Source organism: Streptomyces sp. NPDC055962 (assembly GCF_042270185.1).
In the GTDB taxonomy this organism is placed as follows: Bacteria; Actinomycetota; Actinomycetes; order Streptomycetales; family Streptomycetaceae; genus Streptomyces.
Map to the genome: position 1 here is coordinate 15,411 of NZ_JBHJYN010000009.1, position 57,052 is coordinate 72,462.

Sequence of the window (57,052 nt, forward strand, 5' to 3'; positions counted from 1 at the left end):
TTTGTGGGGCCCCCCCCCCGGGGGGGGGGGGGGGGGGGGGGGGGGGGGGGGGGGGCCGGGGGGGGCCCCCCCGCCCCCCGGGGCCCCCCGGGGGGGGGGGGGGGGGGGGGGGGGGCGGCCCCCCCCCCGGGGGCCCCCCCCCCCCACGTCCGCTTCCCCCGAACCCCGCCCGTGCGGCGCACAGTCCGGGAGGTGTTCTTCACCTCCCGGACCGGTTCGCCGCCCGCGGGGATTGGGGCGGCGGTCTCCCCCAGCCCGCCGTGTCCAGTGCGGCGGGCCGACCCACGCAGGACCCATCGAAGCGCTTGCGATTCACCCGGGCCAGAGCGCACGGCCGGGCGCACGGCCACACGTCAGGAGCACGGCCGTCCGGGCCTCGCGCCGCACGGACAACATTCCCGCCATACGGAGGTCTGCCCCTTAACGGTGGGGATGCGGCGAACTACGCTGGGTGTACCGATGTTCTCGGCAGGGCGGCATATTCCACGGGGCCTGGCCAAATGCGTGTGCGGCCGGAGTGCCCGGGACCGTCGCTGGGGAGAACACGGTACGAATGCCGCGCGCCCGACGGTGACGCGGCAGCCGTCTGTGTGTCGAGGGGTGGCTATGTCCAGGGAGCAACGCGGGCCGAACGAGAAGCTCGGCACGGTTCTCGCCCTCGCGGGAATCAGCAACGCCGGGCTCGCGCGACGGGTCAACGACCTCGGCGCACAACGAGGTCTGACACTTCGCTACGACAAGACGTCGGTGGCCCGGTGGGTCGCCAAGGGCATGGTGCCGCAGGGCGCGGCGCCCCATCTCATCGCGGCGGCGATAGGGGCCAAACTCGGCCGTCCCGTCCCGCTGCACGAGATCGGGCTCGCCGACGCCGACCCGGCGCCGGAGGTCGGTCTCGCCTTCCCCCGTGACATCGGGGAGGCCGTGCGGTCGGCGACGGATCTGTACCGGCTGGATCTCGCGGGCCGGCGTGGCGGCGGTGGGATCTGGCAGTCGCTGGCGGGCTCCTTCGCGGTGAGCGCCTATGCGACCCCCGCGTCCCGCTGGCTCATAACACCCGCCGATCCCTCCGTCGCGCGGGACCCCTTCGCCGCCCGGGCGTCGATCCTCGGCACGGAGGGCGCACCCGGGGCACGGGGCGGCATCCCCGTCCAGCCGGGCCCGGACGCCCCGGGCGCGGGCCCTGCGGACGGACCGCTGCTGCGCGTCGGGCACAGCGACGTGACCAAGCTGCGCGAGGCCGCCCAGGACGCGCGCCGCTGGGACTCCAAGTACGGCGGGGGCGACTGGCGTTCCTCCATGGTCCCGGAGTGCTTACGCGTCGACGCCGCCCCGCTCCTCCTGGGTTCGTACAGCGACGAGGTCGGCCGCGCGCTCTTCGGCGCCTCCGCCGAGCTGACCAGGCTCGCCGGCTGGATGGCCTTCGACACCGGCCAGCAGGAGGCCGCCCAGCGCTACTACATCCAGGCACTGCGTCTCGCCCGCGCCGCCGCCGACGTACCGCTGGGCGGATACGTCCTGGCGTCGATGTCCCTCCAGGCGACGTACCGGGGCTTCGCCGACGAGGGCGTGGACCTCGCGCAGGCCGCGGTGGAACGCAACCGCGGTCTCGCCACCGCACGCACCATGAGCTTCTTCCGGCTGGTGGAGGCGCGCGCCCACGCGAAGGCCGGCGACGCACCCGCCGCGGGCGCCGCGCTCCGGGCCGCCGAGAGCTGGCTGGAGCGCTCCCGGACCGGCGACGCCGACCCCACCTGGCTCGGCTTCTACTCGTACGACCGGTTCGCCGCCGACGCCGCCGAGTGCTACCGGGACCTCAAGGCGCCGCGCCAGGTGCGGCGCTTCACCGAGCAGGCCCTGTCGAAGCCCACCGACGAGTTCGTCCGCTCCCACGGGCTGCGGCTCGTCGTCTCGGCGGTCGCCGAGCTGGAGTCGGGCAACCTCGACGCGGCCTGCGCGGCCGGGACGCGTGCCGTGGAGGTGGCGGGACGCATCTCGTCGGCGCGGACCACCGAGTACGTGCGCGACCTGCTGCACCGGCTGGAGCCGTACGGCGACGAGCCCCGCGTGGCCGAGCTCCGGGAACGGGCCCGCCCGCTCCTCGTCGCCCCGGCATAGCGTCTCCGAAACGCCCCGGTATCACCCGGTCCGGTGGAGGAACGTCCCGTCACCCACGCGCAGACCCTGGTTTGAGGCCGTTGTCAGTGGGTCAGTGCACTATCGGGGTGGGAGGTGGCGTGATGATGACGCACGCGGCGTACGACTGCGACGTGCTGGTGATCGGTGGCGGAATCGTCGGTCTGTCGACCGCGTACGCGCTCACGCGCACCGCGCCCGGCACCCGGGTCACGGTGCTGGAGAAGGAGTGGGGCCCGGCCCGCCATCAGACCGGGCGCAACAGCGGGGTGATCCACAGCGGCATCTACTACGCGCCGGGCTCGCTCAAGGCGCGCTACGCGGTGCGCGGCGCCGCCGAGCTGGTCGACTTCTGCACGGAGCACGGGATCGCCCACGCGGTGACGGGCAAGCTGATCGTCGCGACCGGCAGAGGCGAGCTGCCCGCGCTGCACGCCCTCGTGCAGCGCGGCCGGGCACACGGCCTGCCGGTGCGGGAGCTCGGCCCGGCACAGATCGCGGAGTACGAACCCCGGGTCCGCGGTCTCGCCGCGATCCGGGTCGGGACGACAGGGGTGTGCGACTTCGCGGCGGTGGCCGCCCGGTTCGCCGTCGAGGTCACCTCGGCGGGCGGCCGCATCCGTTACGGCGCGGAGGTCGTCGCCGTCGACCGGCGCCCCTGGGGTGTCGCCGTGCGCACGGCCGACGGCCAGGTCGTCCGCGCCCGCGTACTGGTCAACTGCGCCGGGCTGCACAGCGACCGGGTGGCACGGCTCGCCGGCGACGACCCCGGGGCACGCATCGTGCCCTTCCGCGGGGAGTACTACGAGCTGGCCAGGCCGGAGCTGGTGCGCGGGCTCGTCTACCCGGTGCCGGACCCGGCGTTCCCGTTCCTCGGCGTCCATCTGACCCGGGGCGTCGACGGCACGGTCCACGTCGGGCCGAACGCCGTGCCCGCACTCGCCCGCGAGGGATACGGCCGTACGGTCGTCCACCCCCGCGAGCTGGCCGTCACCCTGGCCTGGCCCGGCTCCTGGCGGATCGCCCGGCGGCACTGGCGGTACGGGGCGGGCGAGGTGCACAGATCCCTCTCGAAGAGCGCGTTCACCCGGGCCGTCCGGCGCCTGCTGCCGGAGGTGACGGAGTCCGATCTGCGGCCGTCCCCGGCGGGCGTCAGGGCCCAGGCCGTCCTGCGGGACGGCACGCTGGTGGACGACTTCCTGATCCGGGACGCCCCGCACACCGTCCATGTGCTGAACGCCCCGTCGCCCGCGGCGACCGCGTCGCTGCCCATCGGGAGGGAGGTGGCGCGACGGGCCCTGCTGCGGGCACGCGCGACGGGATGGACACCGCCCGCCGTAGAATCGGGTCATTGTGTCTGAGCCTGTGAACCCCACCCCAGAGACGCCCGGCCCCGCCCCGGAGACGGACGCCGTCACCCCGGAGACCGCGCCCGGCGCCACCCCGGAGACGGACGCGGACGCGGCGGCGCGCCGCGCCGCCTCCTTCGAGCGCCAGCGCAGGCTGCGTCAGGAGCCCCGGTTCCCCGGGGGCCCGGCCGCAGACCCGGCAGGCTCGCACCACGAGCGCCGGATCCGCAGCTTCCAGCCGCGCCGCAGCCGTGTGACCGTCGGCCAGGAGGACGCCCTCCAGCGGCTCTGGCCGAAGTGGGGCCTGGACATCGACGGCCTCGGCGTCCTCGACCTCCCGACCCTCTTCGACGGCCTCCCGGTGGTCCTGGAGATCGGCTTCGGCATGGGAGAGGCCACGGCCCAGATGGCGGCCGACGACCCGGCCACCGGCATCCTGGCCGTCGACGTCCACACGCCCGGCCAGGGCAACCTGCTGGGTCTCGCCGACCGCGCGGGCCTGTCCAACATCCGCGTGGCCAACGGTGACGCGATCATCCTGCTCCGCGAGATGCTGGCGCCGGCCACGCTGGACGGCCTCCGGGTGTACTTCCCCGACCCCTGGCCCAAGAAGCGCCACCACAAACGGCGGCTGATCCAGCCGGACTTCCTCGACCTCGTGGCGAAGCCGCTGAAGCCGGGCGCGGTCGTCCACTGCGCGACGGACTGGGAGCCGTACGCGGAACAGATGCTGGAAGTCCTGTCGGCGCACCCCCTGTTCGAGAACACCCAGGCGGACGGCGGCTACGCCCCCCGGCCCGCGTTCCGGCCCCTGACCCGCTTCGAGGGCCAGGGCCTGGACAAGGGCCACGTCGTGCACGACGTGCTGTTCACCCGTCGCTGATCAGCCACCGACGGGCTCCCCGGCCACCGCCCCGTGGCGGGCTGTCGGTCCCCCTCGTTAGGGTCGTCAGGTGTCCGAGGGGTCCATGCAGCATCAGCAGCCGGCCGTCCCGGTTCTCGAGGAGCAGCAGCTCGACGAGTTCCTGGGCGCCGTCCCGGAGCGAGGCCAGTGGCGTTACCGGCCCCGCCGCGTCGGCATGGTCTGGCGCAGCAAGGCGTTCCGCGCCGGTGCGGTGGTCACGATGCTCGCGCTCTGCGGGCTGGTGATCCTGGCCCTGGTGCGCCGGCAGACGGGCACCGAGGGCTTCCTGGTCGGACTGGGGCTGGCCGTCCTGCCCGTGCCGCTGCTGATGGCGGCGTTCCGCTGGCTCGACCGGGTCGAACCAGGGCCGTGGCGGAACCTGCTCTTCGCCTTCGCCTGGGGTGCGTGCGCCGCCGCGCTCGTGGCGATCATCGCCAACTCCTTCGCGACACGGTGGATAGCGACGGCCACCGCGGATCCGGCGAGCGCCGACACCATCGGGGCCACGGTGGTCGCCCCGGTGGTGGAGGAGAGCGCCAAGGCCATCGCGGTCCTGCTGATCTTCCTCTTCCGCAGACGCCAGTTCGGCGGGATCGTCGACGGCATCGTGGTCGCCGGCTTCACCGCGACCGGCTTCGCCTTCACCGAGAACATCCTCTACCTGGGCAATGCCTTCGGCGAGGACCAGCAGCTCGGAACCACCGGCTTCGCCTCCGTGACGGTGGGGACCTTCTTCGTCCGCGTGGTGATGTCCCCGTTCGCGCATCCGTTGTTCACGGTGCTCTCCGGCATCGGGTTCGGCATCGCGGCGCTCGGGGGCGCGCGTCACCGGGTGCGTCGGGTCGTCCTGCCGCTGGTGGGCCTCGTCCTCGCCATGGGCATGCACGCCCTGTGGAACGGCTCGTCGTCCTTCGGCCCGTACGGCTTCTACCTGGTGTACGGCGCCTTCATGGTGCCGTGCTTCGGACTGGTGACCTGGCTGGCGATCTGGTCGCGCCAGCGCGAGCTGCGCACGCTCTCCACCGAGCTGCCGGTCTATGCGGCGGCCGGCTGGCTGGCCCCGGCCGAACCCCTCGCCCTGGCCTCCATGCGGGCGCGGGGGATGGCCCGCGACATGGCCAGGCACTGGCACAGCCACCCGGACCCCGCGCGGGGCCGGGCCGCGGCACGCGCCGTCGCGGAGTACGAGTCGTTCGCGACGTCGCTGGCCATGCTGCGCCGCAGGGCCCGCCACGACGGAGCCGACCGGGACTTCGCCCTCCGTGAGCAGGAGTTGCTGCACCACCTCTGGCACCGGCGGGACATCGCGGGCCCGGCCCTGACGTACGCCGCCCATGCGACGGGCCGGCTGCGGCGGACCCACCGGCCGCCCGCGCCGCAGGCGTTCCCCCGTCAGTTCCCCCACGGCAGCGGCCAGCCGCAGCAGCTCCCCGCGCCGCACCGGCACTACGGGGGCCACAACCCGTACCTGGAGGACCGCTGAGCCGGCTCCGGACGGGGCGGAAGACCTGACCGTCCGGCGGCGCACCCGCCGCACCCCTTCCCCGGGGGCGGGCCCGGGGACCTCGCCGGACGGCGGCGCACCCGCCCCGTCGGATCAGGCCGACGCCTCGGTCAGTTCCGCCAGCTCGGCCTCGGTCAGCCGGAGACCGGCCACCGCCACCAGCGCGGGCACCTGCTCGACCGTCCGGGCGGAGGCGATGGGGGCGGCCACGGTCGGCCGGGAGGCCAGCCAGGCCAAGGCGACCGTGGCGATCTCCGCGTCGTGCTCCTGGGCGATCCTGTCGAGGGCCGCCAGCACCCTGCGGCCCCGCTCGGTCTCCAGGTGCTTGCCCGCACCCTCGGCCCGCGCGCTCTCGACGGAGGCTCCCGGCCGGTACTTCCCGGTGAGGAAGCCCGAGGCGAGCGCGAAGTAGGGGACCGCCGCGAGACCGGCACCGGCCGCCGTGTCCTGGAGCGCGCCCTCGTAGGTGTCGCGCGAGACGAGGTTGTAGTGCGGCTGGAGCGCCACGTAGCGGGCCAGGCCCTCGCGTTCGGAGAATTCCAGGGAGGCCCTCAGCCGCTCCGGGCTGATGTTGGAGGCGGCGATCTCCCGCACCGTGCCGGCCTTCACGAGCTGGTCGAGGGCGGTGACGATCTCCTCGACGGGGACGCTCTCGTCGTCGAAGTGCGTGTAGTACAGGTCGATGTGGTCGGTGCCGAGCCTCCGCAGGGACGCCTCGGCCGCCCCCTTGATCGTGGTGGGCGAGAGCCCCTTGTACGACGGGTGGGCACCGACCTTGGTGGCGATCACGACGTCGTCACGGCGGGAACGCGCCCTGAGCCACTTCCCGATGAGGGTCTCCGACTCACCGCCCTCGTTGCCGGGGACCCAGGCGGAGTAGGAGTCGGCCGTGTCGATGAAGTTGCCGCCGGCCGCCACGTACGCGTCGAGGACGGCGAAGGTCGTGTCCTCGTCGGCCGTCCAGCCGAAGACGTTGCCGCCGAGGGCGAGGGGGAACACCTGGAGGCTCGAGGAACCGAGCGGACGCAGAGAAGTCATACCCGAGGACAACGAGCTGCTGGAGGCACGTATTCCGATTCTCGGGGAACCCGTCAGGGCCCGGGTGAACCCCTGCGCCCCCACGGAGTGGACCGGCGGCCCTGACGTCGGGGGGTCGTGCGTCAGGGCCGCCGGGGTTCCGGTGCGCCGGGTGGCGCCGGGGATCAGATCGTGAGGCCCTTGCCGCGCAGCCAGCTCATCGGGTCGACACCCGTGCCGTCCGCGGTGTGGATCTCCAGGTGGAGGTGCGGGCCGGTCACGTTGCCGGTGGCGCCGACACGGCCGATGGTCTCGCCGGTGGTGACCTTCTGCCCTGCCGTGACGTCCATCGAGGACTGGTGGCAGTACCAGACCTCCGTGCCGTCGTCGAGCTCCAGGACCGTGCGGTAGCCGTACGAACCGGACCAGCCGGCCGACTTCACCGTGCCGCTGTGCACGGCCTTGACCGGCGTGCCGGTGGGAGCCGCGAAGTCCAGACCGGTGTGGTGGCCGGAGGACCACATCGAACCGGACTGCCCGAAGGTCGAGGTGATCGTGTACGAGGAGGTCGGGACGGCGTAGCTGGCGGCGAGCTTGGCGAGGCGCTCGGCCTCGGCCTTCTTCTTCGCCGCTTCCTCCTCGGCCTTCTTCTTCGCCGCGGCCTCGGCCTCGGCGGCGCTCTGCTGCTTGGCGGCCTGGGCCGCGGCCGCTTCGGCCGCCGCCTGCTCCTGGGCTGCCTTGGCCTCGGCCTCGGCTCCGGCCGACTGCTGCTCGGCCTGCTGGAGGATGCGGGCGCGCAGGGCCTCGCCGGCGTCGGTGGTGCCCTGCTCGGCCTCGGCGGCGGTGATACCGGCCGTGGTGAGCGGGGAGGACGCGGCGACGGTCTCGTGGTCCGTGTCGGAGTCCCCGGACATGAAGGCACCCACGCCGGGAAGGGACTTGGCGTCGGGAAGATTGTCCGCGATGGAATCGGGAAGAGAGATGGAGACCGGCGGCTTGCTCTGCGCGGTGGCCATGCCGCCCGCACCGACGGCCGCGATGACGCCGACGCCGAGGACGGTGGAGCTACGGGCGAGACCGCGCTGCTTGGCTACGCGATGCCGGCCGCGTACGGGGCGGATGGACTCCTCGGTGGGGTTCCATTCCTCCCACGTCCTGTCCTCATCACCGAAGCCTCCGGTCCTGAAGGATGACGGGGCCTCGGGGGCAGGCTGATTGGACGCCACGTAGGCGCACTCCTTTCCTTCCTTCTCGCCTACCGGGTTAGCTGACGGGTTCGGAGCAGGAAGGTCTCCTACGGGCCCCTCCGTCTCTCACGAGACACAGGTGCCCGATTCACCCCATGTAGGTGGTTCCCCGGTTCCCTTGCGGAATTCGGCGCTGCGCACGGTGCCGTCTCTTGCGACGGCGGCTACAACCGCGCTGCGTTATCGAACGTTAATAGACACCCGGGTCCGATTCCAAGCTGTTCTCGCAGATCGCTCACGGCTCCAGCCTGGACTTTCAGGGGTCAAACGGGCAGAAACGGGCGACTTGAACACCGTGTATCCAGCCACCAGTTTCTGACGGAGTGTCATATGTTATGCGGAGCGAGGTCCTTCGACTACCGAACGTCGCGACCGGTCATTCACTGTCCCGCCCCACGATCTTCACCGTCGTACGCCGCTCCTGCTGGCCTCGCGTGGGCCGACCGACGGCGAGGAGGGCCAGGTCGTCCGTCGACCGGCCACCCGTGTGCAGCCGCACGTCGTCGGTGAGCGCGGACAGCAGTTCCTCGGGCCCCGGGAAGAGCCGGCCGCGCAGCCTGGCCGCCGGGTCGTAGAAGTGGCCCTGTGCGTCACGCGCCTCGGAGAGGCCGTCGGTGAACGCCAGGAACGTCGCGCCGGGCGGCAGCGCCCACGTGTCCGACCGGTCGGGCCACGCGTCCAGCCCCATACCGAGCGGCAGGGCGGGCGCGGTCGGGGCCAGGACGTCGAGCGCCCCGTCCGCGTGCAGCACCAGCGGCTCCGGATGGCCGCGGTTGACGACCCGCAGGGTGTCCGAGCCTGCCGGGATCTCCGCGAGGACCGCGGTGACGAACCCCTCCATGGAGTCGAGCCCGCCCCGCCGCGAGCCCTCACGGGCCAGCGCCCGCTCCAGCCTCTGGACCACGCCCTCCAGCGACAGCTCCTGTTCGGCGGCCTCCCGGAACGCCCCGATCACGACGGCCACGGCCGCCACGGCGTCCAGCCCCTTGCCCCGCACGTCCCCGACCACCAGACGCACCCCGAACGGAGTGTCCGCGACGGCGAAGAGGTCGCCCCCGACGAACTCGTCCGCCTGAGCCGCCTCGTACCGTGCCGCGACGTGCAGCCCGCCGATCCGGGCTTCCGGCACCGGGAGCACCGCGCGCATCGCGGTCTCGGCGATGACCCGGGCCGAGGCGAGCTGCTCGTTGCCGCGGTGCACGACGCGGTTGATGACGAGGGACAGGCCGACGACGGTGAGCAGCGTGAGCAGGTCGGTGACCGGCACGACCCTGAGGAGCACGCCGTCCGACAGCCGGATGCCGAGCACGACCAGGACCGTGACGATGCCGATGCGGACGGTACTGCCGAGGGAGAAGAAGGGCGCGGCGACGAGCGAGGCGGCGGCGAAGAGCGGGACCGCCGTGACCTCCGTCGGCGTCGCGAGGTCGAAGGCCGCCCCGGCACAGATCAGCACGGCGGGCAGCACTCTCACGAGCCGCCAGGAACGGACGTTCATCTCAGAGCCCCGCCGCCGTCCGTCCCGCTTCCCCACCTGTGCACTCCTGCCCGGTCCACCCACGGCTGCGGACGGTACCGCGCCCCGCCCCGCCCGGCCGGAGCCGCGCCGAACGGCGGCTCGTCATCGGCCAAAGGGAGGAGCGCGCCGGAGCCCCGCCCTCCGGGGGTCAGTCGGAGAGCCGGTGCTGCGCGTAGATCGTCAGTGCATCCCGTACGAAGACGGCGGTTCCGTCCCCGTGGCGATCGTAGTTCCTCCCGAAGCGGGGATCGGCGACGTACATCTCCCCGAGGCCGGTCACGTAGGCGCGTGTGGGCTCCATGGTCGCCGACAGCCACGCGCAGTGCCGCCGGGCGATGTCCTGCACCTGCTCGCTGCCCGCCGCCAGGCCGGCGGCCCTGGCCTCCCCGTAGTCCCGGGCGATGGCCTCGTGCACGCCCTGGAAGCGGGCGCGCTCGTCCTCGGTCAGTCCGCGCCACCACCGGCCACCGCGCTCGTACGCCTCCCGGCCCCAGCGCTCGGTGACCTCCTGCTCGTACTCCGTGTGATCGAAGCCGTCGAGCACTTCCTCCGCCATGAGTTCCTCCCCTTGCTCGGTCCGGTGGAGAGTGGTCCGCACCGAGGCGATCTGCCGGCCGATGCGCTCCCGCTCCTGCTCCAGCAGGCGCAGATGGGTCCGGAGCGCGGCGGAGGTGTCCCGCTGCCCTTCCAGCACGTCCTTGATCGCGGGCAGGGAGAGCCCCAGCTCCCGCAGCAGCAGGATGCGCTGGAGCCGGACCAGGGCCTCCTGGTCGTAATAGCGGTAGCCGTTGGCACCCGTGCGGCTCGGCACCAGGAGACCGATGTCTCCGTAGTGCCGGAGCGTGCGGCTCGTGGTGCCGGCGCGCCGGGCGATTTCCTGAATGGACCACTCCATGCCGGAAACGCTAGATCTTTACGCAGCGTCAAGGTCAAGCCCGGAACGGCTGACGGGTGACGGGTGACGACAGAGGCCCGGATCCTTGAAAGGATCCGGGCCTCTGTCTTTCAGTAGCGGGGACAGGATTTGAACCTGCGACCTCTGGGTTATGAGCCCAGCGAGCTACCGAGCTGCTCCACCCCGCGTCGTTGTGATGACAACTCTACGGCATCCGGGACGGCACTCCGACCACTTTTCGCCCTCCACCCCCGGCCCGGGCTCCCGCTCGCCTCATGCCGTGCGCCAACACGGCCTGCACAAACGGATGTTGCCAGGCGCAGCGGCGTAGGCAAAGGTGTTGCCGCACCCCCCGATCGTGCATCTCGCCCGCCTGGAGGCCACTCCATCATGTCCACACCGCACAGACCCACCCCGCTCCCGCCGGCCGCGCCGTCGTCCCTGCGCGTGTCCCTCGTCAGCGGGGTGATCGGCGCCGTGTTCGGTGCGGTGATCAGCGCCGCCGTCAACTACCTGGTCATCGGTGTGCCCGAGAGCGCCTCGGCCAACGCGCTCAACCACGGGATATCGGGCCTGTTCAGCGGATTCGCCGCCGGCTTCATCGGGCTCATGGTGCATCTGCGGGGAAGACAGGGGACGCCCGTCGCGCCGGCTCCGGAGAGCGGCGCCCCGGCCGTGCGGCAGGGCTGACCCCACGCGTGTCCCGTCCCGGAGCAGCCGGGACGGGGCGCCCCGCCCCGCGATTGCGAGCTGTTCGGAGCGGCGGGACGCTGGAAGGGCAAGCCTTTCGGTGTTCGGTCCCGTCTGCGCGGCATGCTCAGGTGCCGGCGTCGGCCCAGCAGCCTCACCCGATGGATGGAGCCAGGGGAGGCCGGGCGCACACGCGCTAGGAGACGATCATGGACGGCACCCTCCTCGACACGATGCGGACCTCGCTGCGCGGCCCCGTCATCGGCCCGGACGACCCCGAGTACGGCAAGGCCCGTACGGTCTACAACGCCATGATCGACAAGAGGCCCGCCGCGGTGGTCAGGTGCCACGACACGGCGGACGTGATGGCGGCGGTCGACTTCGTCCGCGAGCACGGCCTGGACGTGGCCGTACGGGGCGGAGGGCACAGCGGTCCCGGCCTCTGCCTCGCCGACGACGCCGTCACGATCGACCTCTCGCCCATGCGCGGCGTCCGGGTCGACCCCGCGATCCAGACCGCCCAGGCCGACGGCGGGGCGACGCTCGGCGACCTCGACCACGCCACGCACGCCTTCGGTCTCGCCACCCCGGCGGGAATCATGTCCACGACGGGCATCGGCGGACTCACCCTCGGCGGCGGCCACGGCTACCTCACCCGCAAGTACGGGCTGACCGTGGACAATCTGGTCTCCGCCGACGTGGTCCTGGCCGACGGCAGCTTCGTCGCCACGAACCCGAGCGAGCACCCGGACCTGTTCTGGGCGCTGCGCGGCGGCGGCGGCAACTTCGGCATCGTCACGTCCTTCGACTTCGAGCTGCACCCCGTGTCCACGGTGGGCGCCGGGGCCACCGTCTGGCCGCTCGGCCTCCTCCCCGAGGTGATGCGCTGGTACCGCGACTTCCTGCCCCAGGCGCCCGACGACCTGTACGGCTTCTTCGCCGTTCTTTCCGTGCCGCCCGCCCCGCCCTTCCCCGAAGAGATCCACGGACAGAAGATGTGCGGTGTCGTCTGGTCCTCGACGGCGGACCCGGCCGCGCTGGGGACGACACTCGGTGCGGTGAACGAACCGGGACCGCCGGCCTTCCACTTCACCGCGGAGATGCCCTACCCCGCTCTGCAGTCGCTGTTCGACGAGCTGATCCCGGCCGGACTCCAGTGGTACTGGCGCGGGGACTTCTTCGACCGGATCACCGACGACGCCGTCGACGTGCACGCCGCCTTCGCGGAGAACCTCCCCACCGGCCTGTCGACCATGCACCTGTACCCGGTCGACGGGGTCGCGGGCCGTGTCGGCCCGGACGACACCGCCTGGGCGTACCGCGACGCCGTCTGGTCCGGCATCATCGGGGGCATCGACCCCGACCCGGCCAACGCGGCGGCGATACGGGAGTGGGCCGTCGGCTACTGGGAGGCGCTGCACCCGCACTCGATGGGCGGCGCCTACGTGAACTTCATCGGCGCGGGCGAGTCCCAGGACCGGGTCCGGGCCACCTACCGGGGCCACTACGACCGGCTCGCGGAGGTCAAGGGGACCTACGACCCGCACAACCTCTTCCACGCAAACCAGAACATCGAGCCCGCCGCGCCGCACTGACCGTCACGCCGGGCGCGCAATACCGGGGAAAAGCCGTGCCGGGAGGGTTACAGTCTGCATGCACCGCACGATGATCCGGACGCCCCCGGAGCGGCGCGGCACCGGTGGCGGCACCTCGTAGCCCCACCGGTCGGGACCAGTCCGGCATTCACCGCGGCGGCTCGGTCACGGGGCTCTCACCGCACACCGACGTACAGGACACCTGAGATGACCGACATGCCTGCCCGCACGACCACGCGGCGCCCCGACAGCATCTCCGCGGCCACGGCCAGCGACACGCGTACCACCGCGCCGCTGCCCACACCTCAGTACGCGGGCCTGTTCATCGAGCCCGACCTGCCGCCGCTCGCCGACGAACCCGAATGACCGGTGGGCCCGTGACCGGCCCCGAGTGACCGCCGCGGGCGCACGGTCGTTGGGAGACCATGCGCATCCGTATCGGCGTGATCGTCCTCGCGGTGGCCCTGCTGATCGCCGCGTTCCTCTCGAACATCCCCACCGAGGCGGAGACCGAGGCGGCCTGCCGGAGGGCCCTCGACAACACGTCGACGTGGACCCAGCGGCCCGACATCTGCCAGGACGTCCCTCCGGAGACCTACCGGACGTTCCTCCTGATGTACGAACTGCGGGAGGAGGGCCTGGACTGAGGACGCGGGACCGGCCCCTGTGCGGCCGTCCCGGACCGGCGTCCGGGACGGCCGCGCGCACGGGCTCCGTCAGCCCTGCTGTTCCTTCCACTCCGCCTGGGCCTCGTCGAGGTCCTCGGCGAAGGAGTCGAGGAAGTCCTGCGCGCTCGTCCTGCCGAGCAGCACCTTCTGGAAGCCCGACTCGCTGTCCGCCTTGGACAGGGTGTTCCAGTCCGGCAGGTAGTAGGGGAGCTGGACGATCTCGGTGTCCCCGGAGAACAGGGCCTCGGCACCGAGCTTGGTGGTCTCCGCCGTGTCGAGCCAGGGGTCCTCGGCGGCCTCCTTGTTGGCCGGGATCAGGCCGGCGGACTCGCTGAACTTGGAGTTCGAGGCGTGGGACGCGGCGAACTCGATGAACTTCCAGGCCGCCGCCTTGTTCTCGGACGACTTGAGCAGTCCGAGGCCGGACACCGGGTTGGACACCATCACCCGGGTGCCGTCGGCCAGTTCGGGCTGCGGGATCCCGCGGAACGCGTCGACGCCCAGCGAACTCACGTGGTCCTGGTACGAGCCCAGGTTGTGGTTGAGCATCGCGATGGAGCCGGAGTCGAACTGGGCGACCATCTTGGTGAAGTCGTTGTTGAGGTCGGCCTCCGGGGTGGTCTTGCGGTACAGGCCGGCGTACTTCTCCAGCGCCGCGACGTTCTTCGGGTCATCGACCGTCGTGTGCGTCCCGGACCTGTCCCAGAACGACGTGATGCCCGACTGCCCGTACATCGCGTCCAGGGCCTGGGCGATGGAGCCCGGGCCGCCGCGGATGGTGTAGCCGAAACGGTTCTTCTGCTTGTCCGTCAGCTTCGCCGCCGCCTTGTAGAACTCGTCCCAGGTGTCCGGCTCACCGAGGCCGGCCTTCTCGAACAGGTCCGTGCGGTAGTAGAGGACACCGTTGGTGGCGGAGATCGGCACCGTGTACGTCTCGTCCCGGCCGCCCGCGCTCCTCACGTTCTCCAGCATCGCCTCGTTGAGCTTGCCCTTGAGCGAGCTGTCCGCGATCCGGTCGTCCAGCGGCTCCAGCGCGTCCTGCGCGGCGATCCCGGCGACCATCGCGGCGCCCACGCCGCCGACGTCCGGCAGACCGCCGCCCTGGATGGCGGTGTCGTACTTGGACTGCGCCTCGGTCGAGGCGATGCCGACGTACTGCACGTCGATGTCCGGGTTCGCCTTCTCGAAGTCGGCGATGATCTCCTTCCAGATCGCCGTGCGGACGCCGCCGTTCTCGTCCCAGAACACGATCTTCCCGGTGCCCGATCCCTCGGCGCCCTTCGCACCGGCGATGCCGCTGCCGTCGTCCCCGCAGGCGGTGGCCGTGAGGGCCAGGGCCGAGACCAGGGATATCGCGGCGGCGAGACGGCTGTTGCGGGGCTTGGTCATGGTCGGCTCTCTTCTCTGAGTGCTCACGGGCGGGCGCCGGGCAACGGGGTGCCGCAGCGTGAAGCCGTGCGGGGTGGGGTGCTTCGGGAGGGGCAGTCGAAGGACCCGGCGGGCCCTGGGGAGACGGAGGACGGGGCGGTCGGAGGACCGGGGAGCCGGAGGCGCCCGGCGGGTCCGGGTGGTCCGGAGGCGCCCGGCGGGTCCGGGGCGGGGCCTTTCGGGGCGCACCCCCGCCGGAGGCCGTCGACGCACGGAGGGCGCCGCGCCGGCTCGGCACCGGCCTCCCTCCGTCCGGGCGGACGGGGGCTCAGCGTCTCCCTCGGCGCAGGGAGCGGCCGGGAAGGGGGCTCGGGGATGTCTGCATGCGGCGCTCGGCTCTCATATCGCGTCTCATATATGACATACGAAGGACAACGCGAAGAACGTAAGTCGGCCCACTCCCACGGTCAATGCCCGTGCAGCAGAAAGTTCTTGGGCCCGGACACGCCGGAGCGCCCCGGCGAGGAGGCCGGGGCGCCGGGGCGGGAACGCACGAGCGCCCCGGCCGGACGGACCGGTCGGGGCGCTCGTGGAGGCCGTGATCAGGCTTCGGCAACGACCTTGTCCGACGCGGCGGGGCCCGCCTTGTCACCGGCCCCGGCGGGACGGACCAGGCCCGGGATGAACGCAGCGACCGCGGCGGCGACGAGCGCCACTCCGCAGCCGATCATCAGGCCGACGCGGAAGCCGTCCTCGGAGGCGAGCGAGAAGCCGCCGAGCTCGATGGTCATCTGCGCCAGCACCACACCGATGACCGCGGACCCGATGGTGGTGCCCAGCGAGCGCATCAGGGTGTTGAAGCCGTTGGCCGCGGCGGTCTCCGAGAGCGGGACCGAGCTCATGATCAGCGCGGGCATGGCGCCGTAGGCGAGGCCGACACCGCTGTTGATGACGATGCCGACGATCATCAGACCCCAGGCGGAGCCCATGAGGAACAGGGAGAGGCCGTAGCCCAGAGAGATCACGAGTGCGCCGAGGACGAGGGCGATCTTCGGGCCGCGCGCGTTGATCAGCTTGCCGCCGAGCGGGGAGACGATCATCATCATCACGCCGCCGGGGGCCATCCACAGGCCGGCGGCCAGCATCGACTGCCCGAGGCCGTACCCCGTTGCCTCCGGGAACTGGAGCATCTGCGGGGCGATCAGCATGAAGGAGTACATGCCGACGCCGACAAGGATCGAGGAGATGTTGGTCAGCAGCACGCGGGGGCGAGCGGTCGTGCGCAGGTCGACCAGTGGGTCACGGGTGCGCAGCTCGTAGACGCCCCAGGCGCCGAGCGCCACGACCGCGACGGCGAAGAGGCCGAGCGTGATGCCCGAACCCCAGCCCCAGTCGGCGCCCTTGGAGATGGCCAGCAGGAGGGACACCAGACCGATGGCGAGCCCGACCGCGCCGGGCGCGTCGAAGCGCTGCCCCTTGGCGCCGGCCGGGACGTCCGGGACGAAGGACCAGATCAGCACGGCGATCATCAGCGCGAGGGCGGCGGAGCCCCAGAACAGCACGCGCCAGCTGGTGTACTCGGCGACGGCGGCCGAGATCGGCAGACCGAGGGCGCCACCGATGCCCATGGAGGCGCTGACCAGGGCGATCGAGCCGCTGAGCTTCTCCGCGGGGACCACGTCACGCAGCAGCGCGATGCCCAGCGGGACCATGCCCATGCCCATGCCCTGGAGGCCGCGGCCGACGATCATCGGCACCACGGAGGAGGCCAGGGCGCACACCACGGAACCGACGACCAGCGGGACCGAACAGGCCAGCAGCATCCGCCGCTTGCCGAGGAGGTCGCCGAGCCGGCCGGTGACCGGCACGCACACACCGGCGACGAGGAGGGTGACGGTGACCACCCAGGCCGCGTTGGAGGACGAGGTGTCCAGGATCCGCGGCAGCTCGGCTATGAGCGGGGTCACCAGCGTCTGCATGACCGCTGCGACGGTGCCGGCGAGTGCCAGCGTGGTGATCACACCGCCTGCGCGGGCGGGGGGCTGGGGGGCGTCCATATCGCGAGTCCTCGGCTATCTGTCGGTGGCAGATTTGGTATCGTACATGTTTATTGCATCATGCACACCATGTGTCCTATGCACTTTGCCGTGACCATACGATGAAGGCAGCACGCACGACGAGACACCGGCCTCGCCCGGCAGGAAGCAGGAGGTGCCCGCGGATGAACAGGGCAACGCACGAGGTCGAGTACGAGCAGATGCTCCTCAGCCGCCACGGGCTCCTGACCCACAGAAAGGGGCGCCGCAAGGACGGCCTCCTGGAGCGCAGCGCGTACGTCCTGCTCAGCCGCATCCGCGTCCAGGGCCCCATGACCGTCGGCGAGCTCAGCGAGGCCTTCGACCTCGACGTCTCCACCCTCAACCGGCAGACCGCCGCGGTGATGCGCGCCGGCTTCGTGGAGCGCATCCCCGACCCGGACGGGGGCATGGCCCGCAAGTTCCGTATCACCGAGGAGGGCGCCAGGACCCTCGACGCGGAGCGCGAGGGCATGGTCTCCTCGCTGGAAAGGGTCATGGCCGACTGGCCTGACGAGGACATCTCCGCCTTCGCCGGCTACCTGCGCCGCTTCAACTCGGACATCGAACGTCTCGGCGGCCGCCCCTGGCCACGTCCCTGAAGCCTGCGGCCGGCGGGGTACGGGCGCCACGCCCCGCGGATACAGGACGGATTACGTCCTGTAGGGCTCCTGGCGTGCGACGTGCACGACACCGGCACGACTCAGGAGCCCGCCATGAACTTCGTCTCCATCCGCATCATCACCGCCGACGTCGCCCGTCTCGTCACGTTCTACGAACGGGCCACAGGGGTGGCGGCGACCTGGGCCACCGAGGACTTCGCCGAGCTCAGGACCTCCGCGGCCACCCTCGCGATCGCGAGCACCCGCACCGTCCCGATGTTCGCCCCCGGCTGGGCCCGCCCAGCCGAGAACCACAGCGTCATCACCGAGTTCCTCGTGGACGACGTGGACCGGTTGCACCGGAACCTGCGCTCCCTCGTGGCCGACTTCGTGACGGAGCCCACCACCATGCCGTGGGGCAACCGGTCCCTGCTCCTCCGTGACCCGGACGGCAACCTCGTCAACTTCTTCACGCCCGTCACCCCCGCGGCGGTCGAGCGGTCCGGCCGCTGAGTCCGCGCGTTCCGAACGGGCACGATGCGGGCGGCGACCGAGGACGAAGCCCGGGGACGGGGCGTCAGATCACCGCGGCCAGCACGGCGAACCCCGGTCCTTCGAGGTCGTCCAGCGCCACCCGCCGGCGGGAGACGGCGAGGAGCAGCGAGAGCGCCGGACCGCTCACCTCCGGACCTTCCCCGATCGAGACCGCGCCGTCGGATGCCGTAAGCCGGACACGGGACACGATCTCCTTGGCCCCGCCGAAGGAGGCCGGGGTCCGGGCCTGCAGACGCAGTGACCTGACGACCGCCTCGGCCGGGTAGGAGCGGGCGAGTCCCAGCGGCCGGCGGATGTCCTCGCCGTGCACGACCTCCTCGACCAGCCGGCTGTCGAGGGGCGCAGGAGGGGTCGACGTCCGGGTCGCGACCCGGCGGAGCCGCTCCAGCGTCCGTCCTGGCGAGGCACCTCGCTCGCGCGCGACACCGCGGGCGTTCTGGCGGTCGAAGTCGAACCCCGCCCGGGCGAGACCTGCCAGGAAACCCAGGCGCGTCGTACGCGCCGTGTCCGTCAGATGGGCGACCACGTCGTGCACCGTCCACCCCTCGCAGAGCGACGGCTCCTCCCACTGCCGGTCGTCGAGGTGCTCCAGGTCATGGATGAGCGCGGCGCGCTCCGCATGGACCATCGGCCAGACATCTCCCACGGCTTCCTCCCACGGTCTTCCCCAGCATCTGTCGTCCACAGCGCCTGCGGAGGAGGACTCGCCGCGCCCCGGGAACTCATCGCACCCCGGCGGACGGGGCGGCCGGGACGTGCACGGCGGGAGAAGAACGGAGCGCCCCGGCCGGCGGAGACCGGTCGGGGCGCTCAGCAGCAGGTCGGAGGATGTCTCCTCGCCCTGCACCAGGTAGGCCGTGTGGGCTTCGAACCCGGAATGCCGGTCTCCGCTACACCACTCCCGCACGGGTGGCCGCTGTGCCACCGGGTTGGGTGCCGATGGTGGTTGCGTCCGGGAGGCTCTTGAAGAACTCCGAGGACTCCAGTCGGCGAATCTGCATGATGCGCTCCAGCAGTTCCCGCGCCGAACGGGCCGGGTCGGTGGGAGCACCGGGAGCGGACTGGCCGACCTTCCAGACGAGGTACGCCTCGGTCAGCTGGATCTCGGTGTCCCGCAGGAGCACCCAGGAGGTGTCCCACCGGTACAGAGCACGCAGCGCAGTGGTGACGGCCACCAGGAAGCCGACACCTGCGACAGTGCCCTCCTGCCCCGGGAAGTCCAACGTCGTCAGCAGTGGCAGCGCGGCTCCGGCAAGGATGATCAACATGGCGCTGATCCTGTAGAGGCGCCTGTGCCAGCGGGCACGGACATCGTAGAAGGCGATGACTTCCCTCGCGTACTGCTCGATCGAGTTGAGCGAGCCGTCGGTCGGGTTCTGCCAACGGGGTGTCGGCGTACTCCACAAACGCACCCTTCCCATACGCACGGTTTCCTTTCCTGTCCGTCAACGATCTCTCAGTGCCCGCGGCGCAGTCGAGTGAGTGCCGCGAGCATGCGGGCTTCGGCATCAGCCAGGTTGTTCCGGGCGGCAAGCAACCGGCGCACCTCGGTGAACCGGGCCTTGGCATCCTCGTATCCGAGAATGCGGAGTGCCCGGACCCGCTCGGGCGAGAAGGCGAGCATCGCGCTCAGTGGCCCGAGCGGCCCTGGTGGGACGATCTGCACGCTGGGCCGGATATCGATCCGTAGGAACCGAGAAGTCGGCTGAGGACTGATCACGGCATCCGGATGAAGGTGGACGACGACCAGGACGTCACAGTGCTCCTGCTCGGCGAACGCGCGGACCGGAGTCCGGTCACCCGGGCCGCCGAGCCCTCCGTCCAGGTAGGCGCAGCCGTCCACCACCCGGGCGGGAAAGATGAAGGGTAATGCGGCGCTCGCCAGAACAGCCTGCCGGATCTGCTCGTCGGAATGCTCGTTGAGCCGCAGGATGCTGCCCTGGCTGCCCGCCAGCCAGCGCATGATCTCGATCAGATGTCGCAGCCGCTGCGGCAGCGGCAGGGAGGTGGGATCGAGCAGAGGGTAGGCAGCCACCCACAGCGGGCGCCCGGCTCGGATGGCAGGGGCGTTCACCGCTTGGACCACCAGCTCCTCGAGCAGGTCGGCTCTCTGCTTGAGGGCTCGCAGCCGGGGTGCGAAACGTCGTAACTGTCGTGCCGTACCCTCGACCGCCATCCCGGCCTCGTCCAGCGGGAGCCCCCGGTCGGCGAACGGGGCCACGCCGGACTGGGTGGAGAACTGCTCCCAGAACGCCGCCAGTTGCTGAGTTCCGCGTCGCAGATCCGGCTCAGCAGCGAGCACCGCGCCGTTGAGCGCACCGATGCTGGTGCCCGCGATGGCCGCGATGTCCGTCCCGATCTCAGCCAGGTAATCGGAGACGCCCAGCTCGTAGGCTCCTTTGGCGCCGCCGCCGGCCAGTACGAGGCCGACCCGCGGCACAACGGTCCGGGCAGGCAGGGTGAACTCCACGCTCCCGGTGGCGTAGGCGGCGCCGGGGCGGGAGCCGGCCACCGCTTCGGCGCGTTCGGCAAGGGCGTCGAACCTCCGGCTGATCTCCTCCGAGCTAGTCACAGCTGGGCTCCCGCAACTCCCTGCGGGCTCTCAACCGGGCCCGGCGCACGGCAGCTTCCTCGAACTGCTCGTCCACCACTCGGCGCAGCAGTTGTTCGATGCTGAGGCTCGTCCACAGGTAGCGGCCACCGTTGCCGCTCGCGTTCCGCATCGCGTCACCGGCGGCCCGGGATGGGGAGATCTCCTCAGTGGCGACCCTCTGAGCGGTGTCGGCGAGCGCCTTGGTCAACGGACCGGCCGTCTCGGCCAGCTCACCTTCGAGGCCGACTCCCAGCAGCTCCGCGATCATCCGTCGATGATCAATGCCCGGCATGTCCGACACCGCGGCTGTGAGGAGGCCGGACAGCGACTTGCTGCCGTCGTACCAACGCGCGGACGGATTCTGGAGCATCCTCTCCACCAGGTCGTCCCGCACGGGGACACGGCCGTCGCCGGTGAAGGCGAACTCCCCGGCCGGGCCGGCGGCCACTTCTCGGGCCAGCAGCACCACACGCACCAGCCAGGGCAATCCCGGGTCCGGGCGCGGCCACCGCCACCGCCGTACCGCCGCATCCGTCGCAAGCTGCGCTTCGACGGCTGCCAGCCGTCTGTCGTGATCGTGGAGGACGTGTCCGGCATCGCGTGCCAGCCGGCCGACCAGCGCGCCCAGCTCGTCGATGCGCTCCACCGACCAGAGACTCGCTGCCGCGATACCGGCCTGCTGCCGCTTGACTTCGCTGACCTCTTCGGCCACCTCGGCCACCACCAGATCGGTGACCGTCATGCGCTCGGTGAGGCTGGTCAGCCACTGGAAGGTCCCCTGCTGGGCGCTGATCGAGGCACGCCGAATGTTCCGCTCGCGTATGCGGGTGTGGCCGGTCGCGTGGCCGAGGAGCCGAGCGAAGAAGCCCTCGCGCGAGGCCGCGCGATTCAGGTCGTCGGCTGTGCGCAGCTCGTTCGCAAGCTCCAGGAGCAACCGGTCGTCAACGAGTGGCACCCCTCTGGCCACCGTGTCCAAGTGGTCGGTCACGCGACTCGATCCGCGCTGTCCGGCCGCTTGGCAGCAACAGCATCTGCGACGTCGAGGGCGGTCTCGGCGGCACCGGCCGGCACGATGAAGACGAGGGGCCGGAGCAGTTCGTCCTGCTGATCGCCATCGATCACGTAGGCGGGGGCGACGAGGAACCCGGGTACGCCTGTGGCTCCGATGTTGTACGGCTCGTAGGCGCTGGGCGGAAGTGTGCGCGCATCGGTGCCGAAGCCGACGAGCACGGCGGGGAGTGTGTCGCCGGCCAGCTCGCGGGCGATCACCTTGGCCCGCTCCACGATTTTGTCGAGTTCGGGGCCGGCCTCCTCGCGGCTGGTCGGACGGCCACGAGCGACGAGTTCCGAGTGAAGCTCCTCCGCCGTGGCCGGCAGGCCCGAGGGCGCGCCACCGAAGAGTATCTGGAGCAACTCCGCCACCGCGCGGGCCCGAGCGGACGCCAGCATCTCAGCATCCTGGACCGATCCGACGGGGCACAGTCGAACGGCGAAGCGGCGCAAGTTCTGGGCTATCAGGGTGCGATACGCCTCGGCGTTCAGGAGGTGCCGCCGGTGCAGATCGCTGGTGAGCTCCCCCGAGGAAATCGCATCCTGCACACGCGATCCGCGCACCCCGTCCAACAGCCGGTCCATGTCCGCCAGGCGCTCTCGCAGCTCGTTGCCGCTCCGCTCCACGTCGGAGCACAATTGCCGGACCCACTGTTCCAGCGCAGCAATACGGCCTGCCATCACCTGGAGCTGGTCCGCATCGACGTTGCTGAGCCGTCCGAGCCGGCCCCGGGATCCCATCAGCTTTCTGAGCTCGTTACCCTGCCAGGTGACCTGGGCCTCCAGCGCGGTCAGCCGCCGATGGTCGACGTGGACGGCCTCGTACGAGGAGCCGGGAAGCGACTCCGGGACAGGACGCCCCTGAGAGGGCTTTCCCTCTTCGTGTCTGTGCATGTCCTCGTGGGCCATCACTCACCGCTTTCCGTCGGAACCGGGACCCCGCCGTCCGTACAGCTCGTGAAATTCGATCTCGGTCCGGCACGTCGTTCCGACGTGCTTGTCCCGGGTCTCGACCTCTATCTCGGTGGTGCCGAACAAAAAGGTCACATCGAAGTAGCGTTTACCTTCGACCTTGCCCTGGGAAGCGGAAACGTCCGCGGTCACCGTACCGATCTTCACGACGCCCTCCTCATCGGTATAGACCGGCTCACCGGCGTAGGTCACGAAGAGATCAACGCTGGTCTGCGTGGTGGACGGAAAGGTCACCAGCGTGGAGGTCTTCGTGAGGCCGACCGGGATGGTGTCGCCACGGCGGACCATCACGGAGAAGCAATCGCTGCACCGATCGTCGCCGTACTCATCCGTCCACCGCTTCCCCTCTGGATGAACGCCCTCCCGGAAAGGTGCTGAGCATGCGAAACCGTAGGTGAATTTGGAGCGGCGTCCCCAAATGACCGAAGGGTCGTACGCGAAGTGCACGGCACCGCCGAGCACGGCGACCGCCGGATCCTCGGGCAGGATGATGCGCGCCTTGTCGCCGAAGCGGTGCGCGATGGCATCCCGCAGGTAGGGAGACCGCGCGAAGCCGCCGACGACGATCATCTGCTCGAGGCCGGAGGACGGGTCCTCCGCGTGGGCGAACGCCCGCTGGCGCTCGATGACCTCAAGGATCGGGTCGACCACGGAGTCGAAGAGGCGAGTGACCTCCTGCGGGCTGACCACGATGCTGTGCGTCTCACCGGATGCCAGCTCGGTGAGACGGTTGCGGGTGGCGGCGTCCAGGACATCCCAGACCTTGCCCGGCACGGAGACGTAGACGGACTCCGAAACCACGGGCTTTCCTTCGCCGTCGGTCTCGGAAGCGAGGTTCACCTTCACGGACTCCCAGGTGCTTTCCAGCTCGCTCATTTCCTTGGGGAAGTCGGCGAGGAGCTTGGCCAGCGCCGCTGCACCGAACCGGCCCTCGAGCACCAGGTCGGTGAACGCCTGGTTGACGTATGCGGAGCCCAGCCGGTCACCGTCGGCGACCCGGGTCTCGTCGAGGCGACCGGGACCGACCCCTTCAGGCCGGATGCGATAGCTGGTGATGTCCACCGTGCCCCCACCGCAGTCCACAACCATGAAACGGCTGCCGGGTTGGGCATCGACGTCCAGACGGCTCTCGGGGTGGCCAGGGGCGAGGAGGTGCCCGGTGTACAGCGCACAGTGGACGGCGGCTGCCTCGGGCTCCTGGACCAGCAGCAGGCGTTCCCTGTCGCCCGGCAGTCCGGCCGCCGTCGCGGCCTTCCGCATGAGGCTCCGCTCCGCATCTCCCCAGATCGCGGGGATGGTCACACACCACCGGATGTCGTCCGCGGTGAAAGTGAAGCCCTGGGCGTCGATTTTCAGGATCTCGGCCAAGGCAGCCTGGCTGATGTGCCGGAGCGTGGCCGTGATGAGGCCCGTCACAGTGCTCCGGTCGGCGCCGCTCAGGCAGCCCTCGAACCTGGGTACTCCGGAATTCTCTCCTCCGGGCTGCAGAGCCATTTTGAATCGGCTGGCATAGCCCTGGTTTTCAGGGTTCCCCCGGGCCAGTTGTCTCTCCCAGCGCTGCCGCGCCTTGCTTCCGAAGGCCAGTGGCCGATGGTCGGAGTCGACCAGCACAGCAGTGAGATCCTTGGGATAAGCGACTCCGCCGGAATGGGTGAAAGGCTGATAGACAATGACCCGCCGGTCGGCACGATCATGAAGTGCAGAGACGGTGGCCCACGCGTATCCGGAGCCATGCGTACCGAAATCGATCGCCGCCACGATCCTGGGAACGAAAGGGGAGCCGGTCATCGTGGTCTCTCCTGCCAGGCGAGTCACATCCGTCAACACCATGTGATTCTAGCCGCGCTTAGCCAGCACTTATGTGAATTCGCTATATTCGACGGCCGGCGCCAGGTTTGGCTCGATCTGATCACGTGGGGGCGCCACAACGAACGGATCTGATTCTTCGTGCGAGTCAACCGATCAAAGCCTGAGGTGCTGGCTTCGGTGCGCTGACCTGCTGAGGTGGCTCCTGTGTGAACCGGAACCCTCGCAGCCGCGCACGGACGACGACACCCCACCCTCTGGGGTGGTGGCGGTGCCGTGGGCGACATCATCGGCGCAGTCACAGCGCCTGCTGCCGGGCCGACCGCCGGCGCGCAGATCGGGAACGACGGAGCGCCCCGGCCGGCGGAGACCGGTCGGGGCGCTCAGCAGCAGGTCGGAGGATGTCTCCTCGCCCTGCACCAGGTAGGCCGTGTGGGACTCGAACCCACAACCAACGGATTAAAAGTCCGCTGCTCTGACCAATTGAGCTAACGGCCCCTGATGGATCACCCCCCGAGCATAGCCGCACCGGGCCCGGCAGCCGATCGGGTATCGGGTGCCGGGCCCGGTCGCGCCCGGAGAGAGGCGCTCAGCCGGTGGCATCGTCCGGTGTCGTGGTCCGGTGGCCGGGCTCGGCCGCTTTCAGGAACCAGTGCCGCGCGGAGACCAGCCACCAGACGGCGGCGAAGCCCAGCACCACCAGGACCGCCAGGGGTGCGTAGTTGAAGCTCTCCCAGGTGACCGGCGAGACCTGGGGCAGCATGAACAGCACCGTGATCACCCCGACCCAGGCCACGGCGACGATACCGATGGGCCGGGACCAGCGGCCCAGGTGCCACGGGCCCCGGACGAAGTCGTCGCCCCGCAGCAGCCTGAGCAGGGTGGGGATGACGTAGGCGATGTAGAGCCCGATGACGGCGATGGACGTCACGGCGGCGTACGCGGTGACGTTGATCAGATATGGGAGGCCGAGTGCGAGGGCGCCGAGGGCGGCCAGCCAGACCGCCGCGACGGGGGTGCGCGTCCGGGGGCTGACCGTGTGCCAGACCCGGGAGAACGGCAGTGCCCCGTCGCGCGAGAAGGCGTAGATCATGCGGCTGTTCGCGGTCACGGAGGCCATCCCGCAGAAGAGCTGGGCACCGATCACGACGAGCAGCAGGAGCTTGCCGGTGGTGGCGCCGAGGGCGTCCAGGAGGATCTGGGCGGGCGGGGCTCCGGTCGGGGAGTTCAGGGCGCCGTCGTACGACTGGATGGCGAAGGTGAAGCCCAGCAGGAGCACGAACCCGGCGATCCAGGACGTCCAGATGGACTGCACGATGCCCCGGGGGCCGGCCACGGCCGCGTCGTGGGTCTCCTCCGTCATGTGGGCGGAGGCGTCGTAGCCGGTGAAGGTGTACTGCGCCATCAGCAGGCCGATCATCACGACGTAGAAGCCGCTGCCCCAGCCGGTGTTGTTCACGAACTCGGTGAAGACGTACGACGCCGACTGGTGCGAGTCCGGCACGAAGGTGAGCGCACCGACGATGACGGCCACCCCGGCCACGTGCCACCAGACGCTGACGTTGTTGAGGACGGCGACGATGCCGACGCCGAAGGTGTTCAGCAGCCCGTGCAGGACCAGGATCGCCGCGAAGAGCAGGATTGTGCGCCCCGGGGTGACCTCGAAGCCGAACTGGAGGTTCAGGTACGCCCCGAGGAAGGACGCCGCGCCGAAGTCGATGCCGGCGGTGACGGCGACCTGGCCGAGCACGTTGAACCAGCCGGCGAACCAGGCCCACGCGGCGGCCGAGCGCGGCGGGGCGAGGCGGTGGGCCCAGAAGTACAGCCCCGCCGACGTCGGGTACGCCGAACAGATCTCGGCCATCGCCAGGCCGACGAAGAGCGTCATGAGACCGACGCCGACCCAGCCCCAGGTGATGACCGCGGGACCGCCCGTGTTCATGCCGAACAGATACAGCGTCAGACAGCCGGAGAGCACCGAGATGATCGTGAACGAGACCGCGTAGTTGGAGAAGGCGGACATCCGGCGCGCGAGGACCTGGGTGTAGCCGAGTTCGGCCAGCCGTTCCTCGTCCGTCGTGGGAGCGGGTGCGTCCGGTGGTGGTGCCGCCACAGCGGCTTCGTCGTTTGTCATGCCCCCAGCGATGCCCTCGGGGACTGTCCGGAAACGCCCCGGGGCCCGTACACCACCGAAGTGTTGTACGGGCCCCGGGGGCCGCTCAGTGAGTCAGCGGGACTCAGCCGTTGCGCTTCCAGCGCGGCTTGTCGTCACGGCGGCCGAAGGTGCCGGTGCCGGTGCCCGTGCCGGTGCCACCGCGGTGGTCGTCACGACGGCCGGTCGGGCGGTCGCTGCCGCCGGAGCGGAAGCCGCCCGAGGGACGGTCGTCACGACGGTCGCGGTTGAACGGACGGTCGCTGCCGCCGGAGCGGAAGCCACCGGAGGGACGGTCGTCACGACGGTCGCGGTTGAACGACGGGCGGTCGTTGTCACGACGCTCGAACGAACGGCCACCCCGGTCGTCACGTCGGTCGCCGCCGGAGCGGAAGCCGCCCGAGGGACGGTCGTCACGACGGTCGCGGTTGAACGACGGACGGTCGTTGTCACGACGCTCGAACGAACGGCCACCCCGGTCGTCACGACGGTCGCCACCGGAGCGGAAGCCGCCCGACGGGCGGTCGTCACGACGGTCGTTGCTCCCACGGAAGGACGGACGGTCGTTGCTGCCGCGGTATCCGTTGCCACCGGCGGGACGGCCGCTGCGCTCGCCGACGCGGTCGTTGCCACCGCGGTACCCACCGCGGTCGCCGCCCCGGTCGTCACGGCGGGCGTAGTTGCCGCGCTCGTCACGACGGTCCTCGCGGGCCGCGGGCTGCTCCGGCACGGACGCGGCGGCCACCAGGGCTGCCTCCGCCTCGGCGGTGACCTCGGCCACCGCCGCCTCCGGGTCGTCGCCCCGCTCGCGGGCGGCACGGGCGACCAGGCGGTCGGCCTCCTCGCGCAGCTCGACGGCGCGGCGCTGGACGCGCTCCAGCTGCTTGGTGAGGTCGGCGGCCTCGCGCTCGGCCTGCTTGGCCGCGTTGTTCGCGGAGTCGGCCTGGACCTCGGTCAGCGAACGGGCACCGGTGATCTCGGCGACCTCGGGCTCGAAGACACCCGCGCCCTGGACGATGTGACGCGAGGCGTCGACGCCCGCGTCCTCCATGAGGCGGAAGATCTGACGACGCTGGTGCGGGAGCGCCAGCGAGACGACGACACCGGACTTGCCGGCACGGGCGGTACGGCCCGAGCGGTGCAGGTAGTCCTTGTGGTCGCCGGCCGGGTCCACGTTCAGGACGAGGTCGATGCCGTCGACGTGGATGCCGCGGGCGGCGACGTCGGTGGCGACGAGGGCGTTGACGTAGCCCTTCTTGAAGTCCTCGAGGACGCGGGTACGGGCGCCCTGCGTCATGCCGCCGTGCAGCGCGTCGGCCTTCACACCGGACTCGATGAGCTGCTCGGCGATGCGGTCGGCGCCCAGCTGGGTGCGGACGAAGATGATCGTGCGGCCCTTGCGGGCGGCGATCGCGGCCGTGACGGGCGCCTTGTCCTTCGGCTTCACGACGAGGACGTGGTGCGACATGGTCGAGACGTTGCCCTGGGCGCTGTCGACCTCGTGGGTGACCGGGTTGCTCAGGTAGCGCTTGACGAGCGTGCCGATCTCGTTCTCCATGGTGGCGGAGAAGAGCATGCGCTGGCCGCCGCCGGGGATCTGGTCGAGCAGCTCGGTGACCTCGGGCAGGAAGCCCAGGTCCGACATCTGGTCGGCCTCGTCGAGGACCGCGACCTGGACGCTCGAAAGGGAGCAGGCGCCACGGTTGATGATGTCGCGCAGACGGCCCGGGGTGGCGACGAGGACGTCGACACCGCGCTCCAGCGCGTAGATCTGGTTGCCCATCGACGTACCGCCGCAGACGACCTTCATCTTCAGGCCGAGCACGTCGCCGTAGGGCTGGAGGGCGTCCGCGACCTGCATCGCGAGCTCACGGGTCGGCGTGAGGATGATCGCGCGGGGCTTCTTCTTCTCGGTGTGACCGCCGGCCAGGGCGGCCAGGGTCGGCAGACCGAAGGAGAGGGTCTTGCCGGAGCCGGTGCGGCCACGGCCGAGGATGTCCTTGCCGGCCAGGGCGTCCGGGATGGTCGCGGCCTGGATCGGGAAGGGGGCCGTCACACCGTTCTGCGCGAGCTTGCGGACGATGCCCTCGGGCAGGCCCAGGTCCGCGAAGGTGATGGTCGGCTCGGCGGCCTCGGTGGAGGTCTCCTCGGCGGGGGTCCCGGCGGCCTCGGGGGCCTCGGCGACTACGGCCTCGGCGGCCTCGACGATCTCGATGAGCTCGACGTTCTCAGCGTTCTCGGGCATGACGGTGTGGTCAGAACTGGAAATTGACATGCGAAATGCGAAACCTTCCGGAGTCTCGGCACGCGCCCGTAACTCCGTGTTTTCGCAATTTCGACCGCCTCAATGCGGTCCAGCCACGGCAAGGGAGAGTACGCGCCACACGGCGCTCTTCTGTGTCGGCGCCGGGCAATGGGATCAAACGATCTACTACCATACGCACCCTCCCCCACTTCGCGCAAACCGAGCTGGTCCGGAGCTCGCTCACACCGGCGCGACCTGCGGTGACGCCCGGGGAGTGGGCCACACCTCCACCCGCCCCGGAGCCCTCATCGCGTCCGTACGGAACTGCGCGGCCGGCGAGGCCGAGGGCTGCTCCGGCGGCGGCGAGGGCTCCGGTTCCGGCGACGGCGGGGGCGTCTCCGGGGTGACCGGCGGAGGAGGCGGCTCACCCGGGCCCGGAGCGCTGGGCTCGGGTGTGGGCGGAGGGCCGCCCAGGGTCGGCCTCGGGGTGCCGGGGCCGCCGGGCGCGGGTCGGGCATCCTCGGCACCGGCCGACGGGGCGCGCCCCGGGGCCTCGGCGCCCGGCTTGCGGGAGGAGTCCCGGTCGGACTGCGCCTCGGCGTGGCCGCCCCCGGAACCGGACCGGCCGCTGCCGGAACCGGACACGGTGCCGCCGTCCGGCCGGGCCGGTGCGCCCTCCCGGTCCGCGGAACGTGAGGGGGACGGCTTCCCGGCGTCGTCGCCGACGCTCACACAGCCTGTGGACGCGGCGATCGTCAGCGCGGTGACGGCTGCCCAGCGGACGCGGGCGGACAACTGGCGCACGGGGTGGCACCTCCGGGGAGCGGGACGGGGACGGGAGAGTGATGTGTCCGGCTCCCCCGCACGTGTCCAACTCCCCCGCACCCGCCGGGGACACGCCCCACCACGACACCGGCACTCCCGCCGCGGGCCCCGCTCACCCGCCGGCGCCTCCCGGACCGCCCGTCAGCTCCGCTCCCAGGAACACGGCCCCGAGCCCCACCAGCAAGGACACCAGCACATTGGCGCCAGCCAGGAAGCCTCGCCCGGTCTCGGCCAGCCGCAGGGTCTCGTACGAGAAGGTCGAGTACGTCGTCAGCGCCCCGCACAGTCCGGTGGCCAGCAGGGCAAAGGCCGGGGCGGAGACCGAGGCCCCCGTCAGCAGCCCGAGCAGCAGACTGCCCGCCGCGTTGGCGGTGAGCGTCCCCCAGGGGAAGACGTACGGCAGTCCCGCACCGTGCCGCGCGCGCACCGCGCGGTCCGTCAGATGGCGCAGGGACGCACCGACGGCGCCCCCGGCCAGCACGAGCAGCCAGTTCACGCCGTACGCCCCCGCCGGTCCACCAGCGTCCGGGTGAGCACGGCAGCCCCCCAGACCGCGCCGAGCGCCGCCACGGTGGTCGACACGGCGTACGCCACGGCGATCAGCTCCTCCTGGCGGTCGAGCAACCGGGCGACGCCGGCGGCGTAGGTCGAGAAGGTGGTGAACCCGCCGAGCACCCCGACCCCCAGGAACGGCCGCACGAGCGGATGCGTGACCGTGCCGCGCTCGACGGTCAGCACCATCAGCACGCCGATCAGGGCGCAGCCCGTGACGTTGACGCCGAGGACCACCCAGGGGAAGCCGTGCTCCGGGGCCGGCCAAGCGAGCGTCGCCGCGTGACGGGCCGCGGCCCCCACGGCTCCGCCGGCCGCGACCGCCGCAAGGATCCGTCCGGAGCCGGTCATCCGTAGCCCAGTTCGTGCAGACGCTCGTCGTCGATGCCGAAATGGTGGGCGATCTCGTGGACCACGGTGATCTCCGTCTCGGCGACCACGTCCTCGCGGGTCTCGCACATCCGCAGGGTCGGCCCCCGGTAGACGGTGATCCGGTCAGGCAGGACCCCCGCGTACCACTCACCGCGCTCGGTGAGCGGCGTGCCCTCGTAGAGACCCAGCAGCTCCCGGTCCTCCGGGTCCTCCGGTTCCTCCTCCACGAACACCGCGACGTTGTCCATCAGCCGCATCAGCTCCGGCGGGACCCGGTCAAGAGCCAGGCTCACCAGCTCTTCGAACTCCTCGCGCGTCATCTCCAGCACCCCGCCATTGTCACGTACCTCCGGCGGGAAGGGGCGGGCCGCACCCCGGCCCGGGGGCACCCGCCCGGCCCACAGCGTCCCCTCCGCCCGCATGTCCTCCGTCCGAACGGGGCATACGCGCCCAATGGCACGCCCGTTCCACGCCGCAGCCGCCCGTGTCCGCCGCCTCCGCCGCCCGCGCACCCCCGCCCCCGCCCCCGTCCCCGTCGGCGGGCTCGTCCCCGCCACGCACCCCTGGAAACGCGCGCTCGGCCTGCTCGCCGTGGTCGTCCTGGGCGCCTGGCTCGGGCTCCTGGTCGTCGGCAGTGTGCGTACGCCGGTGGGACCCATGGACACCACCATGACCCTCCGGCCGTCGGTGAACGGCGGCACCAAGATCAACGTGTCACCACTCGGCGCCCTGGAGCTGGACTCCCACCACGCCCCGGTCCGCCTGGACGTGGACGTGGACCAGCTGGACCCGGAGCGCTCGCAGGCCCTGGTGAAGCACCCCGAGCGCCTCTCCGGCCTCCAGGACGAGGTCACCCACGACGTCGCCGCCGGAACCCGGGAGCTGGCCGTCCGCTCCTGTGTGGCCGTGGTCTCCGGTGCCACCGCCCTCGGCCTCGTCGTCTACCGGCGTCCGCGCCGCGCCCTGGCCGCCGGAGGCCTCGCCCTGGCCCTGCTGGCCGCCTCGGGGGTCAGCGCGTACGCCACGTGGAACCCGAAGTCCGTGCTGGAGCCCAAGTTCTCGGGGCTGCTCTCCAGCGCCCCTTCGGTCGTGGGCGACGCCCGGTCGATCGTCACCGAGTTCGACGTCTACCAGCAGGAGCTGGCCCGGCTCGTCACCAACGTCACCAAGCTGTACGACGCCACGTCCACGCTCCCCGTGTACAAGCCGGACCCGGCGACCATCCGGGTCCTGCAGGTCTCCGACATCCACCTCAACCCCGCCGCGTGGCACATCATCGGCTCGCTCGTGGAGCAGTACGAGATCGACGTGATCATCGACTCCGGGGACACGATGGACCACGGCACGGCCGCGGAGAACGGCTTCCTCGACCCGGCCCGCGACCTCGGTGCGCCCTACGTGTGGGTGCGGGGGAACCACGACTCGAGGGAGACCCAGGCCTACCTGGAGAAGATGAAGAACGTGCACGTCCTGGACGAGGGCGAGGCCGTCACCGTGGCCGGTGTGCGCATCGCGGGCACCGGGGACCCCCAGTTCACCCCGGACCGCACGCGTCCCACCGGCGGCAAGGCGGCCGAGCAGCTGGCGGGTATGCGTCTCGCCTCGGCGCTGCGCGACCAGAGGCGTGCGGGCACCCCGGTGGACATCGCGGTGGCCCACGACCCGAACGCGGCACGGGAGACGGACGGAACGGTTCCGCTGGTCCTGGCCGGCCATGTCCACCACCGGGTGAACGAACTGCTGCCGCTGGGGACGCGGCTCAAGGTCGAGGGCTCCGCGGGCGGCGGCGGACTGCGCGCCGTGCAGAACGACAAGCCCGAGAAGGTGCGCGCCTCGGTGCTCTACCTGGACCGCTCCACCCGGCATCTGCAGGCGTGGGACGAGATCACCCTCGGGGGTCTGGGCCTGACGACGGCCGAGGTCGGCCGCCATCTCCCGGAGGAGAACCTGAAGAGTCCCGCCCCCTCGCCGAGCGTCTCGACGACCTCCCCGTAAACCGTTTTGGCGATACCTCCCCGCATCCCATATGCTTCTCACGTCCCCGACGCGCTGGAAAGCGCGCAGGTGGGCCCTTAGCCCTCATCGTCTAGTGGCCCAGGACGCCGCCCTTTCAAGGCGGTAGCACGGGTTCGAATCCCGTTGGGGGCACGTATAACGTTACGTATGCGAATTCGTTCGCATACGTAAATATGGTCCTGTGGAGCAGTTTGGAGTGCTCGCCACCCTGTCAAGGTGGAGGCCGCGGGTTCAAATCCCGTCAGGACCGCTTGCAGATCGCCTCGGCGAACTGCGTGGCTGGGTAGCTCAGTTGGTACGAGCGATCGCCTGAAAAGCGATAGGTCGCCGGTTCGATCCCGGCCCCAGCCACCAGCACGAAGAACGCCCCGGACGGCATGCCGTCCGGGGCGTTCTCGTTGCATGCCCGAGCAGAGCCCGTGATCGCCGTCGACCCGACGCTTCAGGTGCCGACAGGGCGCTGCCGCGTCAGCACCGGAGTGCCGTGGTTCCCCGGCGTCGGGCCCCGCTCCTCCCCGCGCGGAACCCACGCTGCTCCGCGTGCGCACCCCGTGGCACCAGCCCGGCTCCCGCGGATGTCCGCGGGTCAGGAAGGTGAGGATGCCGGGTTCGCATCCCGTTGGGGGCACGCTTCACCGTGTGCGAGACTTGTCTCGCGCATGAGCGTGGTCCTGTGGAGCAGTTTGGAGTGCTCGCCACCCTGTCAAGGTGGAGGCCGCGGGTTCAAATCCCGTCAGGACCGCTTGCAGCCCGTACGAGCTGCGTGGCTGGGTAGCTCAGTTGGTACGAGCGATCGCCTGAAAAGCGATAGGTCGCCGGTTCGATCCCGGCCCCAGCCACCAACCCGAAGGCCCCGTCCACCGGACGGGGCCTTCGTCGTGTCCGGGTGCGTCCCGCTGCCCTCAGACCGCCTCTTCCCCCTTGCGGCCGGTACGCCTCCGCCACACCTGCACCGCGAGGACCAGCAGCACCACGACGACCGCGGCCCCCAGCGCCGCCGCGTCCGACACCCGCTCGCCGGCCCGCCGCGCCCACTCCTCGACGGCGAACGAGGCGTCCACGTCGAGGAGTCCGGGCAGCGCGGCCGTCCCGTCGTACACGAGGAAGAGCACCCCGAGGCCGGCGAAGAAGAGGCCGGAGAGCAGCGAGGTGCTGTGCACCTCGAAGCGGCCGGCGCGCAGCGGCCTGCCGCGCAGCCAGGCTCGCCGCCCGAGGTCGAAGCGGTCCCAGAGCAGGGCGAGCACGAACAGGGGGACGGCCATGCCGAGGGCGTAGACGGCGAGCAGGAGCCCCCCGTAGACGGGGCTGCCGCTGACGGCCGCCACCGTGAGGACGCTGCCGAGGACGGGGCCGGCGCAGAAGCCGGCCAGCCCGTAGACCGCACCCAGGGCGTAGACGGAGAGGGCCTTCGTGGGCCGGATCCGGCCGCTGAGCTCCGCCATCCGCCGGGAGGCGAAGCCCAGGCCGGCGATCTGGGCCACGCCCAGTCCGATGATCAGCCAGCCCGCGCCCAGCACGAGGGCGTCCCGGTGTCCGTAGAAGAGCCTGCCGGCGTAGGAGCCCGCGGCTCCGAGCGGGACGAGGGTGGTGGCGAGACCGGCGTAGAAGACGCCCGTGCGTGCCAGGAGCCGTGAGGCGGAGTCGACGCTGTAGGCGAAGAAGGCCGGGAGCAGCAGGGCGCTGCACGGGCTGACCAGGGCGAGCAGGCCGCCGAGCAGGGCGGCGAAGTATCCGATGTCCGGGGTCACTTCGCGGGGTCCCCTGCGCTCCCGACGTTCGCTTCCTCCGCCGCCGCCGCCTCGATGGCCTGGGTGAAGACCGCCAGGGGCTGGGCTCCGGCCAGGGGGCTGCCGTTGACGAGGAAGGACGGGGTGGACGTGGCCCCGATCCCGTACGCCTGCTCCTGGTCGGCGGCGACCGCCGCCGCGGCCGCCGCGCTGCCGGCGTCGCGCGTGAAGCGGTCCAGGTCCTTCACACCGGCCTGCCGGGCGAGTGTCCTGAGACGGTCCGCGCCGAAGCCCTTCCCCTTGGCGTCCTCGGCGTAGGCGGCCCGGTGGAAGGCCCAGAAGCGGTCCTGGCGGCCCGCCGCCCAGGAGGCGCGGGCCGCCGCCTCGGACGCCTTGCCGAAGATCGGGAAGTTCCGCCACTCGATGCGCAGGGTGCCGTCCTCGACGTACCTCTTGATCAGCTCGGGCTCGGTGTCCCGGGCGAACTTCCCGCAGTAGCCGCACTGGAAGTCCGCGTACTCGATCAGGACGACCGGGGCGTCGGTCCGCCCTCGCGCCAGCCCGTCGTCCGGGTCGCGCCGGGCGAGTTCCGCCAGCTCCCGGCGGACGTCCCGCTCCGGCCCGGTGTCCGTGGCGGCGGCCGGGGTGTCCGAAGCAGGTGCGTCCGGGGCGGTCGCCCGGTAGGAGACGAAGCCGAGGAGCCCGGCGGCGAGCACGGTGACGAGGCCGAAGAACAGCGGCTTCCTCAGGGAGGACGGCTCCTTCGCGGAGGGCGGGCGGTGGCGGGCGGGCGTGGTCATGCGGCGCTCCGTGCGGGTGCGTGGGGGCGAGCGGGACGTAGGAAGGAGGGAGCGGAGGGGGCCCGCCTGCGCCCCCGGCGCGGAGCGTTCGGCGGGATCGGATATCTCCCGGGACATGGGACCGCCTTGCACGGAAGGGGTGGCCGACTGTCCGAAATGGTACGCGCTGTGACGTCTTCGTCTCCTTCTGTGACCGCCACCACGGGGTCGAGCCCTCCGGGGACCCGCCCGACGCGGCCCGGGTGAAATACGTTCGCCACTCCTCGCGCCCGGGTGAGATCCTGGGATCCGTATGTCTACTTCCTTCGCCGATCTCCAGACCCAGCTCGGGCAGCTCTCGCTCCGCGACGCGCACCGGCTCGGCCGCCGTCTGGAGGGTGCCCGCCGCATCCGCAAGCCCGAGGCCCGCCAGTCCGTGCTGGACGAGATCTCGGCCGAGGCCGGAAAGGCGTCCGAACGGCTCGCGGGGCGCGCCTCCCGGATGCCCGCCCTGTCGTACCCGGAGCAGCTTCCGGTCAGCCAGAAGAAGGACGAGATCCTGGAGGCGATACGCGACCACCAGGTCGTGATCGTCGCGGGCGAGACCGGCTCGGGCAAGACCACGCAGATCCCCAAGATCTGCATGGAGCTGGGGCGCGGCGTCCGGGGGATGATCGGGCACACCCAGCCCCGGCGGATCGCGGCGCGCACGGTCGCCGAGCGCGTCGCCGACGAGCTGAGAACCCCGCTCGGCGAGGCCGTCGGCTGGAAGGTGCGCTTCACCGACCAGGTGAACCCGGACGCGACCTTCGTGAAGCTGATGACGGACGGCATCCTGCTGGCCGAGATCCAGACGGACCGCGAGCTGCTGGCCTACGACACGATCATCATCGACGAGGCCCACGAGCGGTCGCTCAACATCGACTTCCTGCTGGGCTATCTGGCCCGGCTGCTGCCCAAGCGTCCTGATCTGAAGGTCGTCATCACCTCGGCGACCATCGATCCGGAGCGCTTCGCCAAGCATTTCGGCGAGGCGCCGATCGTGGAGGTCAGCGGGCGTACGTATCCCGTGGAGGTGCGCTACCGCCCCCTCCTCGAGGAGGACTCCTCGGACTCCGACCGCGATCAGATCACCGCGATCTGCGACGCGGTGGACGAGCTGGACCACGAGGGTCCCGGCGACGTCCTCGTCTTCCTCTCCGGGGAGCGGGAGATCCGCGACACCGCGGACGCCCTGAACAAGCGCAGTCTCAGACACACCGAGGTGCTCCCTCTCTACGCGCGCCTCTCGCACGCCGAGCAGCACCGCGTGTTCCAGCGGACCCCCAGCGGCATCACCCGCAGGATCGTCCTGGCGACGAACGTCGCCGAGACCTCCCTGACCGTCCCCGGCATCAAGTACGTGATCGACCCGGGCAACGCCCGCATCTCCCGCTACAGCCACCGCACCAAGGTCCAGCGGCTGCCGATCGAGCGGATCTCGCAGGCCAGCGCCAACCAGCGCAAGGGCCGCTGCGGCCGCACGTCGGACGGCATCTGCATCCGGCTGTACTCCGAGGACGACTTCCTCACCCGTCCGGAGTTCACCGACCCCGAGATCCTGCGGACGAACCTCGCCTCCGTCATCCTCCAGATGACCGCGGCCGGCCTCGGCGACATCGAGAAGTTCCCCTTCATCGACCCGCCGGACCACCGCAACATCCGCGACGGCGTGCAGCTCCTCCAGGAGCTGGGCGCCCTCGAGCAGGCGGAGAAGTCCCCCCAGGAGGGGAAGCGGGGGCAGCGCCTCACCCCGCTGGGCCGCAAGCTCTCCCAGCTGCCGGTGGACCCCCGCCTGGCCCGCATGGTCATCGAGGCCGACAAGAACGGCTGCGCCCGCGAGGTCATGGTCATCGCCGCGGCGCTCTCCATCCAGGACCCGCGCGAGCGGCCCTCGGAGAAGCAGACCCAGGCCGACCAGAACCACGCCCGCTTCAAGGACGAGACGTCCGACTTCCTGGCGTACCTGAATCTCTGGCGCTACGTCCGCGAGCAGCAGAAGGAGCGCGGCTCGTCCTCCTTCCGCCGGATGTGCAAGCAGGAGTACCTGAACTTCCTGCGGATCCGTGAGTGGCAGGACATCTACACGCAGCTGCGCACGGTCGCCAAGCAGATGGGCATCACCGTCGAGGAGCCCAAGGCCGACGAGGGCGTGCCCGAGCAGGCGGTGCACACCTCGCTGCTGGCCGGGCTGCTGTCGCACATCGGACTGAAGGACACCGAGAAGAACGAGTACCTGGGCGCGCGCAGCGCCAAGTTCGCGATCTTCCCGGGGTCGGCGCTCTTCAAGAAGCAGCCGCGCTTCGTGATGTCGGCCGAGCTGGTCGAGACGTCGCGCCTGTGGGCGCGGGTCAACGCGAAGGTCGAACCGGAGTGGATCGAGCCACTCGCCCAGCACCTGCTGAAGCGGACCTACAGCGAGCCGCACTGGGAGAAGGACCAGGCAGCGGTCATGGCGTACGAGCGGGTCACGCTCTACGGAGTGCCGATCGTCGCCCAGCGCAAGATCAATTTCGGCCGGATCGACCAGGAGGCGTCGCGCGATCTGTTCATCCGCAACGCCCTGGTCGAGGGCGACTGGCGCACCCACCACCAGTTCTTCCACGACAACCGCAAACTGCTCGGCGAGGTCGAGGAGTTGGAGCACCGCGCCCGGCGCCGCGACATCCTCGTGGACGACGAGACGCTCTTCGACTTCTACGACGGGCGGATCCCTGAGCACATCGTCTCCGGGGCGCACTTCGACTCCTGGTGGAAGCACAAGCGCCGTGACGAGCCGGACGCGCTCGACTTCGAGCGCTCGATGCTCATCAACGAGAAGGCCGGGGCCGTCACCAAGGACGACTACCCGGACTCCTGGCGGCAGGGCAAGCTCAAGTTCCGGGTGACCTACCAGTTCGAGCCGGGCGCGGACGCCGACGGCGTGACCGTCCACATCCCGCTCCAGGTGCTCAACCAGGTCACCTCCGAGGGCTTCGACTGGCAGATCCCGGGCCTGCGCGAGGAGGTGGTCACCGAGCTGATCCGCTCGCTGCCCAAGCCGATCCGCCGGCACTACGTCCCCGCACCGAACTACGCCGGCGCGTTCCTCGACCGGGCCGTCCCGCTCCAGGAACCCCTGCCGTTCACGCTCGCCCGCGAGCTCCAGCGGATGGTCGGCGTCCCGGTCACGGCCGACGACTTCGACCTGTCCCGCATCCCCGACCACCTGAAGATCACCTTCCGGATCACCGACGAACGGCGCCGCAAGGTGGCCGAGGACAAGGACCTGGAGGCGCTGAAGGTCCAGCTGCGCCCCAAGGCCCGCCAGGCACTCTCCAAGGCGGCCGCGGCCACCGCGGGGCCCTCGGGCGAGTCCATCGAGCGTTCGGGCCTCACGGACTGGACCATCGGCACCCTGAACCGTGTGTTCGAGACCCGGCGGGCCGGCCAGCCGGTGAAGGCGTATCCGGCCCTCACCGACCAGGGCGAGACCGTGGCCGTCCGGCTCTTCGACACGGAGGCCGAGCAGCAGCAGGCGATGTGGCGCGGCACCCGGAAGCTGATCCTGCTGAACATCCCGGTCAATCCGGCCAAATTCGCCTCGGACAAGCTCACCAACCAGCAGAAGCTGGCGCTGTCCCGCAATCCGCACGGCTCCATCCAGGCGCTGTTCGACGACTGCGCGACCGCCGCGGCCGACCGCCTGATCGCCGCGCACGGGGGCCCCGCCTGGGACGAGGCGTCCTTCCGGAAGCTCTACGACAAGGTGCGCGCCGACCTGGTGGACCTCACCGTCCGCACCATCAGCCAGGTGCAACAGGTCCTGGCCGCCTGGCAGGCCTGCGAGCGCCGCCTGAAGTCGACCAGCAGCCTGGTCCTGATCAACAACGTGACAGACGTACGGGACCAGCTGGCCCGCCTCGTGCCACCCGGGTTCGTCACCGCGACCGGACTGCGCAGGCTGCCCGACCTGATGCGCTACCTCGTCGCCGCGGACCGCCGCCTCCAGCAGATGCCGACGAACGTCCAGCGCGACACCACGCGCATGGAGAAGGTCCACGAGATGCAGGACGAGTACGCCTGGCTGCTCGAACAGCTGCCGCAGGGACGGCCCGTGACCCAGGAGGTCCTGGACATCCGCTGGATGATCGAGGAGCTCCGGGTGAGCTACTTCGCGCACGCCCTGGGCACCGCCCAGCCCGTCTCCGACAAGCGGATCGTGAAGGCGATCGACGCGGCCGCACCCTGAACCGGCCCTCCGGCAGGGCGTAGTGGAGCCCGCACGCTGGGTGAGTTCGACCTGGCCCCGGGACCTCCTGTAGAGTCTGTCTTCGCAGCCAGCCGCAAGGCCGGAAGCGAAAACCTGGTCCTGTGGAGCAGTTTGGAGTGCTCGCCACCCTGTCAAGGTGGAGGCCGCGGGTTCAAATCCCGTCAGGACCGCAGTAGACGAAAGCCCGGATCCCCTGGATCCGGGCTTTCGTGCGTCTTGACGCCGGCGTCCGCCGCGGGTAACTCCGTAGGACGGAGTCCGCCCCTGTTTCCCTCGACCCGGGGCGGCCGGGTCCACCGGGAGGCCGCACGCATGCCTGCGCCCACGGAAAGGCACGAGACCCGCGCGCTGCTGCGCGCCCACCTGGCGGCCGCCTCCGGCTACCGCCACCTCACCCGGCACTGCCCGATCTGCCACCGGCTGCTGCGACTCGCCATGGAGCCCCTGACGGCCCCACAGGCGCCTTGCGCGCCCGGAGGGCCCGGCAACTCGGCCGAGCCCGCGCGCGCCCCGGAGACGGCCGCCGGAGCGCCCGCGACGGAGAGCGGGGCGCCACCCCTCCCGCACGAGGCTCCGCCGGAGGGCGGTGGACGCGCGCACACCCCCGGGACCCTCCCCGAAGTCCGGCCGGGGAGCCGGACGGAGGCCCGCTCCGGGGACGAAAGTCCCCCTGCGGCATGACCAACTCCCGCAGCCGGGCACACCCCCGCAGTGGCAGGCTCGTAGTTGGCAAGACCATGCCGGTGTGACGGGAGTCACCTCATCAGTTTTGGGCGCGGTGCACTTTACGCACTTCCTACAACTGGCGAATTTAATATGTGCCATTGCACCGCCCCGGGCGTACATCCCGGACCGTTCCACCCGAGCCGCCCCACGGCACCCGGGACCGGGCGAACAGTCCCGAACAGGCCCGCCCGGAGTCGCACACGGTCCCCCGCAAACCGACCCGTCGGCAGGTTCGGGCGGCCACGGCGGCCGTTCGGGCACCCCGTGGGCGCCGGCGGACCCGCCCCCGGAGGGCACCCCACCCGCCCCCGGACACAAAAAGATCGCGCTGGACCCGGCGGAGTCCAGCGCGATCGAACGACGAACCTGCATGTCACAGGCATGGCACCCGTTGGGGCGGGCACCCGTCGTATGGAGCTATGAGTGCGGACACCGGGGGTTGGGGGACCCTTCAGTGCCCTGTTGTGGCTGCGGCGACAGGGGTGTGTCAGGCCTCGCTGCGCTGCTGCGGAATACCCGCAAGCAGTGCGCGGACCTCTGCCTCGCGGTACCGGCGATGTCCACCGAGCGTGCGGATGGACGTGAGCTTGCCAGCCTTTGCCCAACGGGTGACCGTCTTCGGGTCCACGCGGAACATCGTGGCAACCTCAGCCGGGGTCAGCAGCGGCTCGGCATCAGGGGTGCGAGCGGTCATGAGCGGCCTCCTCGGGAGAACCGAACCTTCTCGGTTCTTTCCTCTAAATTCTGCACCTTGACCCGCGTTGCCCGAAATGGCGGACGCGGGCCGAGTCGGTTATAGGACGAACGGCTTGTCCTCGGCACTACAACTACACCATCCGTCCAGCCACGTCGGCCAAACCGATGGAATTGCCCTCCCAGGTGTTCATCAGCGACGGAAGCCGATGGACCATGCCATAGCGGACAGTCACGCCCCAGTAACGATCAGTCACAGGGCGATCAGGAGTCGTCAGAAGTCATCAGACCCCCCATTAGCGTGCAATGCTGAGCATTCCGCCCATAGTTGGGCGGACAGAGCCCTCCCCGGACTCCTTGTCCTATTTTGGCATGAGGAGTAGGGAAGGGCGCAAGGGCCCCGTTAGTGCTATCCGTCACGCTTGAGGCAAAGGCCCGGTTCAGGACGTAGGTCCCGGCGTCCACGAGTGGACTCCCGCCTCACCTGTCGCACGCGTCACACTCGACACAGGTTCATGGCTCGTCAGTTCGCCGCATGGCATCCCTGTTCACCTCCGCCGGACTCCCTGGGTGCCGACGGATGTCGGACACCTCACAGGATGTCTCTTCCCTGCGGATAACCCCTCTATGCGGCGGTGCGGTCCAATTCACACCGCTTCGGCCTAGTTGGAGGACTGCAGGTCGCGCACCGCACGCCAGCGGTCGGCCAGACGTCCGTACGCGACACCCGCCGCATCGCTGTCCCCGGAGCGCAGCGCCGCGATGCCCTCGGCCACGTCCGCGGCCGAACGGTCCCCGGCGAGCTGCTCGCCGCTCAGGGCATGCACCAGGCCGCCGTAGTCCAGCTCGACCATGGCGCGCGGATGGAACTCCTCCAGCCAGCGCCCCACCTCCACGAGCCCTTCGGTGAGCGGCCCTTCGTCCACGGTCTCCCGCAGCGTCCGCAGCGCCCTGGCCAGCCGGCGGCGCGCCTGCACCATCGGGGTCCGGTACCGCAGCAGGGGACGCTCCACGCCGGCACAGGCGGCGACGTACTCCCGCTCCTCGTCGTCGAACAGCACGAACCAGCGCACCGGGACGTGCCACACCGTGGTCCGGATCCAGGGACGGGCGTCCGGGTTCCGTTCGGCCCACCGCTCGTAGTCCGCCTCCGCCTGTCCCCGCACCACCGGGGGCAGTACGGCGTCCAGCACAGTGGCCGGAAACAGACCCCCCAGTTCACCCATGGCCAGCCAGCCCCGCATCCGGGTCCGCCACGGGCAGACGCAGATCGCGCCGTCGACCACCGCGACGAAGGCGTCGGCACTCTCGTGGACCGGCACCGCCACCGGCGGGGTGGGAACCAGATCCGCGAGGGAGCGGCGCAGTTCGTCCTGGGCCGTGGGGAGCTCCGCGCGCTGCGCGTACCGCGTCCAGTGGCTCCGCTCGGGTTCACGGAAGGCGGCGAGCGGCTCGTACACCCGCAGGTAGGACGCATAAGGGACGAGCACCGAAGACACCACCGACATGCGGTAAATCGTGTCACGCCCGTACTCCACAGGGGGGTGATCCCGGGCACGGGAACAGATCTGCGTGTCATGAGGACTTACGCTCTTGCCCAGTCGGACCGGCCGCTGCCGGTCGGTCCGGGGCCCTCCCCACCTTCAGGAGGGTCTTCCGCGCTTCGTACTTGGGAGTCACCACAGTGACCGATGTGACCGGCGTGCCCGTCCCGGCTGATGTCCTGCGCACCCTCTTCCACTCGGACCAGGGAGGTCACGAGCAGGTCGTGATCTGCCAGGACCGCGCCAGCGGCCTCAAGGCCGTGATCGCCCTCCACTCCACCGCCCTGGGCCCGGCCCTCGGCGGGACCCGCTTCTACCCGTACGCCTCCGAGGAGGAGGCCGTCGCGGACGCGCTGAACCTGTCGCGCGGCATGTCGTACAAGAACGCCATGGCCGGCCTCGACCACGGCGGCGGCAAGGCCGTCATCATCGGCGACCCGGACCTGGTCAAGTCCGAGGAACTGCTCCTGGCCTACGGCCGCTTCGTGGCCTCGCTCGGCGGACGCTACGTGACGGCGTGTGACGTCGGGACCTACGTGGCCGACATGGACGTCGTCGCCCGGGAGTGCCGCTGGACCACCGGCCGCTCCCCCGAGAACGGCGGCGCAGGCGACTCCTCCGTCCTCACCGCGTTCGGCGTCTTCCAGGGTATGCGGGCCTCGGCCCAGCACCTGTGGGGCGACCCCACCCTGCGCGGCCGCAAGGTCGGCGTCGCCGGTGTCGGCAAGGTCGGCCGCCACCTGGTCGAGCACCTGCTGAGCGACGGCGCCGAGGTCGTGGTGACCGATGTGCGCGAGGAGTCCGTACGCCGGATCACCGACCTGCACCCCGAGGTCGCGGTGGCCGTGGACACGGACGCGCTGGTCCGCACCGAGGGCCTCGACATCTACGCCCCGTGCGCCCTCGGCGGCGCGCTGAACGACGAGAGCGTCCCGGTGCTGACCGCCAAGGTGGTGTGCGGCGCGGCCAACAACCAGCTCGCGCACCCCGGGGTCGAGAAGGACTTGGCCGACCGATCGGTCTTGTACGCACCGGACTACGTGGTGAACGCCGGAGGCGTGATCCAGGTCGCCGATGAGCTCCACGGTTTCGACTTCGACCGGTGCAAGGCGAAGGCCACCACGATCTTCGACACCACGCTGGCCATATTCGCACGTGCGAAGGCAGACGGGATTCCGCCGGCCGCCGCCGCCGACCGGATCGCCGAACAGCGGATGGCGGACGCCCGCCGCGCCTGACGGCTCCGGCGCACCGCCGGCCCTCATCTCGGACACCGAGCCCCCGTCACCGGCCCGCTGCGAAGGGCCGGCGGCGGGGGCTCTCGTGCGGTGCGGAGGAGGGCCGGCGGGCCGCGGGGAGACAAGACTCACTCGGGTCGGCGGGTCGGCCGTCCACAAGAGGTTAAAATCGGGGTTGACCAGCGAGGACGGGCTCCTCCGCGGTCCTGCACGGAGGCACGTGATGCGGGCGGCGTACCGTATGGCCGAGGAAGCAGGTACCGTTAAAGCCACGGGCGCGGTCTCTCTGCCGAGAGTCCGTCCTGAAACATGAACGCGTGTCAAGACTCTGGGGCCGTCGAGCCCCGTCACCGAGGGGGTCGAGCCATGGGGCGCGGCCGGGCAAAGGCCAAGCAGACCAAGGTCGCCCGCCAGCTGAAGTACAGCAGCGGCGGAACAGACCTGTCACGTCTGGCCAATGAGCTGGGCGCATCACCTTCGAGTCAGCCACCGAACGCCGAGCCGTTCGAGGACGACGACGAGGAAGATGACCCGTACGCACAGTACGCGGATCAGTACAACGACGACGAGGACGCGGACGAGGACGAGCAGTCCGGTCCGTCGTCACAGCGCCGCGGCGCTTGACCTCGCGCTGACACATCGACCCGGTCCGGGCCTGCCCGGACCGGGTTCTGTGCTGTCCCGGTCCTGACGGACGACGTACCACCACGGCCGACGCGGGGAGCGACGGCTCCCGCCGCCGGTCCGGTGGTGTCCCGGACCGGCGGTCATGGCGTCCTACCGTGCGTAGCTGCCGGTCAGTTCGGCGCCCGTCGCGTGGTCCCCACGCTCGGTGATCTCACCGGCGACCCAGGAGTCGACACCCCGGTCGGCCAGCGTCGTCAGAGCGGCGTCCACCGAATCGGCCGGGACGACCGCGATCATGCCGACACCCATGTTGAGCGTCTTCTCCAGCTCCAGCTGCTCGACCTGACCGGCCCTGCCGACCAGGTCGAAGACCGCGCCGGGCGTCCAGGTGCCCCGGTCGACCGTCGCGTGCAGCCCGTCCGGGATCACCCGGGCCAGGTTGTTGGCCAGACCGCCGCCGGTGACGTGGCTGAAGCCGTGCACCTCGGTCGTACGGGTCAGGGCCAGGCAGTCCAGGGAGTAGATCCTGGTGGGCTCCAGGAGCTCCTCGCCGAGCGTCCTGCCGAACTCCTCGACCTGGCGGTCCAGGGTCCAGCCGGCCCGGTCGAACACCACGTGGCGCACGAGCGAGTACCCGTTGGAGTGAAGCCCGGACGACGCCATCGCGATCACGGCGTCACCCTTACGGATACGGTCCGGGCCCAGCAGCCGGTCGGCCTCGACCACGCCGGTCCCGGCACCCGCGACGTCGAAGTCGTCGGGGCCCAGCAGGCCCGGGTGCTCGGCCGTCTCGCCGCCGACGAGAGCGCAGCCCGCCAGGACACAGCCCTCGGCAATGCCCTTCACGATGGCCGCGACCCGCTCGGGGTGCACCTTGCCGACACAGATGTAGTCGGTCATGAAGAGCGGCTCCGCGCCGCAGACGACCAGGTCGTCGACGACCATGCCGACGAGGTCGTGCCCGATGGTGTCGTACACGCCCATCTGGCGGGCCAGATCGACCTTCGTGCCGACGCCGTCGGTGGCGGAGGCGAGCAGGGGACGCTCGTAACGCTTGAGCGCCGAGGCGTCGAAGAGGCCGGCGAATCCACCGAGACCGCCGAGGCCGGCGACCTCGGGGCGCTGCGTCTTCTTCACCCACTCCTTCATCAGCTCGACGGCGCGGTCACCGGCTTCGATGTCGACGCCCGCCGCAGCGTAGGAAGCACCTGTTGTCTCAGACATGGCCCGGGATCTTTCGTGTGGGAATACGGGGCTGGTGGAGCAGCGACCGGTCGGTCCGGGTCACGGACGACGCAGTGCGTCGGACGCCGCGGTCGCGGCGGGGCCGGCCGCCAGCTCCGTCTCCAGCAGCTGCTTGCCGAGCAGTTCCGGGTCCGGAAGCTCCATCGGGTATTCGCCGTCGAAGCAGGCACGGCAGAGATTCGGCTTGTCGATCGTCGTCGCCTCGATCATCGAGTCGATCGAGATGTAGGAGAGCGAGTCGGCACCCATGGAGGTGGCGATCTCGTCGACCGTCATGCCGTTGGCGATCAGCTCGGCCCGCGTCGCGAAGTCGATGCCGAAGAAGCAGGGCCACTTCACCGGCGGGGAGGAGATCCTGATGTGGATCTCGGCCGCCCCCGCCTCGCGGAGCATCCTCACCAGGGCCCGCTGGGTGTTGCCGCGGACGATCGAGTCGTCCACGACCACCAGGCGCTTGCCCTTGATGACTTCCTTGAGCGGATTCAGCTTGAGCCTGATGCCCAGCTGGCGAATGGTCTGCGAGGGCTGGATGAAGGTCCGGCCGACATAGGCGTTCTTGACCAGTCCGGATCCGAACGGAATTCCGCTCGCCTCGGCGTAACCGATGGCCGCGGGGGTTCCGGATTCCGGCGTCGCTATGACCAGATCGGCCTCGACGGGGGCCTCGGCCGCCAGCTTCCGGCCCATCTCCACGCGGGAGAGGTACACGTTCCGGCCGGCGATGTCGGTGTCGGGACGGGCCAGGTAGACGTACTCGAAGACACAGCCCTTGGGCTTCGCTTCCGCGAAGCGCGAGGTGCGCAGGCCGTTCTCGTCGATGGCGACGAGCTCGCCCGGCTCGATCTCGCGGACGAAGCTGGCACCGCAGATGTCGAGGGCGGCGGACTCGGAGGCCACCACCCAGCCGCGCTCCAGGCGGCCGAGCACCAGCGGGCGGATGCCCTGCGGGTCACGGGCGGCGTAGAGCGTGTGCTCGTCCATGAAGACCAGCGAGAAGGCGCCCTTGACCTCGGGGAGCACCTTCGCGGCGGCTTCCTCGATGGTGAGCGGCTTGTCGTCGTCGTCTCTCTGGCCGGCGAGCAGCGCGGTCACGAGATCGGTGTCGTTGGTCGCCGCGACCTGGGTGGCCCGCCCGTCCTTACGAGGAAGGTCGGCGACCATCTCGGCGAGCTGGGCCGTATTGACCAGGTTGCCGTTGTGACCCAGGGCGATCGAGCCGTGCGCGGTGGCACGGAACGTCGGCTGCGCGTTCTCCCACACCGAGGCACCGGTGGTGGAGTAGCGGGCATGACCGACCGCGATATGGCCCTGGAGCGATCCCAGAGACGTTTCGTCGAAGACCTGCGAGACCAGTCCCATGTCCTTGAAGACCAGGATCTGGGACCCGTTGCTCACTGCGATGCCCGCGGACTCCTGTCCACGGTGCTGCAGGGCATACAGTCCGAAATAGGTGAGCTTGGCGACCTCTTCGCCCGGAGCCCAGACACCGAAGACGCCGCAAGCGTCCTGGGGGCCTTTCTCTCCGGGGAGCAGGTCGTGGTTGAGTCGTCCATCACCACGAGGCACGGCACCGAGTGTAGGCGAGATCGACCACCGGTCCGAATTGGACGACCGCCCGGCAGGGGCCGCGGGCAGGACGCCGGCGTGCTCCCGGCGGGCGCCGGACCCGGGGTCGGACGATCACTCCGGGTGAACCCGGCGCCGCCCCTCTTTCGGCCCCGGTGGCGCTCGGGCCGCCGAGGACCGGGATGGAGGGCGGTTACCGACCGGTCGGACGGGGCGGCCACTCCGCTCCACCACGACCCCTCCCGTGGCAGCGGATGAGCCCGGGACGGCGACGGCCCGGGTGGTGGCCGCACGCTCGTTTCGTGGCGAGCCTCACACCAGGAGGCGCCGGCCCGACCCCGTGAACCGCCTCCGCACCCCATCCGTCCGACCCTCACGAGCCGCCTCCGTGACCCTTCCGTCCGGCCCCCCGAACCGCCTCCGTGACTCTCCGGCCCTCACTGGTTCGCCTCAGCCGGGCGGGAGGACGGCGAGCGGACCTCTGCCGCGTGGGACGGCTGTCCGCAGTGCGAGACCGCCGTTGACAGGCTCATGGCCCGTTGGCAGGCTCCTGCCCCATGCAGCCCCTCGGTGACCGCTCGGTCACGCTCGTGGAGCGCCGCCACGTCGATCTGGGACGTGTCGCGAGCGCCCTCTGTCGCTGCGCCTGAGCCTGCCGCACCCCCGGACCTCATCCAGGGCGCACGCCCGAACTCCGGCATGCGCGTACGCGTTTCCTTTTCCTCCCCCTCCGCCCCCCAGGGGCGGGTCCGCCGCCGTGCGCGCCCGCACCTGACGGGCTCCGCCGTGCCCATCCCCCTCGCGCCCCGCCGCCCTGCCGGTGGCCGGGGCCCGCCCTGGAGACCTCATGACCTCGCGCACTTCGAACACACCTTCGAATGAACGTTCCGGCCCGCCCCTGAGCCGGCGCGCCTTCAGCACCGCCGTGGGCGCGACCGCCGCGGCCGCCGCCGTGGGGGCGCAGACCGCCCCGGCGTCCGCCGCCTCTGCGAGCGCACCCGGCGGCGCCCCGGGTGAGCGGCCGTTCCGCGCCGCCCTCGGCAAGCACGCGCGCCGCCCCAACATCCTGTTCATCCTCGGCGACGACCTCGGGTGGGCGGACCTCTCCTCGTACGGCGCCCCGCACATCCGCACACCCCACCTGGACAAGCTGGGACGCCAGGGCGTGCGGTTCACCGACGCCTACTCCGGGTCGGCCACCTGCTCCCCCACCCGCTTCAGCCTCTACACCGGGCGCTACCCGGGACGTACGAAGGGCGGGCTCGCCGAGCCCATCGCCGACAGGTCCGTGGGACTCGAACCCACCCACCCGACGCTGGCGTCCCTGCTGCGCGGCGCCGGCTACGCCACGGCGCTCATCGGCAAGTGGCACTGCGGATACCTGCCGGACTACAGCCCTACCCGCTCGGGCTGGGACGAGTTCTTCGGGAACTTCGGCGGCGCCCTGGAGTACTACTCCAAGCTCGGCCTGGGCGGCGAGTACGACCTGTACGAGGGCGATGCCGAGTACAAGGACCTGCGCTACTACACCCGGATCCTGACCGAGCGCGCGAGCGAGTACGTGCAGCGTGATCACCACAAGCCGTGGCTGCTCAATCTGAACTTCACCACCCCGCACTGGCCGTGGATCGCCGACGGCGACACCGAGGCGAGTGCCGAGATCGTCCGCCGGATCAAGGCCGGTGACCGGTCGGCCCTCTGGCACGCCGACGGCGGTTCGGTCGAGAAGTACAAGGAGATGGTCGAGGACCTGGACCGCTCGGTCGGCGAGGTGCTGAAAGCGCTGAAGCGGTCGGGCCAGGAGGAGGACACCCTGGTCTTCTTCGCCAGTGACAACGGGGGCGAGCGGTTCTCCTACAACTGGCCGCTCTCCGGCAACAAGAGCTCGCTCCAGGAGGGCGGCATCCGGGTCCCCTCGCTGCTGCGCTGGCCGGCGCGCATCGACGGCCACCAGGTCAGCGACGTCCCGGTGTACTCGCCCGACTGGACGGCGACCCTGCTGGAACTCGGTGGGGCGCGGCCCGACCCGGCCCACCCGCTGGACGGCGTCAGCCTCGCCGGATATCTGCTGCGGGGCGAAGTGCCCGAGGAGCGCGACCTGTTCTGGCGGGTGCGCGGCGAGCGGGCGCTGCGGCGGGGCGACTGGAAGTACTACCGGGGGAAGGGCGGGGCCGACCAGCTGTTCAACCTGGCCGACGATCGGCGCGAACAGGCCGACCGCGCGGCGGCCGAACCGGAGCGGCTGGCCGGGCTGAGGGCGGCGTGGGAGAGGACGGACTCCGGCCTGCTGCCCTATCCGACGGGCTCATGAGGCACTGAGGGAGCCGAGCACCCCGCCCCGGCCGGTCACTTCCCGGCCGGCGGGGCGGTCGCGTCGAGTCCCTTGCCGCTCTCCGCCTCGATCGACAGGGAGCGGTGGTCGATCGTGTACGTCGCGCTGCCCTCCAGCACGCCCAGCAGTGCGCGCTCCAGCTCCATCTCGGGGCCGGGGCACATCTTCCTGGTGGAGGCGAGCGGGCCGAAGGTGAGGGTGGAGCCGGAGACGGTCGCCTTGCCGTGGAAGGAGTTGCAGCCGAGGCTGCCCTCCACCGAGCCGCCCTTGCCGAAGATGAGGTGCGCCTTCTCCTCCGTACCGGCGGGCAGGGAGGAGACGGTGCTGCCGGACACCAGGCCGGTGACCTTCCAGTCGGTGCCGGTGAGAGGCGCGGACGGCTCGGAGGTGAGGGCTATCGAGTCGCCTCCGGGCGTGGTCAGCGTCAGGGTCCTCCCGCCGCTCCGGCCCGCCACATCGGCCTGGAGCTCGCCGCTGAAGACACGGCCCATCGCCGTCTCGAACTTCTGCACGTCCTCCTCGCACGCCATGTCCGTGGACGTGCTCCGCCCGACGGTCATCGCGCCGCCCTCGATGCGGACGTCCGCGGTGAAGCGGTTGCAGCCGAGACTGCCGGTGGCCTTCCCCCGGGAGTCGATCTCGACGTGGGCGCCCTCGGGAGCGGCGGTCCTCCTCCCGCCGGCGGTCAGGGAGGACACCTTCCAGTGGACACCGGTCACGGGCGCCTCCGTCCGCACGGTGCCGCTGCCGTCCCCGGAGTCCCCGGATCCCGCTCCGGAACCCGACTCCGTACCGCAGGCGGCGAGGGTGAGGAGGGCCAGGACGCTGACGGTCATACGTTGTGTGCGCATGGCGTTGGGACGGATCGAGTGGCCGATCCGGTTCCCCCTCAGCCCATCAGCGGAAGGAGCGGGGCGAGATCGGCCCGCTCGCCACTCGCGCTGACCTGCGCGGATTCGAGCGCCTCGGCCCACCCCGTGCGCCCGGTGGCCAGCCGGATCCAGGTGAGCGGATCCGTCTCCACGACGTTGGGCGGGGTCCCCCGGGTGTGCTTGGGACCCCCGATGCACTGGACGACGGCGAACGGCGGGACGCGCACCTCGACGGAGCCGCCGGGCGCCCTGTCCGCCAGGGCGTCGGCGAGCAGCCGGGTGCAGGCGGCGAGCGCCTGCCGGTCGTAGGGGATGTCGAGGCCCGTCGCCCGGTGGAGGTCGTCGGTGTGGACGACGAGCTCGACGGTGCGGGTGACCAGGAAGTCGCCCAGCCGCATGGTGCCGGCCGGGGTGGACACCAGCCGGTCACCGGCGGCGGTGACGGGCACCAGCTCCTCGAACCGGGCCGCCGTCGCGTCGTAGAGGGCGGAGAGACGGGGATGCCCGGCGGCGAGCTCACGGGCGCCGTCGGCGATGCCCCTCGCCCTGCCCGCCGTGGAGAACGGCCACTCCAGCAGGGCGGTCCCGGGCTTGGGCCCGCCGGCCGGTTCCGGCAGCTCCATGGCGCGGCTGACCCCCTCCAGCGCCATGGTCATGTGCGCCACGAGCTCCCGCACCGTCCACTCCCCCGGCCCCGGCAGCGCGAGCTGCTCGGGCGTCAGGGCGCGCACGGAGTCCCGCACGTGGGCGAACTGGGCCAGGACGGCGGTCCGGGTCCGGGTGACGTCGTAGGCGCGGGGGCGCTTCTTGGCCGGTGGCATGAGGGCGAGACTAACCGGCGGGTCCGACAGCCCGGCTCAGCTCCTGCCGAAGTCGGCCGCCCCGGGGAGGACGACGCCGGTGCAGCCCCGGCGCTCCGTCGCGTCGTCGGCGTACGCCCGGAACAGGGACTCCAGCCGGCCTCGGAGGATGCGGTCGTACGGGTACGACACCTGCATCAGGTGCAGGGCGGGCCGGCCGTCGCAGACGGAGGAGGCCCACCAGGTGAACCCGTCGTTGCCCGCGGTGCCGGGACGGATCGGCGTCATGTCCTGGAGGCCGGTCCGCAGGCCCCGGGTGCCGTCGCCGACGATCGTCTCGGTCTTCACCCACAGGGGAGCGTTCGCGAGCACGACGGCGAGGTCCCGGGGGCGCTCCGTGGTCTTCTCGTAGGCGGGCCAGATCCTCCGGGTCCCGTCCTCGCCGAGGGCGAGCAGGCAGGCGTCGTGGGCGCTCGCCTTCCCGGCCGGCGCGGCGAGCGCGCGGTCGGGAAGCGAGCCACGCCCCTCGGCGGCTATGAGACGGCCGTACCACGCACACGTGCCTCCCACCCCGTCCGCCGGGCCGAGGGTGAACACCGGCGCACGGAACTCGGCCGGCAGGGCGGGGAGTTCGGACGCGCATCCCCGTTCCTCGGCGGCCTTCTCCACTGCCCGCCGCGCCAGTCCGGCGAGCGTACGGCGGTCCTCGGGCGTCGCCACGTCCGCGTACTTGGCGATGGCGGAGGCCTCGACGGAGGAGACCCGGCCACCGTCCGCGCACAGCGCCCTGGCCGTCACCATGTGGCTCTCGTACTCACCGAGGCCGCCGTCGCCCAGGGGGTGGGGCACGGCGTGGTCGGCCGCGGCCGTGATGTCGTCCGCACCACCCCGGCGCAGGTCGAAGGGCTCGTCGTCGAGGACGACCCGGCGTTCGTCGTCGTTCGGGTCGGCCGGGTACACGGTGAGGGTCAGGGCGAAGTGCCCGTACGTCGTCCCCGGCCCGCCCACCCGGTACACGACGCAATTGCTGACCCGCCGCGCGGTGTCGATCCGGTAGCGGTCCGCGAGCTCCACCCGGTCGGTGCCGCCGTTCAGCCCGAGCACCAGGTCGGGATCGACGAGGCCACCGCACTCCGCCTCGATGCGCTCCCGGCTCTCGGACCGGGCGCCGAGGTCGGACAGCTGCGTGACGACGGCCCAGACGCTCAGGCCGATACCGGCCACGGCGACCAGGCAGAACAGTGCATTCAACGCCTTCTGCGAGCGCCGGGGCGGCTCCCCCGCCGGCCCGGACACCCCGGCCGTGTTCGTCTCGTCCATGACAGACCCCCGTACGGCGACGACGCGTGACGCCCGGCAAGTTACCAGTCGGCGCCGACGTCCCCACCGGCGGCGAAGATCTCTCCGCCGGCCGGTACACCGATGCCCCGCCAGGTGAACGGGATCCCCCGGGCCACGTCGAGATCCGGGTGGTCCATCAGCTGGAAGTGCACATGCGGCTCGGTGGAGTTGCCCGAGTTCCCGCACCGGGCGAGCATCTGCCCCGCCCGTACGGTGTCGCCCGCCCGCACCTGGAGGGACCCGCGCCGGAGATGGGCGTACGCGGCGTACGTCCCGTCGCCGAGGTCGAGCACGAGGTGGTTGCCGACGATCCAGCGGGCGCCCGCCATGTCGCGCAGGGGCGCCTCCACCAGCAGGAGATAGGCGAGCGCCGGGCCGGAGTTCCTGCTGAGGTGGTCGCGCATGCCGTCGCCGGCGCGCACGACGGTGCCGTCGGCCACCGCGACCAGCGGAGCGCCGAAGGCCGGGAAGTCACGGTTGGACCGGGCGAGCGGCCACAGCCACCGGAAGGGAGGACGGCTCCCCTCCTCCGGTTCGGCGACGATGTCGATGGCGTACGTCTGCCCGTAGCCGTGGGTGCCGTGGCTGGGGACCTTGTCGGCCGGGCTGTTGAGCGCGCTCCACCGCCCGGTCACCGGCGGGCCCACCTCGACGGCCGGCCGGTCCGCCGCGGGGCCCGCACCCCTGCGGTCCACCAGGAGGCCGATGAGGATCGCGGCCGCCGCGGGCACGAGGACCACCCAGAACGGGACGAGCCTCCCGGCGGCGACGTCGGCCACCAGCAGCACGACGAAGGCGAGCCAGCACAGACGGTGGAGGACCATCGCGGCCTTGCGTGCGGACACGGGGTCCCCCTCGGTCTCGATGTGCGGCCGCTCAGGGCCGGGCGGCCGTGAGCACCACCAGGAGCGGCACCACCCGGGCGCCGGGCACCTCGTAGCGCCCCCGCCCGGTCGTGTGCAGCCAGCCCGCGCCGGTGAGCAGGCGCAGATGGTGGTAGATCTGGCCGGTGGTGCCCGTGTCGTCCAGGCCGGCCAGCTCGGCAGCCGTACGCCGGCCGCCGAGGACCTCGCGGAGCAGCCGCAGCCGGACCGGGTGCCCGAGCGCGGCCAGGGGTTCGGCGGCTTCCCCCCAGTCGGGACGGTCCTCGTCGGTGCTCCCCAGAAGCCCCGCGGTCAGGGCCCCGTACTGCCACTCGTACCGTTCGCCGGCCGGCAGCTGCACCGAGCCCGTGAACAGCACCCCGCCGTCGGCGGCCGCCTCCCCCACGTGGTCGAGCTGGTCCTTCAGCCCGTCCAGCGCCCAGAAGTCCCCGACCCCCAGCTCCGGCTTCCCGCTCCCGGCAGCCGACTCCAGCACCGCGAGGCGTCGCTCCAGTTCGGCGACGCGCTCCTCGAGCTCCATGACATTCACCTTACGTAATTACGGAATACCGATCAACAGGTGCGGAGGGAACGACGGAGCCCCCGTCCGGTCGACCCGGACGGGGGCTTCGGTACAGGAAGAACCTAGGCGAACAGACCCTCCAGGGTCCCCTCGTGCGCCGTGCGCAGCTCGCTCAGCGGGATGCTGAACTCGCCCTGGATCTCGATCTCCTCGCCGTCCACGACACCGATCCGGGCGACGGGCAGACCCCGCGCACCGCACATGTCGTTGAAGCGGAGCTCCTCGCTGCGCGGGACCGACACGACCGCGCGGCCGGCCGACTCCGAGAACAGGAAGGTGAACGCGTCCAGCCCGTCCGGGACGACCAGCCGGGCACCCTTCCCGCCGCGCAGGCAGGACTCGGTGACCGCCTGGACCAGGCCGCCGTCGGAGAGGTCGTGCGCCGCGTCGATCATGCCGTCGCGGGAGGCCGAGATCAGGATCTCGCCGAGCAGCTTCTCGCGGCCCAGGTCCACCGTGGGCGGCATGCCGCCCAGGTGCTGGTGGACGACCTCGGACCAGGCCGAACCGCCGAACTCCTCGCGGGTGTCGCCCAGGAGGTAGAGCAGCTGGCCCTCCTCGGCGAATGCGACCGGCGTGCGCCGGGTGACGTCGTCGATCACGCCGAGGACGGCGACGACCGGCGTCGGGTGGATCGCCGTCTCGCCGGTCTGGTTGTACAGCGAGACGTTGCCGCCGGTGACCGGGGTGCCCAGCTCCAGGCAGCCGTCCGCGAGACCACGGGTGGCCTCGGCGAACTGCCACATGACGTCCGGGTCCTCGGGCGAACCGAAGTTCAGGCAGTCGGAGATGGCGAGCGGCTTGGCGCCGGACGCCGCGACGTTGCGGTAGGACTCGGCCAGCGCGAGCTGCGCGCCCGTGTACGGGTCGAGCTTGGCGTAACGGCCGTTGCCGTCGGTCGCCATCGCCACGCCCAGGTTCGACTGCTCGTCGATCCGGACCATGCCGGCGTCCTCGGGCATCGCCAGCACGGTGTTGCCCTGCACGAAGCGGTCGTACTGGTCGGTGATCCAGGACTTGGAGGCCTGGTTCGGGGAGCCGACCAGCTTGAGGACCTGCTCGCGCAGCTCCGCGCCGTTCGCCGGACGGGCCAGCTTCCCGGCGTCGTCGGCCTGGAGGGCGTCCTGCCAGGACGGACGGGCGAACGGCCGGTGGTACGTCGGGCCCTCGTGGGCCACGGACCGCGGCGGCACGTCCACGATCTGCTCGCCGTGCCAGAAGATCTCCAGCTGGGAGCCCTCGGTCACCTCACCGATGACGGTGGCGATGACGTCCCACTTCTCGCAGATCTCCATGAAGCGGTCCACGTGCTGCGGCTCGACGATCGCGCACATGCGCTCCTGCGACTCGCTCATGAGGATCTCCTCGGGCGAGAGCGAGGAGTCGCGCAGCGGCACGGTGTCCAGCTCGACGCGCATGCCGCCGGAACCCGCGGAGGCCAGCTCGGAGGTGGCGCAGGAGAGCCCGGCGCCGCCGAGGTCCTGGATGCCCGCGACGAGCTTCTCCTTGAAGATCTCCAGGGTGCACTCGATGAGGAGCTTCTCCTGGAACGGGTCACCGACCTGCACGGCGGGGCGCTTGGTGGGCTTGGTGTCGTCGAAGGTCTCCGAGGCCAGCACGGAGACGCCGCCGATGCCGTCGCCGCCGGTGCGGGCGCCGTAGAGGATCACCTTGTTGCCGGGCCCGGAGGCCTGGGCCAGGTGGATGTCCTCGTGCTTCATCACGCCGATGCAGCCGGCGTTGACGAGCGGGTTGCCCTGGTAGCAGGCGTCGAAGACGACCTCGCCACCGATGTTCGGCAGGCCGAGGCAGTTCCCGTAGCCGCCGATGCCGGCGACGATGCCCGGCAGCACCCGGCGGGTGTCGGGGTGGTCGGCCGCACCGAAGCGCAGCGGGTCGACGACCGCGATCGGGCGGGCACCCATGGCCAGGATGTCCCGGACGATGCCGCCGACGCCGGTCGCCGCGCCCTGGTAGGGCTCGATGTACGAGGGGTGGTTGTGCGACTCCACCTTGAAGGTGACCGCGTATCCCTGGCCGACGTCGACCACACCGGCGTTCTCGCCGATGCCGACGAGCATCGCGTCGTTGGCGGGGACCTTCTCGCCGAACTGCTTGAGGTGGACCTTGCTGCTCTTGTAGGAGCAGTGCTCGGACCACATCACGGAGTACATGGCGAGCTCGGCGCCCGTGGGGCGGCGGCCCAGGATCTCGCGGATCCGGGCGTACTCGTCCTCCTTGAGGCCGAGCTCCTTCCAGGGCTGCCCGGCGTCCGGGGTTTCGGCCGCGTGCTTGACCGTGTCCAGGCTCATGCGTTGACCAGCTTCTTGATGATCGAGGTGAAGAAACCCAGGCCGTCGGTGCGACCGGTGCCGATCAGCGGCTCGACGGCGTGCTCCGGGTGCGGCATCAGACCGACGACGTTGCCCGCGGCGTTGGTGACGCCGGCGATGTCGCGCAGCGAGCCGTTCGGGTTGACGTCGGCGTAACGGAAGGCGACGCGGCCCTCGGCCTCCAGCTCGTCGAGCGTGCGCTCGTCGGCGGTGTAGCGGCCGTCCACGTTCTTCAGCGGTACGGAGATCTCCTGGCCCGCCGTGTAGTCCGAGGTCCAGGCCGTCTCCGCGTTCTCCACCCGCAGCTTCTGGTCGCGGCAGATGAAGTGGAGGTGGTTGTTCCGCAGCATCGCGCCGGGGAGCAGGTGCGCCTCGGTCAGGATCTGGAAGCCGTTGCAGATACCGAGGACCGGCATGCCGGCCTTCGCCTGCTCGATGACGGTCTCCATCACCGGCGAGAAACGCGAGATGGCGCCGGCGCGCAGGTAGTCGCCGTAACTGAATCCGCCCGCCAGGATGACCGCGTCGACCTGGTGGAGGTCCTTGTCACGGTGCCAGAGGGATACGGGCTCGGCGCCCGCGATCCGCACGGCCCGCAGGCTGTCCTGGTCGTCGAGCGTGCCGGGAAAAGTGACGACGCCGATACGGGTGGTCACTTCTCCTCCTCCACCTTGACGGTGAAGTCCTCGATGACGGTGTTGGCGAGGAAGGTCTCGGCCATCTCGTTAATGCGGGCGAGGGCGGCATCGTCGACCGGCCCCTCGACCTCGAGCTCGAAACGCTTTCCC

At 71.0% G+C, this 57,052-nt stretch carries 49 protein-coding genes, 8 tRNA genes and 1 riboswitch (1 of these 58 running past the window's edge); of the genes, 23 read left to right on the plus strand and 34 right to left on the minus strand.

Annotated elements, in window-relative coordinates; translation table 11 throughout:
* Positions 1–606 precede the first annotated feature (606 nt).
* The 4 genes from ACFC51_RS24115 to ACFC51_RS24130 all read left to right on the plus strand — a co-directional run bounded on the left by ACFC51_RS24115 (position 607) and on the right by ACFC51_RS24130 (position 5,869).
* Positions 607–2,115, plus strand: coding sequence for a sporulation protein (locus tag ACFC51_RS24115; protein WP_376530711.1), 1,509 nt, complete (start codon positions 607–609; stop codon positions 2,113–2,115).
* 122 nt (positions 2,116–2,237) lie between these two features.
* Positions 2,238–3,494, plus strand: a complete 1,257-nt coding sequence (gene lhgO / locus ACFC51_RS24120; RefSeq protein ID WP_376371912.1) for an L-2-hydroxyglutarate oxidase — start codon at positions 2,238–2,240, stop codon at positions 3,492–3,494.
* The gene (gene trmB / locus ACFC51_RS24125) at positions 3,487–4,365 is read left to right on the plus strand and encodes a tRNA (guanosine(46)-N7)-methyltransferase TrmB (RefSeq protein WP_376371915.1); all 879 of its coding nucleotides are present in this window, start codon (positions 3,487–3,489) and stop codon (positions 4,363–4,365) included. The genes lhgO and trmB overlap by 8 nt, the downstream gene beginning before the upstream one ends.
* Before the next feature lie 70 nt (positions 4,366–4,435).
* On the plus strand, positions 4,436–5,869 hold the full coding sequence (locus tag ACFC51_RS24130; protein ID WP_376371918.1) for a PrsW family intramembrane metalloprotease: 1,434 nt from the start codon (positions 4,436–4,438) through the stop codon (positions 5,867–5,869).
* Positions 5,870–5,983: 114 nt separating this feature from the next.
* Here ACFC51_RS24130 and ACFC51_RS24135 read toward each other — a convergent pair whose 3' ends face one another.
* The 5 genes from ACFC51_RS24135 to ACFC51_RS24155 form a co-directional block, all read right to left on the minus strand.
* Positions 5,984–6,928 carry an aldo/keto reductase gene (locus tag ACFC51_RS24135; RefSeq protein WP_376371921.1) on the minus strand — a complete coding sequence of 315 codons (945 nt, stop codon included), beginning with the start codon at positions 6,926–6,928 and terminating at the stop codon, positions 5,984–5,986.
* 164 nt (positions 6,929–7,092) lie between these two features.
* Complete coding sequence (locus ACFC51_RS24140; protein WP_376371923.1) at positions 7,093–8,133, minus strand: M23 family metallopeptidase; 1,041 nt, start codon at positions 8,131–8,133, stop codon at positions 7,093–7,095.
* Between the two features lie 11 nt (positions 8,134–8,144).
* Positions 8,145–8,297, minus strand: a riboswitch (cyclic di-AMP (ydaO/yuaA leader).
* 233 nt (positions 8,298–8,530) lie between these two features.
* A complete protein-coding gene (locus ACFC51_RS24145; RefSeq protein ID WP_376530713.1) occupies positions 8,531–9,688 on the minus strand; it encodes a PP2C family protein-serine/threonine phosphatase in 1,158 nt (385 codons plus the stop codon).
* A 133-nt stretch (positions 9,689–9,821) separates the two neighbouring features.
* Positions 9,822–10,568: a MerR family transcriptional regulator gene (locus ACFC51_RS24150; RefSeq protein ID WP_376371929.1), complete on the minus strand. Its 747-nt coding sequence runs from the start codon at positions 10,566–10,568 to the stop codon at positions 9,822–9,824.
* Positions 10,569–10,682: 114 nt separating this feature from the next.
* Positions 10,683–10,756 (minus strand) — tRNA-Met (locus ACFC51_RS24155).
* 202 nt (positions 10,757–10,958) lie between these two features.
* Here ACFC51_RS24155 and ACFC51_RS24160 point away from each other — a divergent pair.
* The 4 genes from ACFC51_RS24160 to ACFC51_RS24175 all read left to right on the plus strand — a co-directional run bounded on the left by ACFC51_RS24160 (position 10,959) and on the right by ACFC51_RS24175 (position 13,500).
* Positions 10,959–11,258 carry a hypothetical protein gene (locus tag ACFC51_RS24160; RefSeq protein ID WP_376371932.1) on the plus strand — a complete coding sequence of 100 codons (300 nt, stop codon included), beginning with the start codon at positions 10,959–10,961 and terminating at the stop codon, positions 11,256–11,258.
* Between the two features lie 209 nt (positions 11,259–11,467).
* Entirely contained in the window at positions 11,468–12,853 is a 1,386-nt protein-coding gene (locus ACFC51_RS24165) for an FAD-binding oxidoreductase (protein ID WP_376530715.1), read from the plus strand.
* 207 nt (positions 12,854–13,060) lie between these two features.
* Positions 13,061–13,219, plus strand: a complete 159-nt coding sequence (locus tag ACFC51_RS24170; RefSeq protein ID WP_376371937.1) for a hypothetical protein — start codon at positions 13,061–13,063, stop codon at positions 13,217–13,219.
* Positions 13,220–13,278: 59 nt separating this feature from the next.
* Positions 13,279–13,500, plus strand: a complete 222-nt coding sequence (locus ACFC51_RS24175) for a hypothetical protein (RefSeq protein ID WP_376371940.1) — start codon at positions 13,279–13,281, stop codon at positions 13,498–13,500.
* Positions 13,501–13,569: 69 nt separating this feature from the next.
* Here ACFC51_RS24175 and ACFC51_RS24180 read toward each other — a convergent pair whose 3' ends face one another.
* Positions 13,570–14,910 (minus strand): ABC transporter substrate-binding protein, encoded by a 1,341-nt coding sequence (locus ACFC51_RS24180; RefSeq protein ID WP_376371942.1) that lies wholly within the window; start codon positions 14,908–14,910, stop codon positions 13,570–13,572.
* A gap of 581 nt (positions 14,911–15,491) precedes the next feature.
* A complete protein-coding gene (locus ACFC51_RS24185; protein WP_376530717.1) occupies positions 15,492–16,946 on the minus strand; it encodes an MFS transporter in 1,455 nt (484 codons plus the stop codon).
* A gap of 164 nt (positions 16,947–17,110) precedes the next feature.
* Between ACFC51_RS24185 and ACFC51_RS24190 the strand changes: the two genes are divergently transcribed.
* Positions 17,111–17,566, plus strand: coding sequence for a MarR family winged helix-turn-helix transcriptional regulator (locus ACFC51_RS24190; RefSeq protein ID WP_376371948.1), 456 nt, complete (start codon positions 17,111–17,113; stop codon positions 17,564–17,566).
* 114 nt (positions 17,567–17,680) lie between these two features.
* On the plus strand, positions 17,681–18,079 hold the full coding sequence (locus tag ACFC51_RS24195) for a VOC family protein (RefSeq protein WP_376530719.1): 399 nt from the start codon (positions 17,681–17,683) through the stop codon (positions 18,077–18,079).
* A gap of 64 nt (positions 18,080–18,143) precedes the next feature.
* Here the strand turns inward: ACFC51_RS24195 and ACFC51_RS24200 are convergent, their stop codons facing one another.
* The 13 genes from ACFC51_RS24200 to ACFC51_RS24260 all read right to left on the minus strand — a co-directional run bounded on the left by ACFC51_RS24200 (position 18,144) and on the right by ACFC51_RS24260 (position 31,017).
* A complete protein-coding gene (locus ACFC51_RS24200) occupies positions 18,144–18,749 on the minus strand; it encodes a maleylpyruvate isomerase family mycothiol-dependent enzyme (RefSeq protein WP_376530912.1) in 606 nt (201 codons plus the stop codon).
* Between the two features lie 262 nt (positions 18,750–19,011).
* The gene (locus tag ACFC51_RS24205; protein ID WP_376530721.1) at positions 19,012–19,542 is read right to left on the minus strand and encodes a DUF4231 domain-containing protein; all 531 of its coding nucleotides are present in this window, start codon (positions 19,540–19,542) and stop codon (positions 19,012–19,014) included.
* Between the two features lie 35 nt (positions 19,543–19,577).
* Entirely contained in the window at positions 19,578–20,591 is a 1,014-nt protein-coding gene (locus ACFC51_RS24210) for a patatin-like phospholipase family protein (protein WP_376371956.1), read from the minus strand.
* A 94-nt stretch (positions 20,592–20,685) separates the two neighbouring features.
* Positions 20,686–21,702 (minus strand): hypothetical protein, encoded by a 1,017-nt coding sequence (locus ACFC51_RS24215; protein ID WP_376371959.1) that lies wholly within the window; start codon positions 21,700–21,702, stop codon positions 20,686–20,688.
* Positions 21,699–22,673 carry a hypothetical protein gene (locus ACFC51_RS24220; RefSeq protein WP_376530723.1) on the minus strand — a complete coding sequence of 325 codons (975 nt, stop codon included), beginning with the start codon at positions 22,671–22,673 and terminating at the stop codon, positions 21,699–21,701. The genes ACFC51_RS24215 and ACFC51_RS24220 overlap by 4 nt, the downstream gene beginning before the upstream one ends.
* Before the next feature lie 3 nt (positions 22,674–22,676).
* Positions 22,677–24,524, minus strand: a complete 1,848-nt coding sequence (locus ACFC51_RS24225) for an Hsp70 family protein (protein ID WP_376371963.1) — start codon at positions 24,522–24,524, stop codon at positions 22,677–22,679.
* A gap of 442 nt (positions 24,525–24,966) precedes the next feature.
* Positions 24,967–25,040: transfer RNA gene (locus ACFC51_RS24230), tRNA-Lys, on the minus strand.
* A gap of 91 nt (positions 25,041–25,131) precedes the next feature.
* The gene (locus ACFC51_RS24235; RefSeq protein ID WP_376371966.1) at positions 25,132–26,676 is read right to left on the minus strand and encodes an amino acid permease; all 1,545 of its coding nucleotides are present in this window, start codon (positions 26,674–26,676) and stop codon (positions 25,132–25,134) included.
* A gap of 103 nt (positions 26,677–26,779) precedes the next feature.
* Positions 26,780–28,939, minus strand: a complete 2,160-nt coding sequence (locus ACFC51_RS24240; RefSeq protein WP_376530725.1) for a DEAD/DEAH box helicase — start codon at positions 28,937–28,939, stop codon at positions 26,780–26,782.
* 240 nt (positions 28,940–29,179) lie between these two features.
* Positions 29,180–29,743, minus strand: a complete 564-nt coding sequence (locus ACFC51_RS24245) for a hypothetical protein (protein ID WP_376371972.1) — start codon at positions 29,741–29,743, stop codon at positions 29,180–29,182.
* A 133-nt stretch (positions 29,744–29,876) separates the two neighbouring features.
* Positions 29,877–30,260, minus strand: a complete 384-nt coding sequence (locus tag ACFC51_RS24250) for a fluoride efflux transporter FluC (protein WP_376530727.1) — start codon at positions 30,258–30,260, stop codon at positions 29,877–29,879.
* Complete coding sequence (locus ACFC51_RS24255; RefSeq protein ID WP_376371978.1) at positions 30,257–30,667, minus strand: fluoride efflux transporter FluC; 411 nt, start codon at positions 30,665–30,667, stop codon at positions 30,257–30,259. Before ACFC51_RS24255 ends, ACFC51_RS24250 begins: the two co-directional genes overlap by 4 nt.
* On the minus strand, positions 30,664–31,017 hold the full coding sequence (locus ACFC51_RS24260) for a metallopeptidase family protein (protein ID WP_329231053.1): 354 nt from the start codon (positions 31,015–31,017) through the stop codon (positions 30,664–30,666). Before ACFC51_RS24260 ends, ACFC51_RS24255 begins: the two co-directional genes overlap by 4 nt.
* A 124-nt stretch (positions 31,018–31,141) precedes the next feature.
* On the opposite strand from ACFC51_RS24260, the gene ACFC51_RS24265 reads away from it, so the two are divergent.
* The 6 genes from ACFC51_RS24265 (at position 31,142) to ACFC51_RS24290 (ending at position 33,546) form a co-directional block, all read left to right on the plus strand.
* Positions 31,142–32,683, plus strand: coding sequence for a metallophosphoesterase (locus tag ACFC51_RS24265; protein ID WP_376530729.1), 1,542 nt, complete (start codon positions 31,142–31,144; stop codon positions 32,681–32,683).
* An 80-nt stretch (positions 32,684–32,763) separates the two neighbouring features.
* A tRNA-Glu gene (locus tag ACFC51_RS24270) sits at positions 32,764–32,836 on the plus strand.
* Positions 32,837–32,879: 43 nt separating this feature from the next.
* Positions 32,880–32,954, plus strand: a tRNA-Asp gene (locus ACFC51_RS24275).
* Positions 32,955–32,981: 27 nt separating this feature from the next.
* Positions 32,982–33,058: transfer RNA gene (locus tag ACFC51_RS24280), tRNA-Phe, on the plus strand.
* A gap of 313 nt (positions 33,059–33,371) precedes the next feature.
* A tRNA-Asp gene (locus ACFC51_RS24285) sits at positions 33,372–33,446 on the plus strand.
* A 23-nt stretch (positions 33,447–33,469) separates the two neighbouring features.
* Positions 33,470–33,546, plus strand: a tRNA-Phe gene (locus ACFC51_RS24290).
* 60 nt (positions 33,547–33,606) lie between these two features.
* Here ACFC51_RS24290 and ACFC51_RS24295 read toward each other — a convergent pair.
* Positions 33,607–34,452: a cytochrome c biogenesis CcdA family protein gene (locus ACFC51_RS24295; RefSeq protein ID WP_376371984.1), complete on the minus strand. Its 846-nt coding sequence runs from the start codon at positions 34,450–34,452 to the stop codon at positions 33,607–33,609.
* The gene (locus ACFC51_RS24300; RefSeq protein WP_376371987.1) at positions 34,449–35,231 is read right to left on the minus strand and encodes a DsbA family protein; all 783 of its coding nucleotides are present in this window, start codon (positions 35,229–35,231) and stop codon (positions 34,449–34,451) included. The genes ACFC51_RS24295 and ACFC51_RS24300 overlap by 4 nt, the downstream gene beginning before the upstream one ends.
* Before the next feature lie 292 nt (positions 35,232–35,523).
* Here ACFC51_RS24300 and hrpA point away from each other — a divergent pair, with 292 nt between their 5' ends.
* From hrpA to ACFC51_RS24315, 3 genes are all read left to right on the plus strand, one after another.
* Positions 35,524–39,480, plus strand: a complete 3,957-nt coding sequence (gene hrpA / locus ACFC51_RS24305) for an ATP-dependent RNA helicase HrpA (RefSeq protein WP_376371990.1) — start codon at positions 35,524–35,526, stop codon at positions 39,478–39,480.
* A 116-nt stretch (positions 39,481–39,596) separates the two neighbouring features.
* Positions 39,597–39,671 (plus strand) — tRNA-Asp (locus ACFC51_RS24310).
* Positions 39,672–39,813: 142 nt separating this feature from the next.
* Entirely contained in the window at positions 39,814–40,182 is a 369-nt protein-coding gene (locus ACFC51_RS24315) for a DUF6274 family protein (protein ID WP_376371992.1), read from the plus strand.
* A gap of 532 nt (positions 40,183–40,714) precedes the next feature.
* Here ACFC51_RS24315 and bldC read toward each other — a convergent pair.
* Complete coding sequence (bldC, locus tag ACFC51_RS24320) at positions 40,715–40,921, minus strand: developmental transcriptional regulator BldC (protein ID WP_003949541.1); 207 nt, start codon at positions 40,919–40,921, stop codon at positions 40,715–40,717.
* Between the two features lie 661 nt (positions 40,922–41,582).
* A complete protein-coding gene (locus ACFC51_RS24325) occupies positions 41,583–42,428 on the minus strand; it encodes a hypothetical protein (RefSeq protein ID WP_376530732.1) in 846 nt (281 codons plus the stop codon).
* A gap of 176 nt (positions 42,429–42,604) precedes the next feature.
* Here ACFC51_RS24325 and ACFC51_RS24330 point away from each other — a divergent pair, with 176 nt between their 5' ends.
* On the plus strand, positions 42,605–43,702 hold the full coding sequence (locus ACFC51_RS24330; protein ID WP_376530734.1) for a Leu/Phe/Val dehydrogenase: 1,098 nt from the start codon (positions 42,605–42,607) through the stop codon (positions 43,700–43,702).
* 366 nt (positions 43,703–44,068) lie between these two features.
* The gene (locus tag ACFC51_RS24335; protein ID WP_376372000.1) at positions 44,069–44,326 is read left to right on the plus strand and encodes a DUF3073 domain-containing protein; all 258 of its coding nucleotides are present in this window, start codon (positions 44,069–44,071) and stop codon (positions 44,324–44,326) included.
* Positions 44,327–44,479: 153 nt separating this feature from the next.
* Here ACFC51_RS24335 and purM read toward each other — a convergent pair whose 3' ends face one another.
* Both purM and purF read right to left on the minus strand, forming a co-directional pair.
* Positions 44,480–45,553, minus strand: coding sequence for a phosphoribosylformylglycinamidine cyclo-ligase (purM, locus tag ACFC51_RS24340; RefSeq protein ID WP_376372003.1), 1,074 nt, complete (start codon positions 45,551–45,553; stop codon positions 44,480–44,482).
* Between the two features lie 60 nt (positions 45,554–45,613).
* Positions 45,614–47,140 carry an amidophosphoribosyltransferase gene (gene purF / locus ACFC51_RS24345; protein ID WP_376372006.1) on the minus strand — a complete coding sequence of 509 codons (1,527 nt, stop codon included), beginning with the start codon at positions 47,138–47,140 and terminating at the stop codon, positions 45,614–45,616.
* A gap of 557 nt (positions 47,141–47,697) precedes the next feature.
* Between purF and ACFC51_RS24350 the strand changes: the two genes are divergently transcribed.
* Both ACFC51_RS24350 and ACFC51_RS24355 read left to right on the plus strand, forming a co-directional pair.
* A complete protein-coding gene (locus ACFC51_RS24350) occupies positions 47,698–47,790 on the plus strand; it encodes a putative leader peptide (RefSeq protein ID WP_376372008.1) in 93 nt (30 codons plus the stop codon).
* Positions 47,791–47,987: 197 nt separating this feature from the next.
* Positions 47,988–49,451, plus strand: a complete 1,464-nt coding sequence (locus tag ACFC51_RS24355; protein WP_376372011.1) for a sulfatase — start codon at positions 47,988–47,990, stop codon at positions 49,449–49,451.
* A gap of 35 nt (positions 49,452–49,486) precedes the next feature.
* Here the strand turns inward: ACFC51_RS24355 and ACFC51_RS24360 are convergent, their stop codons facing one another.
* The 8 genes from ACFC51_RS24360 to purS form a co-directional block, all read right to left on the minus strand.
* The gene (locus ACFC51_RS24360) at positions 49,487–50,323 is read right to left on the minus strand and encodes an META domain-containing protein (protein ID WP_376530736.1); all 837 of its coding nucleotides are present in this window, start codon (positions 50,321–50,323) and stop codon (positions 49,487–49,489) included.
* Between the two features lie 38 nt (positions 50,324–50,361).
* Positions 50,362–51,165: a sterol carrier family protein gene (locus ACFC51_RS24365; protein ID WP_376372016.1), complete on the minus strand. Its 804-nt coding sequence runs from the start codon at positions 51,163–51,165 to the stop codon at positions 50,362–50,364.
* A 36-nt stretch (positions 51,166–51,201) separates the two neighbouring features.
* Complete coding sequence (locus ACFC51_RS24370; protein WP_376372019.1) at positions 51,202–52,464, minus strand: hypothetical protein; 1,263 nt, start codon at positions 52,462–52,464, stop codon at positions 51,202–51,204.
* 41 nt (positions 52,465–52,505) lie between these two features.
* Entirely contained in the window at positions 52,506–53,330 is an 825-nt protein-coding gene (locus ACFC51_RS24375) for a M23 family metallopeptidase (protein WP_376530738.1), read from the minus strand.
* A 31-nt stretch (positions 53,331–53,361) separates the two neighbouring features.
* Positions 53,362–53,889, minus strand: coding sequence for an ArsR/SmtB family transcription factor (locus ACFC51_RS24380; protein ID WP_376530741.1), 528 nt, complete (start codon positions 53,887–53,889; stop codon positions 53,362–53,364).
* Positions 53,890–53,993: 104 nt separating this feature from the next.
* Positions 53,994–56,243 carry a phosphoribosylformylglycinamidine synthase subunit PurL gene (purL, locus tag ACFC51_RS24385; RefSeq protein WP_376530743.1) on the minus strand — a complete coding sequence of 750 codons (2,250 nt, stop codon included), beginning with the start codon at positions 56,241–56,243 and terminating at the stop codon, positions 53,994–53,996.
* Positions 56,240–56,920, minus strand: coding sequence for a phosphoribosylformylglycinamidine synthase subunit PurQ (gene purQ, locus ACFC51_RS24390; RefSeq protein WP_376530746.1), 681 nt, complete (start codon positions 56,918–56,920; stop codon positions 56,240–56,242). The genes purL and purQ overlap by 4 nt, the downstream gene beginning before the upstream one ends.
* Positions 56,917–57,052 carry the 3' portion of a phosphoribosylformylglycinamidine synthase subunit PurS gene (gene purS, locus ACFC51_RS24395; RefSeq protein WP_033296931.1) on the minus strand. The gene runs 116 nt beyond the window's last position, so only the last 136 of its 252 coding nucleotides appear in the window; its start codon lies beyond the right edge, outside the window; the stop codon is at positions 56,917–56,919. The genes purQ and purS overlap by 4 nt, the downstream gene beginning before the upstream one ends.

Bases quoted from the DNA above. Each gene is read 5' to 3' on its own strand.
- ACFC51_RS24165 (WP_376530715.1), top strand. From the start codon at position 11,468: ATGGACGGCACCCTCCTCGACACGATGCGGACCTCGCTGCGCGGCCCC.
- ACFC51_RS24370 (WP_376372019.1), bottom strand. From the start codon at position 52,464: ATGGACGAGACGAACACGGCCGGGGTGTCCGGGCCGGCGGGGGAGCCG.
- lhgO (WP_376371912.1), top strand. From the start codon at position 2,238: ATGATGACGCACGCGGCGTACGACTGCGACGTGCTGGTGATCGGTGGC.
- ACFC51_RS24170 (WP_376371937.1), top strand. From the start codon at position 13,061: ATGACCGACATGCCTGCCCGCACGACCACGCGGCGCCCCGACAGCATC.
- ACFC51_RS24300 (WP_376371987.1), bottom strand. From the start codon at position 35,231: ATGACCACGCCCGCCCGCCACCGCCCGCCCTCCGCGAAGGAGCCGTCC.
- ACFC51_RS24175 (WP_376371940.1), top strand. From the start codon at position 13,279: ATGCGCATCCGTATCGGCGTGATCGTCCTCGCGGTGGCCCTGCTGATC.
- ACFC51_RS24265 (WP_376530729.1), top strand. From the start codon at position 31,142: ATGGCACGCCCGTTCCACGCCGCAGCCGCCCGTGTCCGCCGCCTCCGC.
- ACFC51_RS24150 (WP_376371929.1), bottom strand. From the start codon at position 10,568: ATGGAGTGGTCCATTCAGGAAATCGCCCGGCGCGCCGGCACCACGAGC.
- ACFC51_RS24335 (WP_376372000.1), top strand. From the start codon at position 44,069: ATGGGGCGCGGCCGGGCAAAGGCCAAGCAGACCAAGGTCGCCCGCCAG.
- ACFC51_RS24200 (WP_376530912.1), bottom strand. From the start codon at position 18,749: ATGGTCCATGCGGAGCGCGCCGCGCTCATCCATGACCTGGAGCACCTC.
- ACFC51_RS24240 (WP_376530725.1), bottom strand. From the start codon at position 28,939: ATGCCCGAGAACGCTGAGAACGTCGAGCTCATCGAGATCGTCGAGGCC.
- ACFC51_RS24355 (WP_376372011.1), top strand. From the start codon at position 47,988: ATGACCTCGCGCACTTCGAACACACCTTCGAATGAACGTTCCGGCCCG.
- ACFC51_RS24135 (WP_376371921.1), bottom strand. From the start codon at position 6,928: ATGACTTCTCTGCGTCCGCTCGGTTCCTCGAGCCTCCAGGTGTTCCCC.
- ACFC51_RS24195 (WP_376530719.1), top strand. From the start codon at position 17,681: ATGAACTTCGTCTCCATCCGCATCATCACCGCCGACGTCGCCCGTCTC.
- ACFC51_RS24205 (WP_376530721.1), bottom strand. From the start codon at position 19,542: ATGGGAAGGGTGCGTTTGTGGAGTACGCCGACACCCCGTTGGCAGAAC.
- purM (WP_376372003.1), bottom strand. From the start codon at position 45,553: ATGTCTGAGACAACAGGTGCTTCCTACGCTGCGGCGGGCGTCGACATC.
- bldC (WP_003949541.1), bottom strand. From the start codon at position 40,921: ATGACCGCTCGCACCCCTGATGCCGAGCCGCTGCTGACCCCGGCTGAG.
- ACFC51_RS24360 (WP_376530736.1), bottom strand. From the start codon at position 50,323: ATGCGCACACAACGTATGACCGTCAGCGTCCTGGCCCTCCTCACCCTC.
- ACFC51_RS24350 (WP_376372008.1), top strand. From the start codon at position 47,698: ATGCAGCCCCTCGGTGACCGCTCGGTCACGCTCGTGGAGCGCCGCCAC.
- ACFC51_RS24160 (WP_376371932.1), top strand. From the start codon at position 10,959: ATGTCCACACCGCACAGACCCACCCCGCTCCCGCCGGCCGCGCCGTCG.
- hrpA (WP_376371990.1), top strand. From the start codon at position 35,524: ATGTCTACTTCCTTCGCCGATCTCCAGACCCAGCTCGGGCAGCTCTCG.
- ACFC51_RS24190 (WP_376371948.1), top strand. From the start codon at position 17,111: ATGAACAGGGCAACGCACGAGGTCGAGTACGAGCAGATGCTCCTCAGC.
- ACFC51_RS24225 (WP_376371963.1), bottom strand. From the start codon at position 24,524: ATGACCGGCTCCCCTTTCGTTCCCAGGATCGTGGCGGCGATCGATTTC.
- ACFC51_RS24185 (WP_376530717.1), bottom strand. From the start codon at position 16,946: ATGGACGCCCCCCAGCCCCCCGCCCGCGCAGGCGGTGTGATCACCACG.
- ACFC51_RS24380 (WP_376530741.1), bottom strand. From the start codon at position 53,889: ATGGAGCTCGAGGAGCGCGTCGCCGAACTGGAGCGACGCCTCGCGGTG.
- ACFC51_RS24235 (WP_376371966.1), bottom strand. From the start codon at position 26,676: ATGACAAACGACGAAGCCGCTGTGGCGGCACCACCACCGGACGCACCC.
- purL (WP_376530743.1), bottom strand. From the start codon at position 56,243: ATGAGCCTGGACACGGTCAAGCACGCGGCCGAAACCCCGGACGCCGGG.
- ACFC51_RS24180 (WP_376371942.1), bottom strand. From the start codon at position 14,910: ATGACCAAGCCCCGCAACAGCCGTCTCGCCGCCGCGATATCCCTGGTC.
- ACFC51_RS24325 (WP_376530732.1), bottom strand. From the start codon at position 42,428: ATGTCGGTGGTGTCTTCGGTGCTCGTCCCTTATGCGTCCTACCTGCGG.
- ACFC51_RS24365 (WP_376372016.1), bottom strand. From the start codon at position 51,165: ATGCCACCGGCCAAGAAGCGCCCCCGCGCCTACGACGTCACCCGGACC.
- ACFC51_RS24255 (WP_376371978.1), bottom strand. From the start codon at position 30,667: ATGACCGGCTCCGGACGGATCCTTGCGGCGGTCGCGGCCGGCGGAGCC.
- ACFC51_RS24315 (WP_376371992.1), top strand. From the start codon at position 39,814: ATGCCTGCGCCCACGGAAAGGCACGAGACCCGCGCGCTGCTGCGCGCC.
- ACFC51_RS24115 (WP_376530711.1), top strand. From the start codon at position 607: ATGTCCAGGGAGCAACGCGGGCCGAACGAGAAGCTCGGCACGGTTCTC.
- ACFC51_RS24220 (WP_376530723.1), bottom strand. From the start codon at position 22,673: ATGGCCCACGAGGACATGCACAGACACGAAGAGGGAAAGCCCTCTCAG.